The 57230-nt window shown below is 73.2% G+C and carries 41 protein-coding genes (1 of these 41 only partly in view); 18 read left to right on the top strand and 23 right to left on the bottom strand.

The genetic code is table 11. The features are described from left to right. Positions 1–1281, top strand: a 1281-nt coding sequence (locus EF879_RS23870; protein ID WP_233604702.1) for an alanine--tRNA ligase-related protein, incomplete at its 5' end; no start/stop codon positions are given. 1041 nt (positions 1282–2322) lie between these two features. Here the strand turns inward: EF879_RS23870 and EF879_RS23860 are convergent. The 3 genes from EF879_RS23860 to EF879_RS23850 form a co-directional block, all read right to left on the bottom strand. Further along, positions 2323–4221, bottom strand: coding sequence for a hypothetical protein (locus EF879_RS23860; protein WP_148086543.1), 1899 nt, complete (start codon positions 4219–4221; stop codon positions 2323–2325). 752 nt (positions 4222–4973) lie between these two features. Continuing rightward, complete coding sequence (gene htpG / locus EF879_RS23855; protein WP_123562319.1) at positions 4974–6887, bottom strand: molecular chaperone HtpG; 1914 nt, start codon at positions 6885–6887, stop codon at positions 4974–4976. 119 nt (positions 6888–7006) lie between these two features. Continuing rightward, positions 7007–7453: an SRPBCC family protein gene (locus EF879_RS23850; protein ID WP_123562317.1), complete on the bottom strand. Its 447-nt coding sequence runs from the start codon at positions 7451–7453 to the stop codon at positions 7007–7009. A 49-nt stretch (positions 7454–7502) separates the two neighbouring features. Between EF879_RS23850 and EF879_RS23845 the strand changes: the two genes are divergently transcribed. The 4 genes from EF879_RS23845 to fmdA all read left to right on the top strand — a co-directional run bounded on the left by EF879_RS23845 (position 7503) and on the right by fmdA (position 10229). Then, the gene (locus EF879_RS23845) at positions 7503–8111 is read left to right on the top strand and encodes a TetR/AcrR family transcriptional regulator (RefSeq protein WP_123562315.1); all 609 of its coding nucleotides are present in this window, start codon (positions 7503–7505) and stop codon (positions 8109–8111) included. A 138-nt stretch (positions 8112–8249) separates the two neighbouring features. Beyond that, a complete protein-coding gene (locus EF879_RS23840; protein WP_123562313.1) occupies positions 8250–8534 on the top strand; it encodes a DUF427 domain-containing protein in 285 nt (94 codons plus the stop codon). A 141-nt stretch (positions 8535–8675) separates the two neighbouring features. Then, on the top strand, positions 8676–8960 hold the full coding sequence (locus EF879_RS23835) for a zinc ribbon domain-containing protein (RefSeq protein ID WP_123562311.1): 285 nt from the start codon (positions 8676–8678) through the stop codon (positions 8958–8960). 15 nt (positions 8961–8975) lie between these two features. Beyond that, positions 8976–10229 (top strand): formamidase, encoded by a 1254-nt coding sequence (fmdA, locus tag EF879_RS23830; protein WP_123562309.1) that lies wholly within the window; start codon positions 8976–8978, stop codon positions 10227–10229. Between the two features lie 49 nt (positions 10230–10278). Here the strand turns inward: fmdA and EF879_RS23825 are convergent, their stop codons facing one another. Then, positions 10279–11253: a helix-turn-helix transcriptional regulator gene (locus EF879_RS23825; protein WP_123562307.1), complete on the bottom strand. Its 975-nt coding sequence runs from the start codon at positions 11251–11253 to the stop codon at positions 10279–10281. A 39-nt stretch (positions 11254–11292) separates the two neighbouring features. Between EF879_RS23825 and EF879_RS23820 the strand changes: the two genes are divergently transcribed. Next, positions 11293–12246: a PHB depolymerase family esterase gene (locus tag EF879_RS23820; protein WP_233604701.1), complete on the top strand. Its 954-nt coding sequence runs from the start codon at positions 11293–11295 to the stop codon at positions 12244–12246. A gap of 682 nt (positions 12247–12928) precedes the next feature. On the opposite strand, the gene EF879_RS23815 is transcribed toward EF879_RS23820, so the two are convergent. The 5 genes from EF879_RS23815 to EF879_RS28675 all read right to left on the bottom strand — a co-directional run bounded on the left by EF879_RS23815 (position 12929) and on the right by EF879_RS28675 (position 20329). After that, the gene (locus tag EF879_RS23815) at positions 12929–13861 is read right to left on the bottom strand and encodes an NAD(+)/NADH kinase (protein WP_123562305.1); all 933 of its coding nucleotides are present in this window, start codon (positions 13859–13861) and stop codon (positions 12929–12931) included. A gap of 9 nt (positions 13862–13870) precedes the next feature. Further along, entirely contained in the window at positions 13871–14923 is a 1053-nt protein-coding gene (locus EF879_RS23810; protein WP_123562303.1) for an SPFH domain-containing protein, read from the bottom strand. A 281-nt stretch (positions 14924–15204) separates the two neighbouring features. Next, positions 15205–15960: an ABC transporter permease gene (locus EF879_RS23805; protein WP_123562357.1), complete on the bottom strand. Its 756-nt coding sequence runs from the start codon at positions 15958–15960 to the stop codon at positions 15205–15207. 35 nt (positions 15961–15995) lie between these two features. Continuing rightward, on the bottom strand, positions 15996–17030 hold the full coding sequence (locus EF879_RS23800) for an ATP-binding cassette domain-containing protein (RefSeq protein ID WP_123562355.1): 1035 nt from the start codon (positions 17028–17030) through the stop codon (positions 15996–15998). Between the two features lie 86 nt (positions 17031–17116). Further along, entirely contained in the window at positions 17117–20329 is a 3213-nt protein-coding gene (locus tag EF879_RS28675; RefSeq protein ID WP_123562301.1) for a BTAD domain-containing putative transcriptional regulator, read from the bottom strand. A gap of 218 nt (positions 20330–20547) precedes the next feature. Here EF879_RS28675 and EF879_RS23790 point away from each other — a divergent pair, with 218 nt between their 5' ends. The 3 genes from EF879_RS23790 (at position 20548) to EF879_RS23780 (ending at position 24490) form a co-directional block, all read left to right on the top strand. Continuing rightward, complete coding sequence (locus EF879_RS23790; RefSeq protein ID WP_123562299.1) at positions 20548–21075, top strand: 2Fe-2S iron-sulfur cluster-binding protein; 528 nt, start codon at positions 20548–20550, stop codon at positions 21073–21075. After that, complete coding sequence (locus EF879_RS23785) at positions 21072–22061, top strand: xanthine dehydrogenase family protein subunit M (RefSeq protein ID WP_123562296.1); 990 nt, start codon at positions 21072–21074, stop codon at positions 22059–22061. The genes EF879_RS23790 and EF879_RS23785 overlap by 4 nt, the downstream gene beginning before the upstream one ends. A 386-nt stretch (positions 22062–22447) precedes the next feature. Further along, positions 22448–24490 (top strand): AfsR/SARP family transcriptional regulator, encoded by a 2043-nt coding sequence (locus EF879_RS23780; protein WP_148086542.1) that lies wholly within the window; start codon positions 22448–22450, stop codon positions 24488–24490. Between the two features lie 93 nt (positions 24491–24583). Here the strand turns inward: EF879_RS23780 and EF879_RS23775 are convergent, their stop codons facing one another. From EF879_RS23775 to EF879_RS23755, 4 genes are all read right to left on the bottom strand, one after another. After that, on the bottom strand, positions 24584–30964 hold the full coding sequence (locus tag EF879_RS23775; protein ID WP_148086541.1) for an RHS repeat-associated core domain-containing protein: 6381 nt from the start codon (positions 30962–30964) through the stop codon (positions 24584–24586). Between the two features lie 195 nt (positions 30965–31159). Next, the gene (locus tag EF879_RS23765; RefSeq protein ID WP_148086540.1) at positions 31160–35014 is read right to left on the bottom strand and encodes a LamG-like jellyroll fold domain-containing protein; all 3855 of its coding nucleotides are present in this window, start codon (positions 35012–35014) and stop codon (positions 31160–31162) included. Between the two features lie 285 nt (positions 35015–35299). Then, positions 35300–35914, bottom strand: a complete 615-nt coding sequence (locus tag EF879_RS23760; protein WP_123562287.1) for an FMN reductase — start codon at positions 35912–35914, stop codon at positions 35300–35302. Beyond that, positions 35911–37059, bottom strand: coding sequence for an LLM class flavin-dependent oxidoreductase (locus tag EF879_RS23755; RefSeq protein ID WP_233604699.1), 1149 nt, complete (start codon positions 37057–37059; stop codon positions 35911–35913). The genes EF879_RS23760 and EF879_RS23755 overlap by 4 nt, the downstream gene beginning before the upstream one ends. Positions 37060–37354: 295 nt before the next feature. On the opposite strand from EF879_RS23755, the gene EF879_RS23750 reads away from it, so the two are divergent. From EF879_RS23750 to EF879_RS23735, 4 genes are all read left to right on the top strand, one after another. Continuing rightward, positions 37355–38617 (top strand): sensor histidine kinase, encoded by a 1263-nt coding sequence (locus tag EF879_RS23750; RefSeq protein ID WP_233604709.1) that lies wholly within the window; start codon positions 37355–37357, stop codon positions 38615–38617. Continuing rightward, a complete protein-coding gene (locus tag EF879_RS23745) occupies positions 38614–39333 on the top strand; it encodes a response regulator transcription factor (RefSeq protein WP_123562283.1) in 720 nt (239 codons plus the stop codon). The genes EF879_RS23750 and EF879_RS23745 overlap by 4 nt, the downstream gene beginning before the upstream one ends. A gap of 223 nt (positions 39334–39556) precedes the next feature. Beyond that, positions 39557–40441, top strand: a complete 885-nt coding sequence (locus EF879_RS23740) for an ABC transporter ATP-binding protein (protein WP_123562281.1) — start codon at positions 39557–39559, stop codon at positions 40439–40441. Positions 40442–40533: 92 nt separating this feature from the next. After that, positions 40534–41598 carry an ABC transporter permease gene (locus EF879_RS23735; protein ID WP_233604708.1) on the top strand — a complete coding sequence of 355 codons (1065 nt, stop codon included), beginning with the start codon at positions 40534–40536 and terminating at the stop codon, positions 41596–41598. A gap of 152 nt (positions 41599–41750) precedes the next feature. On the opposite strand, the gene EF879_RS23730 is transcribed toward EF879_RS23735, so the two are convergent. The 3 genes from EF879_RS23730 to EF879_RS23720 are packed head-to-tail and all read right to left on the bottom strand — an operon-like array spanning position 41751 to position 44180. Next, positions 41751–42380 (bottom strand): bifunctional 4-hydroxy-2-oxoglutarate aldolase/2-dehydro-3-deoxy-phosphogluconate aldolase, encoded by a 630-nt coding sequence (locus EF879_RS23730; protein WP_233604698.1) that lies wholly within the window; start codon positions 42378–42380, stop codon positions 41751–41753. Further along, positions 42377–43159 (bottom strand): IclR family transcriptional regulator, encoded by a 783-nt coding sequence (locus EF879_RS23725; protein ID WP_123562274.1) that lies wholly within the window; start codon positions 43157–43159, stop codon positions 42377–42379. Before EF879_RS23725 ends, EF879_RS23730 begins: the two co-directional genes overlap by 4 nt. A gap of 16 nt (positions 43160–43175) precedes the next feature. Beyond that, on the bottom strand, positions 43176–44180 hold the full coding sequence (locus EF879_RS23720; protein ID WP_233604697.1) for a sugar kinase: 1005 nt from the start codon (positions 44178–44180) through the stop codon (positions 43176–43178). 554 nt (positions 44181–44734) lie between these two features. On the opposite strand from EF879_RS23720, the gene EF879_RS23710 reads away from it, so the two are divergent. After that, the gene (locus EF879_RS23710; RefSeq protein ID WP_123562351.1) at positions 44735–45955 is read left to right on the top strand and encodes a multidrug effflux MFS transporter; all 1221 of its coding nucleotides are present in this window, start codon (positions 44735–44737) and stop codon (positions 45953–45955) included. Between the two features lie 84 nt (positions 45956–46039). On the opposite strand, the gene EF879_RS23705 is transcribed toward EF879_RS23710, so the two are convergent. Continuing rightward, a complete protein-coding gene (locus tag EF879_RS23705; protein WP_123562349.1) occupies positions 46040–46927 on the bottom strand; it encodes a pentapeptide repeat-containing protein in 888 nt (295 codons plus the stop codon). Positions 46928–47296: 369 nt separating this feature from the next. Here EF879_RS23705 and EF879_RS23700 point away from each other — a divergent pair, with 369 nt between their 5' ends. Further along, a complete protein-coding gene (locus EF879_RS23700; protein ID WP_123562270.1) occupies positions 47297–49006 on the top strand; it encodes a DEAD/DEAH box helicase in 1710 nt (569 codons plus the stop codon). A gap of 181 nt (positions 49007–49187) precedes the next feature. Here the strand turns inward: EF879_RS23700 and EF879_RS23695 are convergent, their stop codons facing one another. From EF879_RS23695 to EF879_RS23680, 4 genes are all read right to left on the bottom strand, one after another. Next, entirely contained in the window at positions 49188–50102 is a 915-nt protein-coding gene (locus tag EF879_RS23695; protein ID WP_123562269.1) for a universal stress protein, read from the bottom strand. A gap of 510 nt (positions 50103–50612) precedes the next feature. After that, positions 50613–51359 carry a 4-carboxy-4-hydroxy-2-oxoadipate aldolase/oxaloacetate decarboxylase gene (locus tag EF879_RS23690; RefSeq protein ID WP_123562267.1) on the bottom strand — a complete coding sequence of 249 codons (747 nt, stop codon included), beginning with the start codon at positions 51357–51359 and terminating at the stop codon, positions 50613–50615. Beyond that, positions 51353–52087, bottom strand: a complete 735-nt coding sequence (locus EF879_RS23685) for a PIG-L deacetylase family protein (protein WP_123562265.1) — start codon at positions 52085–52087, stop codon at positions 51353–51355. The genes EF879_RS23690 and EF879_RS23685 overlap by 7 nt, the downstream gene beginning before the upstream one ends. Before the next feature lie 222 nt (positions 52088–52309). Continuing rightward, positions 52310–53527, bottom strand: a complete 1218-nt coding sequence (locus tag EF879_RS23680) for an LLM class flavin-dependent oxidoreductase (protein WP_123562263.1) — start codon at positions 53525–53527, stop codon at positions 52310–52312. Between the two features lie 152 nt (positions 53528–53679). Between EF879_RS23680 and EF879_RS23675 the strand changes: the two genes are divergently transcribed. The 3 genes from EF879_RS23675 to EF879_RS23665 all read left to right on the top strand — a co-directional run bounded on the left by EF879_RS23675 (position 53680) and on the right by EF879_RS23665 (position 55931). Beyond that, a complete protein-coding gene (locus EF879_RS23675) occupies positions 53680–54684 on the top strand; it encodes an aliphatic sulfonate ABC transporter substrate-binding protein (protein WP_123562261.1) in 1005 nt (334 codons plus the stop codon). A gap of 297 nt (positions 54685–54981) precedes the next feature. Next, positions 54982–55170 (top strand): hypothetical protein, encoded by a 189-nt coding sequence (locus tag EF879_RS28350; protein WP_233604696.1) that lies wholly within the window; start codon positions 54982–54984, stop codon positions 55168–55170. Then, positions 55143–55931 (top strand): ABC transporter ATP-binding protein, encoded by a 789-nt coding sequence (locus EF879_RS23665; RefSeq protein WP_123562259.1) that lies wholly within the window; start codon positions 55143–55145, stop codon positions 55929–55931. The genes EF879_RS28350 and EF879_RS23665 overlap by 28 nt, the downstream gene beginning before the upstream one ends. A 72-nt stretch (positions 55932–56003) precedes the next feature. Here the strand turns inward: EF879_RS23665 and EF879_RS23660 are convergent, their stop codons facing one another. Both EF879_RS23660 and EF879_RS23655 read right to left on the bottom strand, forming a co-directional pair. Continuing rightward, positions 56004–56486 (bottom strand): NADPH-dependent FMN reductase, encoded by a 483-nt coding sequence (locus EF879_RS23660; RefSeq protein WP_123562347.1) that lies wholly within the window; start codon positions 56484–56486, stop codon positions 56004–56006. A gap of 171 nt (positions 56487–56657) precedes the next feature. After that, positions 56658–57230 carry the 3' end of an LLM class flavin-dependent oxidoreductase gene (locus tag EF879_RS23655; protein WP_123562257.1) on the bottom strand. 783 nt of this gene lie beyond the right edge of the window, so the window shows 573 of its 1356 coding nt (coding positions 784–1356); its start codon lies off the right edge, out of view; it ends in the stop codon at positions 56658–56660.

The raw sequence follows: 57230 nt of genomic DNA, 5'->3' as shown, positions 1-57230 counted from the left end.
CGGATACTCGACAGCGCCGGGCCGACGGACTGGCGCGCCTACACCGACCTGACGACCGAATCCACCGTGGTGGCGCTCCTCGCCGACGGCGAGCCGGTGGCGGCGGCGTCCGAGGGCCAGATCGTGGCGGTGGTGCTCGACGTCACCCCGTTCTACGCCGAGTCCGGCGGGCAGGCCGCCGACGCCGGCCGCCTCACCGGTCCGGACGGGACGGCGGAGGTGATCGACGTGCAACGCCCGATCAAGGGCCTCGTCGTGCACCAGGTACGCGTCACCGGTGGTCAGCTCACCGTCGGGGCCCGCCTCACCGCCCAGGTCGACGCGCGGTGGCGGCTCGGCGCCCGGCAGGCCCACTCCGGCACCCACGTCCTGCACGCCGCCCTGCGGCAGGTCCTCGGCCCGACCGCGTTGCAGTCCGGCTCCTACAACCGGCCCGGCTACCTGCGGTTGGACTTCGCCTGGACCGGCAGCCTCTCCCCGGCGACACGCAGCGAGATCGAGGACGTCGCGAACCAGGCGCTCCGTGACGACCTGCCGGTCACCGCGCGGATCATGCCGCTGGCCCGGGCCCGGGAGATCGGCGCTCTGGCCCTTTTCGGGGAGACCTACGACGAGCAGGTCCGGGTGGTGGAGATCGGCGGGGCCTGGTCCCGGGAGCTGTGCGGCGGCACCCACGTGTCCCGCTCCAGCCAGATCGGTGTGCTCGCGCTGACCGGCGAGTCGTCCGTGGGCGCCGGTCACCGCCGCGTCGAGGCTGTCGTCGGCCTCGACGGGATGCGTTACCTCGCCCGGGAACGGGACCTCGTCACCCAGCTCGCCGCGCAGCTGCAGTCCTCGCGTGAGGACCTGCCCGCGCGCATCACCGCGCTGCTCGACCGCGCCAGGGCTGCGGAACGCCGCGCCGACCAGCTCGCCCGCGAGCTCGCCGCGCAGCGCGCCCGACGCCTCGCCGCCGACGCGGTGCGGGTCAACGGCACCCGCCACGTGGGCGTGGTGGCGGCCGGCGACGACAACCCCCGGCAGCTCGCCGAGCTGATCCGCGCCGCGCTGCCCGAGAACGAACCCGGCGTAGTGGCGGTCGCCGCGCCCGCCGATCGCGTCACCCGCCTGGTCGTCGCCACCACGGCGGCGACGCCGGCCACGCTCGGCGCCGTACACCTGGTGAAGACCGCCCTCGACGGACGCGGGGGCGGCACGGCGCGCCTGGCGCAGGGCGGTGCCCCGGGCCGTACCCCCGAGGAGGTTCTCGCGATCGTCGGCGGGGCCGTTCGCGCGGGCTGATCAGCCGGTCGTCCGCCATCGAGCCTGCCGCCGCCCGGGGGTACGCGGGTGGCTCGGTGCGGGGAACAGCACCGGCGCGGCCCAGACCAGCCCGGTCCGGCCCAGTCCGCCGCCGTCCTCGTGTAGCCGTCTCGCGACGTGACCGCACCTCGTGTGCGTCGTGGTCGTGTCGGCGTTCCGTGCGGGCACCGCCACGTCGTCAGGGACAGGCCGCCCCCAAGCAGGTTGTGGCGACGGTACCCGAGTCACCCGCCGTTCCTGTCCGAGCGGCCCGCACGGCGTCGCCACCACCGGAGATCCTGCCGAACCTGCGGCCGCTCACCAGGGCCTTCCGGACTGTGGACCGGCCGATCGTGTACGTCGTGCGCCTGTACGAGCCGGGTGGTGGCAACGCCGACCGGGTTCGGCGGACGTTGCTCGCCGGCGGGGCACGGATCGTGGCACCGGTACGCCGGGCAGGCAACTGGAGCGGGGTCTGGCACCGGAGACCTCCCGCTGCTGAACCACGTCCGGCTCCTCGCCGGTCAGGCGTGGGGCCCGGACCAGCGGAAGATGCATCTTCAAGCCACGGTGGGCCGCCCTCTACCGGACACCGCTGGCGGCGCTGCCGGACGACCGGGGAGTCGACACCCTCGCGCTGGTTGCAACCTGCCGCGCTGCCCGCGGGAAACGGAAGACGGCGGATGGTCGGGCGGCGAGGAAAGTAGGCACAGAGCCGTTGGTCAACGCGTTCCCGTGACAGACACGTCTTCGAGAAAGCTTCACGTGATGGCACCTGTCATGCCGCGCGAGGTGCCGAGACAGCTCGTGCGCTTCCTCGGCCGCACCTGATCGTGGTGATCGGCACCCGACCTCACCGAACCGGCTCGCCGAGACCACCCGTCGGTCAGGGTGAGACCGTCGACGCGCACAGTCCGGGTCCGTAGGCCGAGCGTGGACGGATCTGTCCCGGCGCTCACGGCCGGACGCGACCGGGCGCACCCGACCCACCGGCCCGGTCACGGGGACGGGGCGGCGAGGCGGGTGCGTCCGGCAGGGTGGTCAGTTGGCCGACCCGGGGTTCCGGCCGCTCTGCTGTCCGTGCTGCCGCTGGCAGTCCGCGGAGAGGGTCGTGCCCGATCCGGTCGGCCCGCAGTTGGTGGGCCGGTTCTTGGCGATGACGGTCTCGGGGTCCAGTTCCAGGCGGACATCCTTGGCGAAGAGGCCGCCGGGTTCCCTCGTGGAGCTGTTCTCGACGATCCGGCCTCGGACGAGGTTCAGCTGACCGGCTTCGGCGAGCACGCCGCCGCCCTTCGACTCGGGCCCGACCGCCCGGTTCCGGCTGACCTGGGTCCAGCGCACCGACGTGTTCGAGCGGACCGTGTAGAGGCCGCCGCCGTCGCCCCGGGTGGTGTTGCCCGTGACGGTGCTCCCGTTGAGCGCGAGCACTCCCTGGACGGTGGAGATCCCGCCGCCGTTCTCGGTCGCGGTGTTCTGCCGGACCTCGAGGTTGCGCAGGTCGAGGGTCGCGTCGTTGTTGGCGAGGCCGCCACCGACCCTGGCGGTGTTGCCGAGGGCCTTCGTGTCCCAGACCTTCGTTCGGGCCGAGAAGCTGGCCAGGCCGCCGCCGGCCCCGGCGTGGTTGTCGACGAACGTCGTCCCGCTGACGTCCGCGGCACCGCGGAAGTTGGCGAGGCCGCCGCCGATGCCGCCGGCGCTGTTCCGGACGAACGTGGTCCTCGCCACGGTGAGGACGCCGCCGTTGAGCAGACCCCCGCCCTGCCCCTCGGCGCCGGCCGCGGTGTTGTCCCGGAACGTGCTGTCGACGATGGTCATGTGGCCGTCGTTGAACACCGCGCCCCCGCCACCGTCCTTCTCCTTCAGGGCGGTGTTCCGGGTGAAGGTGGTCCGGTTCAGCACCGCGCTGCCGGCGTGCTCGACCCAGAGCGCGCCGCCCTGCTCCGCCCGTCCGTTGTCCAGCGTGACGTCGATCAGTTCCAGCTCACCGCCGTTCCGCACGGTGAAGAACCGGAAGTCACCGGCGTTCGGGGCGCGGGTGATCGTCGCGCCCCGTCCCTCGATGGTGATCGGGTGGAAGACCACCGGCAGCAGGTTCCTGTCGTCCGGCCGATTGACCTCCTGGCCTTCCCCCTGGCCGGTGGGCTCGCCGTCCGGGCCGCTGTCCGGGCCGCTGCCGGGACCGGTGCTCTCGTCCGGCTGCCCGGCGCCCCGTGCGTTCTCCTGGCCCTGCGCCGCACCCGGTGTCCTCCCCTGGCCCGACTGTCCCGTACCCGGGCGGGAGCTCGGTCCCGGCGTCGGCGCGGGGTGCTGGCCCGACTCACCGGCGGCCGGTCCGCCCTTGCCGCCGTCCTTGCCCGGCTCCCCCGTGCCGCCGTCCTTGGCGGCCCCGGGCACCGGTTGGGCCGGGCCCTTGCCGTCGCTCGATGCGTCCCTGCCGGCCTCCCTGCCAGACTCGCTCCTGTCCGACTCGCCCTTGCCGCCCTTCGTGCCGGTGCCCTCCTTGCCGCTGCCCGGCGCGGGCCGCGCCGCGTCCTGGCCGCCGCGCGGCCCCTTCGCTCCGCCGGTCTCGCCCGGCGACCGGCCGCCCGGCACGTGCCCGGCATCGGTTTCCCCGCCATGGTGCTCTCCGGGCGGGCCGAGCCGGTAGACGCACCTCGGTGCGAGCCGAAGGACCCCGCCACCCTCGGCGTCGGCCTTGACCAACGCGGCGATCAGCCTGGCCGGGTCGCAGGGCACCGAGGTCACCTCCCGGTGACCGCCGTACCCGTCGCCATCCGCTCCGTCCTCCGCCGCGGCGGAGACACCGGACAGGCCGGCTGCCCCGGCCACCAGGGCTCCCGCCACGAGACCGCCGGTCAGGAACCAGCGGGACGGACGCCTCCGTGAGCGCACCTTCCGCCAGTCCGGACTCCCGTGGCTGATCCCTCGAAACGTGGACATCAAGCCTCCCTGCATTTCTCGAGGACACGGCCGCACCAACCCGGGCGCGGAGGGCTACAGGTCGTCGCAGCACCGAAAATCACGGTACGGCGCTTAACGCAGCAAGGCTGGCTTATCCGAATTAAGCACGCGATTTGGCTGAGGCGACTGTGTCGGGAAAGACACGCGACAGCAGCACCGGATGGGCGGGAATCATATTGGTCGACAGGGACCAGACACCGTAGACAGGACGGGAATGCCCAGTCGTGTCAGGCCTTCGCCGAAGCGACCGGAGGGGGAGAAGGCTCCACAGAGCGCGGGGAACAGCCCCGGAAGGCCGGTTGGCCCGAGACCGCCAATTCGGTCGAGATAACGCATACCACCGAGGACACCATCGCAGAAAACGGTACGCCGGCGGCATTCCTCCTGCACGGCCCAGACCGGCCACTCCGGTCCGCCGTACTCCGCTTCGCACCATTCCGAACGCCCCGCCCAATGGTGCTCGGGACGCCGTGACCCCACGAATGCGGTACGGCTCTCCCCGACCGTGTCGGAACGCCGCGACCGGGCGGGTACCGGGCGAACGTGCCCCCGCGGCGTGGCTTCCCCGCGTCCGGCGGGTGGCGTTCGCGCCCCCCGCCGGCCGGGTGCGGCCGGCAGGGGGCGGTCGACGTGGTGCGCGGCCGCCTCCGATACCCCGCCGGACGAGGGCCCCGGGCGCGGCCGGGTCCTCGGCGGGCAGCCGGGGCGAAGGCGGCGTGCCGCGCCGCCCGTCAGAGGGTACGGGCCAGGCGGTCGGCGAGGATCCGGGTGAACCGGGCCGGATCGGCGAGTTCGCCGCCCTCGGCGAGCAGCGCCATGCCGTAGAGCAGCTCGGCGGTCTCGGCCAGAACCTCGTCGTCCTTCCGGTCGGCGTGGGCCGCCCGCAGGCCGCTGACCAGCGGATGGGTGGGGTTGAGTTCCAGGATGCGCTTGACCTGCGGGACCTCCTGGCCCATCGCTCGGTACATCTTCTCCAGGGTGGGGGTGATGTCGTGGGCGTCGCCGACGATGCAGGCCGGCGAGGTGGTGAGCCGCGACGAGAGCCGGACGTCCTTGACCTGGTCGGAGAGCTTCGTCTTGAGCCAGGAGAGCAGCTCGGCGAAGTCCTTCTCCCGCTGTTCCCGTTCCGCGCCGGAGCTCTTCTTCTCCTCCTCGGTGTCAAGGTCGACCTGGCCCTTGGCGATCGACTGGAATCGCTTGCCGTCGAAGTCCGGCACGGCGTCGACCCACATCTCGTCGACCGGGTCGGTGAGCAGCAGGACCTCGTAGCCCTTGGCCCGGAACGCCTCCATGTGCGGCGAGTTCTCGATCGTCGACCGCGTCTCGCCGGTCATGTAGTAGATCTCGGTCTGACCCTCCTTCATCCGCTGCACGTACTCGGCGAGCGTGGTGAGCTTCTCCGGGTCGTGGGTCGAGGCGAACGACGAGATCTCCAGGATGGTCTTCTGGTTGTCGAAGTCGTTGAGCAGGCCCTCCTTGACCGCCCGGCCGAACTCCCGCCAGAACGTCTGGTACCGCTCGGCGTCGTTGGTCTGCAGGTCCTTGATGGTGGAGAGGACCTTTTTCACCAGGCGGCGACGCATCAGCTGAATGTGCCGATCCTGCTGGAGGATCTCCCGGGAGATGTTCAGCGAGAGGTCCTGGGCATCGACGACACCCTTGACGAAGCGCAGGTACTCGGGCATGAGTTCCTGGCAGTCGTCCATGATGAAGACCCGCTTGACGTAGAGCTGCACCCCGCGCTTGGCGTTGCGCATGAAGAGGTCGTACGGCGCCCGGGACGGGATGAAGAGCAGGCTCTCGTACTCGAACGTCCCCTCGGCCCGCATGTGGATGACCTCCAGCGGGTCGGTCCAGTCGTGGCTGAGGTGCCGGTAGAACTCCTTGTACTCGTCCTCCTTGACCTCCTCCTTCGGCCGCGCCCAGAGCGCCTTCATCGAGTTGAGCGTCTGGATCTCGGTGGTGGTCTTGCCCTCGGCGTCGGTCTTTTCGACCTCCATCCGGATCGGCCAGGAGATGAAGTCGGAGTACCGCTTGACGATCTCGCGGATCTTCCACTCGGCCGTGTAGTCGAAGAGCTGGTCCTCCTCGTCCTTCGGCCGCAGGTGCAGGGTGACCGAGGTGCCCTGGGGCGCCTCGTCGATCGTCTCGACGACGTACGTCGCCCCGCCATCGGACTCCCATCGGGTGGCGGTGCTCTCCCCCGCCCGCCGGGTCACCAGGGTCACCTTGTCGGCCACCATGAAACTGGAGTAGAAACCGACGCCGAACTGGCCGATCAGTTCCTGCGACCCCGCCGCGTCCTTCGATTCCCGGAGTTTCTCGAGGAGTTCCGCGGTGCCGGATTTCGCGATGGTGCCGATAAGGACGATGACCTCGTCCCGGGACATGCCGATTCCGTTGTCCCGGACGGTGAGGGTACGCCGCTCCTTGTCGACCTCGATCTGAATGTGCAGATCGGAGGTGTCGACGTCGAGGTCCTTGTTGGCGTACGCCTCCAGCCGCAGCTTGTCCAGGGCGTCGGAGGCGTTGGAGATGAGCTCCCGCAGGAAGATGTCCTTGTTCGAATAGATGGAGTGCACCATCAACTGCAGGAGTTGCCGCGCCTCGGCCTGGAACTCGAAGGTCTCAACCCCGGTGCTCATGTGGATCTTCTCCCGAAGACAATTCTTCCCCGATGGCTCGTCGCCGATGGCGGGGCGGCCGTCGTGCCGGCGGCCGACGTTGCCCGGGCGTCATACTAATTGGGCTGACCAGCGGTCGGTCACGTGCCGGACCGGGACGCCGCGGCGCGGGCTGCCAGCCCCTGCGCGCACTGGCGGAGAAAGCGGTCGAGGACCCGTCGATAGAACCATCCGGTGCCGGGCACCCGCGCGACGAAGGAGGAGTGCCAGCGGATCAGCGTCCCCTCCCCGTCCGGGGTGAGGTCGATGTCCGCCCGATAGTCGCGCAGCGGCAGCCCGGAGACGAGTTCGTAGCTGAACCGGCGCCCCGGCACCCGCTCGACCACCCGCTCCCGACTGGTCACCCGCCCGGTTCGGAAGACCCGGATCGCGCCGATCCCCTCGGGCTCGTCCTCCCCGGGCCGCTCCAGTTCGAACGATCCGAGCGGTGACCAGCTCGGCCACCCCGCGCCGTCCACCAGCAACGCGTAGACGCTGGCCGGATCGGCTGTGGTCCGCACCTGGACATCGATGTACTGCCGCGCCATGCCATACCCTTCCGTCAATGTACCAACTGGTACATGTACCGTATGGTACATGGGATCGGAATCGCGGAGCCTGCTGCTCTCCCGTGCCGTCGCGCACATCGCGGCGCACGGCGTCAGTGGGCTGAGTCTGCGCGGCCTGGCGACGGCCATCGGCACCAGCCATCGGATGCTGATCTATCACTTCGGATCGATGGACGGGCTGCTCGTCGAGGTCGTCCGGCACGTCGAGGAACGCCAGCGCGCGGCGCTGGCCACCCTGACCCGCGACTCGGTCAGCTCCCCCGCCGAGGCGATCCGAAAGATGTGGGAACGGCTCGCCGATCCCGCCCTGTGGCCGGTGGAACGGCTCTTCTTCGAGCTGTACGGCCAGGCGTTGCAGGGCCGTCCGGGCACCGTCCGGGTGCTGGAGGGGGTCGTGGACAGCTGGGTCGACCTCACGGTCGAACTGGCCGCCGACTGGGGCGTACCGGCGGAGGTGGCGCGGACCCACGCCCGGCTCGGCGTCGCGGTGGTCCGTGGCCTGCTGCTCGACCTGCTCGCCACCGGGGACCGGGCCGGGGCCGACGCCGCCGTCGCGGCCTTCGCCGCAGCCTACGAGCAGGGCCTGCCCGGGGCTCCGCGGGCGACGCCCGCAGACCCCGGAGCGCTCCCCGGCTGACCCCGGTCCCGCGGTCCGGCCCGCGGACGGGACCGCGCCCCGGCACCGGCACCGGCACCGGCACCGGCACCGGCACCGGCACCGGCACCGGCACCGGCACCGGCACCGGCACCGGCACCGGCACCATAGGCTGGCAGCATGCCGAGAGCCATCTGGAACGGCCTGGTCATCGCCGACAGCCCGGACACGGTCGTGGTGGAGGGCAACCACTACTTCCCACGTGCCGCCCTGCGCGAGGACGTGCTCCGGGACTCCGACACGCACACCGTCTGCCCGTGGAAGGGCACGGCCTCCTACTACAGCCTCGAGCACGACGGCCGGCACAGCGCCGACGCCGTCTGGTACTACCCGGACCCGCTCCCCGCCGCCGAGCAGATCCGGGGCAGGGTCGCCTTCTGGAAGGACGTCCGGGTCGAGGAGTGAGGACCCGGCCGCACCGGACGGCGGCTCCGGGCGGGACGGACGCCGTCGTCTCAGCGGTCACACGGGGCGCCGACGGCACCATCGGTCCCGAGTTACGGCGTTGACCTGCGCGGCCAATCATCTCCGCCCGATCCTTGAGCCGTGCCGACGTACGACTACCGGTGCCCGCGGGACGGCACCTTCGCGCTGCGCTTTCCGATCGGCGAGGCCGCGCCCGGCGTCCGCTGTGTGACCTGCGGAGCCGAGGCGGTGCGGGTCTTCGCCCCGCCGATGCTGAACGCGCTGCCGCGTCCGCTGGTCGCGGCGCTCGACCGGACCGGGCGCAGCGCGGAGGCACCGGAGGTGGTGTCCCGGATCCCGGACGGTGGGCGGGGGCGACGCCGGACACCGCACCCCGGGCACGCCCGACTGCCCCGGCCTGACTGACAGCAGGAGGCTGCCATGCCCGAGGTCCTGTTCCCGCTCGACTCGACGAAGCGGTTCACCGAGCAGGAGATCATCGGCCACAACCGGTGGCACCCGGAGATTCCGCCGGTGGCCGAGGTCCGCCCCGGCCAGTCGTTCCGGGTGCACTGCCGGGAGTGGTTCGACGGTCACATCCACAACGACGACTCCGCGGACGACGTCCGGCACGCGCCGCTGGAGATCGTGCACGCGCTCAGCGGCCCGTTCGCGGTCCGCGGTGCGGAGCCCGGCGACCTGCTCGTCGTCGACATCCTGGACGTCGGCCCGATTCCGCAGGAGGACTCCGGACCGCTCGCCGGCCAGGGCTGGGGGTACACCGGCATCTTCTCCCGGACCAACGGCGGGGGCTTCCTCACCGACTTCTTCCCCGACGCGTACAAGGCGATCTGGGACTTCACCGGCCAGCGGGCGACGTCCCGGCACATTCCCGGGGTCAGCTTCACCGGGATGATCCACCCCGGACTGATGGGCACCGCCCCGTCGGCGAAGCTGCTGGCCCGGTGGAACGAGCGCGAGGCGGCGTTACGGGCCACCGACCCGGACCGGGTGCCGCCGCTGTCACTGCCGCCCCTGGCGGACGGCGCGATCCTCGGGTCGCTGCGCGGCGCGGACTTCGACCGGGTCGCGGCGGAGGCGGCCCGGACCGCCCCACCCCGCGAGAACGGCGGCAACCAGGACATCAAGAACCTGACCAAGGGGACCCGGGTCTTCTATCCCGTCTACGTGCCGGGTGCCAACCTCTCCGTCGGCGACCTGCACTTCTCGCAGGGCGACGGCGAGATCACCTTTTGCGGGGCGATCGAGATGGGCGGCTACATCGACCTGCGGGTGGACCTGATCAAGGACGGGATGGAGGCGTACGGGGTGTCGGAGAACGCGATCTTCCTTCCCGGCAACGTCGCCCCGCAGTACAGCGAGTGGCTCGCCTTCTCCGGCATCTCGGTCACCACCGACGGCGAGCAGCGCTACCTGGACTCGCAGCTCGCCTTCCAGCGGGCCTGCCTCCACGCGATCGACTACCTGACCCGCTTCGGATACAGCCCGGAGCAGGCGTACCTGATTCTCGGGGCGGCGCCGATCGAGGGGCGGTTCTCGGGGGTGGTGGACATCCCGAACTCCTGCGCCACCGTCTACCTCCCGACCGCGATCTTCGACTTCGACGTCCGTCCCTCGGCCGGTGGGCCGGCCCGGATCGACCCCGGCCGGGGCGTCCCGAAGACGGCCCGCTGACGCGGTGCCCGCCGCCGGTGGGACCCCGGGGGACTCCGCCACGACCGCATCAGCCGACGTCCTGAGCACGGGCCAGCAGATACAGGCCGAGCGGGGTGAGCCGGTGCACGACGGCGCGGCCCGCCCGGACGGTGTCGACCAGCCCGGCGGCACGCAACGCGGCGGTGTGCTCCGAGGCAGATGACACGCTGATCCCCACGTCGTCACCCAGGCTGGTCGTGGTGTGCCGGCCCGGCTCGCCGATCCGGCGCAACACCGCCGCCCGGGTACCGCCGAGGAGCCGGGTGAGCGGATCCACCCCGGAGGGTCGCGGGTGCACCGACGCCGGCAGCGCCGCCGGGTACACCAGCAGCACCGGCCGTCCCGGCTCGACCAATACCCGGGGTCGAGGGCCGGCCAGCGGGTCGGGCATCAGCAGCAGGCCGTGGCCGGTGCCGGGCAGGTCCGCGCTCCACCAGCTCCGGATCTCGAGTACGGGTCGACGCCACCGAATCGACGGGTGCAACCCGGCGAGCAGACCGTCCACCCCGGACAGCGCGTACGTCTGGGCGGCCCGGGCGACCCGGTGCCGGTGAGCCGCGGTCAGGTTCGTCCAGTCCGGGGCGAGCGCCGCGTCGAAGAACCGCCGCAGCGCCGCCGTCAGCACGTCGAGTACGTCCCGGTCGCCCGCGGCGAGCCGCCGTCGCCACGGGCTCGTCGGCATCCGCGCGTACACCTGGGCGAGTTCGGCGCGAATCCGCCGCCGGGGTGTCGCCCGGATCGCCTCGATTCCGACCTCCACCGAGTCGAGCCCGTCGTACGGGGTGAGGAAGTCGGGTAGGCGACCGCGGGCCGGCAGGAGATGCCACAGCGGCCGGAGCGCCGACGCCACCGACGCGCCACGGTCGGCGAGGGCGGGCAGCAGCGCGGCGACCGACGGGTCACGCAGCGCCTGGCAGGCCAGGACCGCGGCACCGACCGGGTGGGGACGCTCGACGAACCGCACCCGGGCCAGGTCCGCCGGAGCGAGCCGAACCGAGATCATGATTCTCAGACTGCCGCCATTCGGCGTACGCCGAAAGGGTTGACCCGGCAACGCTCCCGGTTCGAGGGTATGGGCGCCTCGAACCGGGAGGGGGTCAGGGTGCGTCGGATGATCGCCTGGGGCATCTCGCTGGGACTGCTCGGTGGGGTCGCCGCGTGCGGCGATGGCTCGCCCCCGTCCTCACCCGCCCCGTCGGCCAGCACGGTCAGCCAGGTGCCAGGGCCGGGACAGCACGAGTTGACCCTGGTCCACGACGGGACCACCCGCCACTACCGGCTGCACGCCCCGGCAGGCTACGACCCGAACCGGCCCAGCCCGTTGGTGATCGCGCTGCATCCGTATCCCGGCGACGGGCTGAGCCTGAGCCGGATGGTCGGCCTGGACGAGCTCGCCGCGCGGGAGAACTTCCTGGTCGCGTACCCGGACGGGATCAACCGCGGTTTCAACGCCCTCGTCTGCTGCGGTACGGCCGACGACGTCGGCTTCCTGACCGCGCTCACCGAGCATCTGATCCAAACCTGGCGGGTCGATCCGGACCGGGTCTACCTGACCGGCATCTCCAACGGCGGTGACCTGAGCTTCCGGGCGGCCGTCGAGGCGTCCGGCCGGTTCGCCGCGATCGGTGTGGTCAGCGGCGGGTTCATCGGGGACCGGGCGGCGGCAGACGACTACGCGCCCACCCGGCCGGTCTCGGTGATCACGTTCATCGGCGGCCAGGACCGGTACGCCGACGACTTCCGTACCGGGATCGGGACGTGGCAACGGCGGCTGCGCTGCACGCCGGTGACTCCGGCGCCACCACCACCGGCCACGGGGGTCGCGCACACTCGCGCCCGCTGCGCCGACGGCAGCGACGTCGAGGTCTACCTGATCGAGCAGATGGGGCACGCCTGGCCCGGGGCGACCGCCGGCGGCATGGCGGCGCCGGACGCCGGCGTGGTGGCTACCGACCTGATCTGGAGCTTCTTCGCCGCTCACCCGCGCCGTACCTGATCCCCCGCCTCGCCAACCGCCCCGTCGACGCCACCGTATCCGCGCAGGCCGACTGCTTCAGCGCCGCCGAAGCCTGGACGGCGACTACGAAGCCCGGCCTGACAGCTCCACCGTGATGATCACGATCGCCAGGTTCGACAACCTCACCAAACGCCTCATCCACGAGATCACCCACACCCGGCAAACACACGGACTCGCATTACCACGCAAGACCAATCAGTCACCCTCTTTGGGCGACGACCGACCCGCAGGGATCGGCAGATGACATATCAACCGACGCAGTTCTTCCGGGGCTTCTGCCAGGAAAGGCTCGACAGCCCGCCGCACCAATCGCGATGCCACAATTATTTCGACATCGGTGCCCTTGCCGAGGGCGTCAGACAAGATCTACAGGGGCGCAACGATAGACGATTCGACACACGCCGGCAGTGCATCGAGATATTCCGTGTCTTCAGTAAAGACCAAGTCCACAAGTTCTTGCGCGCGCGGACGAAGCATCGAAACATCGAGCTTGCGCAATTCTGCCTCGGCTTCTACCCAGTCTGGCAGCCACGAGGGCAGACCAGCTACACCCACAATCCCCCCATCCCCGATGACATTCGACAGCAAGCAGCTCTTGCGCTCATGGGGTGCACAAGAACGTCGAATCTCGGCACCGCGACGCCCTCCTGGGCATCATCGATCATCGGTCAGGCCGCGACGCCCGCGCCGTCTCGTGCTGGCCGACCGGCTCCACCAGGTGCAGGCGTCGGTCGGCCAGGCCGATGGTGAGCCGCTGTCCCCAGGCCAGGGTCAGGTGGTCCTGCTCGAGCCCGTCGGCGAAGACGACCAGCCGTTCCCGCTCGGCGACGAGCTCCAGGGTCTCACCCGGACCGAGCCGGCCGGCGGTCAGCGCGGCCCCGGTCGACGGGGACGGCCACGCCTCCCGGACGAACCAGCACAGCGCCGGCTCGTCGGGGGCCGGCAGCGCCGGCGCGGCGGCGCGTTCCCGGGCGATCGAGGCGCACCAGCCGGTGGCGCCGGTGCCGGTCCCCACCACCAGCCCGGAGGAGGACTGGCGCTCCCGCCGCCCGTCACCGGTGGAGAGCAGGTAGCGGGCCGACTGGTGGCTCGGGTGCCCGGCGTAGATCTCGTTGAGCCCCAGCAACTCCTGGCCGTCGTCCAGCACCGCTCGGACCATGGTCCGACACCGGATCGGCGCTCGACCGGCCGCCACCAGGGGGAGCAGCCGGGCGACCGCGGTCGGGGCGAACCGCACGAGGACACCGGCGTTGCGGCCCGGCTCCGGGTCGACGCCGATGACCGGCTGCCCGTCGAGGTACTTCGCCACGTTGGCCACCAGGCCGTCCTGCCCTACCGCGAGCACGATGTCCTCGGGGGCGAACGGAAACCGGGCCAGGTCGTCGCGATCGACGTACCCGCGCCGCCAGTCGGCGGGCACGGCCGCCTCCACCACGGTCAGCGCGGCCCGCACCGCGTCGTGGCGGGCCTCGATGTCGGCCAGGTCCCGCCCCCGCTGGCCGAGGTAGTAGCCGGCGGCCGCCCGGGTGCCGTGCTGGGCCAGCAGCTCGTCCCGCTCGCTGCGCCGGCTGACCACGACCACCCGGGGGGGCAAGGGTCGCGCTCATCGGGCGAGTCGGCCGAGCAGGCCGGTCAGGACATCCGGGGTGACGGTGAGCTGGCCGACGTCGGGAAGGTGTCCGGCCATCTCCCGCAGGGCCAGCGCCTGGAGCACCCCGGGTGGCAGATCCCGGTACGCGGCCAGCCGCGCCGCCTCCGCCTCGGCCTCGGCCAGCCCGACCGCACGTACCCCGTCGGCCTTGGCCTCGGCGAGGGTCCGTTCCTTCTCCGCCTCCGCGGCGCCCAGCACCCGGACGCGCTCCGCCGCCGCATTGGCCACCCGTTCCCGCTCGGCCTTGCCCTGCGTCGCCGCCAGCTCCGCCGCGGCCTCCAGCTCCACCTTGCGCCGCGCGTTGGCCCCGTGCTGCTCGACGAGTTGCTGTTCCCGCCGAGCCAGTTCGATCTTGTTCTGGAGTTCGTTCTCCGCGATCGCCCGCTCCTGCTCGACGGCCTGCGCCCGACGGGCGTAGGTGGCCCGGTCGGCCTCGACCTGCACCGCCTCCCGGGTCGGGGTCTGCAACGCCCGTTCCATCTCCGGTTCCGGCCGAACCGCGACCACCCGCGCGCTCACCACCGCCACGCCGATGTCGGTCAGCCGGGCCTCGTCGCGCAGTCCGGCCGAGACCGCCTCGCGCACCGCCGCGATGTCGGTCAGCGCCTCGGCCAGAGGGACCCGGGCCAGCAGGTCGAGCGCCGGCTGCTGGGCCAGCTCGGCGAGGAGCGTGGCGATCTGGTCGAGCGGCCGACCCCGGGCAGCCCCAGTCCGAGGGTCGATCGAGAAGTCCAGCCGGCTCGCCGCCAGCGCCGGGTCAGCGATCCGGTACGTCACCGTGGCCTGCACGGTGACGTCGGCGAAGTCGCTGGTCCGGGCGTGGAAGAGCAGCGGCAGCTCCCGGTCGTCGACCGGCACCGCGCTCAGCACCGCCACCAGTGGCCGATACCAGAACGACTGCCCGGTGCCCTCGTGCCTGACCCGGCCCCGGACATGGTGGCGCACCCAGGTGGTCGGCGTCCCCCGCAGGTGCCGCAGGAACAGCCGCCGCGTCACGTCGGTCATGGCGTCACACCCTCCCCTGTTTTCGTCATATCGACGATAAAAGGGGGGCAGTTTTCGTCAAGCTGGCGATAAATGCTGGCCGCCGTCCACTCACCACTGAACGAGACGCCCGCTGCTCACCACCCCAGGCGGCGTCCGACCGTCGGCGCCGGCGGACCGACGGCCGGATGTCACACCACTCACCCGCTCGGCCGCGGTGTCCGCTCACCCGGTTCAGTCGTTTCCGCTGCTCACCGACCCAGCCGCCGGCAACGGTCACCGGCTCCGCCCGCCGACAACGGTCACCGGCCCAGCCGCTGGTAACGGCGGATGGCCAACGGCGCGAAGACGGCGATCAGTACGAGCGGCCAACCGACCGCCAACAACAGCGGATGCTGTGCGGGCCACGAGTCCCCGCCGGCCCCCGGGTTGCCGAGCAGCTCCCGGGCGACGGCCACCGTGGCCGACAACGGGTTCCAGGCGGCGATCGCGCCGAGCCACCCTGGCATCAGCTCCGGGGCCACGAAGATGTTCGCCAGCGCGGTGAGGGGGAAGGCGAGCGGAAAGACGATCACGCCCACCGTGTCCGGGTTCGGCACCACCAGTCCGAGGAAGATCCCGACCCAGGTCAGGGCGAGCCGCAGCAGCAGGATCAACCCCAGCGCCGCCGCCGCGTCGACCAGGCCGTTGCGCCACCGCCAACCGACCAGCAGGCCGCAGACGACCAGGGTGGCGAGTTCCAGCAGCGCGCGGATCAGATCGGCGCCGGCCCGGCCGGTCAGCAGCGCGGACCGGGCCATCGGGATGGACCGGAACCGGTCCACCACACCCCGGTTGACGTCCATGGCGATCCCGCTCGCGGTCGCGCCGAGGCCGTACAGCATCGTCATCACGAAGACACCCGGCAGCAGGAACTCGCGGTAGCTACCCGCGCCGGGCACGGTCATCCCGTAGCCGAAGACGTAGCCGAAGACCAGCACGAACATGATCGGCAGCGAGAAGTAGATGAAGATCTCCTCCGGCGACCGGACCACATGCGCCATGTTGCGCCCGGTCATCGTCCAGCCGTCGACGACCGCCCAGCGCAGCCTGCTCACCGGGCCACCCCCGCCTCCCGGCGCGGCCCGCCGACCTCGGTCACCGGAACCGGCTCCCCGGCCCGGTCGGACCTGGCCACCGGTCGCGCCGAATGGCCGGTCAGGTGGAGGAACGCCTCGTCCAGGGTCGGTCGGCGCAGGGCGATGTCCTCGACCACCACCGCGGCGGCCTCCAGCGCCCGCATCACGTCGCCCAGCGCGGCGACCCGGTCGGCGACCGGTGCGCCGAGCTGCCGGATCTCGGCGTCGACCGTCACCGGCCCGGCCGCCAGCCGCTCCAGGATCTCGGCGGCGGTGGCCAGGTCGGCCACATCGCGGACCACCAGCTCGATCCGGTCCGCGCCGATCCGCGCCTTCAGCTCGCTCGACGTCCCCTCGGCCACCATCCGACCCGCGTCGATCACGCAGATCCGGTCGGCGAGTTGGTCCGCCTCCTCCAGGTACTGGGTGGTCAGCAGCACCGTCGTCCCGTTCGCGGCCAACTCCCGCACCACCGTCCACAACTGGTTCCGGCTACGCGGGTCGAGGCCGGTGGTCGGCTCGTCGAGGACGAGCAGACGCGGTGTCATGATCATGCTCGCGGCCAGGTCGAGGCGTCGCCGCATCCCGCCGGAGTACGTCCCCGCCGAGCGGTCCGCCACCTCGGCAAGCCCGAAGCGCTCCAACAGTTCGTCGGCCCGCCGCTGGGCGGCGCGGCGCGGCAGGTGGTGCAGCCGGCCGAAGAGGATCAGGTTCTGCCGTCCACTGAGGATCTCGTCGACCGCGGCGTACTGGCCGGTCAGCCCGATCACGTCGCGGACCCGGGCCGCCTGGCGAACCACGTCGTACCCGGCCACCCGGGCCCGGCCGGCGTCGAAGCGCAGCAGTGTGGTCAGGATCCGCACCGCGGTGGTCTTGCCGGCGCCGTTCGGCCCGAGCATCCCGTACACCGTGCCGGCCGGCACGGTCAGGTCGAGCCCGTCGAGGGCCCAGGTCGTCCCGTACCGCTTGCGCAGCCCCTCGGCGACGACCGCTGGTGTCTCGTTGGTCATGCCCCGACGGTCCCGGACGGCGCTGACCGGCCGCGCACCGCGCGCGCACCGCCCGGTCACGACGCCCGACCGGCCGGCGCCGGCCGTCAGGACCGGTTGATCAGCGCGATGGCCTCCGTCCGGGACAGCGCGGCGCCCTGGGCGAAGAGCCGCTCGTACGCCGCGTCGCCGAGCCGCTCGCGCACCGCGCCCGCCACCGGTGTGCCCGCGACGATGGCCGCCGAACCCGCCGCGCCCCGCACCGCCGTCACCGCCCCGAGCAGCAGACCCGCCCGCTCGGGATCGCCGTCGCGCAGCACCGGCCCGAGCCAGCCCTCGAGCGCGGTCCTCAGCGTGGCCTCCTCCCAGAGGCCCAGCGGGGCGACCAGCACCTGGCGGTACCGGGCCCGGGCCTCGCGCAGATCCCCGGCGGCCTCGGCGAGCTGCCCGAGCGTGACCAGGGCGGCCAGCCGCACCTCCTCGGCACCGAACCAGCCGGTCGGACACTCGGCGAGGCTCTGCTCGGCCAGCCGCCGGGCCAGGTCCCGGTCCCCCCGGATCCGGGCGATCTCCGCCCGCCCGCGGTAGGCCGCGGCGCGCAGCTCCGGCGCCCCGGCCCGCACGGCGAGGTCCGTCACCCGCCGGTAGTCGGCGTCCGCGCCGGCCGGGTCACCGACGCTGACCCGCCCGTCGGCCCGGGTCCGCAGCAACTCCGCCATGTCCAGGGTGGAGTCGAGTTCGTCCACCAGCCGCAGCGCCTCGGCCAGCAGCGGAGCCGGGTCGCGGTCGCCCCGACGGTACGCCAGCTCGATCATGCTGGTGAGCGTGAGCACCGTACCCCAGCGCTCGCCGAGGGCGCGGAATCGCCCCAGGGCCTGGTCGAACTGGTTCCACGCCTCGTCGTGACGGTGCGCGAACATCGCCATCATCCCGGCGCCGAGCGCCCCGAGCGCCAGGCTCCACGGTTCGGAGCCGACGATCGCAACCCACTGTGCGGGTGCGTCCCGCAGCGAGACCGGCAGGTCCACGGGTGGGCCGGTGGCGACACCGGACAGATAGAGCAGAAACGGGTGCCGGGGCGGGTGGCCGAGGCTCCACAGGATGCCGCCGACGTGGGCGACGTCGTGCGTCGCGGTACCGTGGCCGCCGAGTGAGGCCTGCAGGACGCAGAGCACGTACTCCTCGTCCAGTCCGGGCGGCGGTCCGGAGCCGAGCCGGGCGACGAGCTGGCCGGCGAGTGCCGCCCCCTCGCCCCGCAGGCCGCGCAGCCACCAGTAGAACGACAGGGCGGCGACCAGCCGCAACGCCGTCTCGACATCGCCGCCGGCGAGCGCGCGGCGCAGCGCGACGTGGAGGTTGTCGCGCTCGGCGTCCAGCCGCCGCAACCACGTCAGCTGGTCGGCCCCCCGCAGCCCGCGGTCCGCGGTCCGGGCCAGATCCAGGAAGTAGGCCGCGTGTGCCCTCCGCAGCGGTTCCGCCTCCCCGGCCTCCACCAGCCGCTCGGCGCAGAAGGCGCGGATGGTCTCCAGCATCCGGTACCGGCCGCCGACCGCCTCGACCAGGGACTTGTCCACCAGGCCGGTCAGCACGTCGAGCACGTCCGCGTCGTCGGACAGGCCGCAGACCCGCTCGATCGCGTCCAGGGTGCCGCCACCGGCGAAGACGGTCATCCGGCGCGCCAGCCGACGCTCGGTGTCGTCGAGCAGATCCCAGCTCCACCGCACCACGGCCCGGAGGGTCTGGTGCCGGGGCTCGGCGACCCGGCTGCCCCGGCTCAACAGCCGGAACCGGTCGTCGAGCCGGGCCGCGATCTCGGCGACCGGCAGCACCCGCAGCCGGGCCGCGGCGAGCTCGATGGCCAGGGGCAGGCCGTCGAGGGTACGGCAGATCCGCAGCACCGCGTCGACGTTGTCGTCGTCGACGTCGAAGCCCGGTACGACGTCCGCGGCGCGGTCGACGAAGAGCCGGACGGCCGCGTAGTCGCGGGCCCGCGCCGGGGTGACGTCCGTCGCCGGCAGCCGGAGACCGGAGACCGGGCACATCGCCTCACCGGTGATCCCGAGCGGTTCCCGACTGGTGGCGAGGATCCGCACCCCGGGACACGCACCGAGCAGCCGGGCGACGAGCCGGGCCGCCTCGGCGACCACGTGCTCGCAGTTGTCCAGCACCAGCAGCAGCCGCCGGTCGGCGAGCGCCGCGACCAGCCGGTCGGTGACGTCGGGCGGGCCGCCTGGTGCGCGCAGACCGGCGTCGCGGAGGTTGAGGGCGGCCAGCACCGCCTGCGCCACCTCCGCCCCGTCGGTCAGCGCCGCCAGTTCGACCAGCCGGACCTCCCCGGCGTGCTGGCCGGCCGCCTCGATCGCCAGCCGCGTCTTGCCGACGCCGCCCGGGCCGTGCAGCGTGACGAGCCGGGCCTCGTCGAGCAGCTTGCCGACCCGCCTCAGCTCGTCCTCCCGTCCGACGAAGCTGCTGAGCTGGGCGGGCAGTCCGGTGCCGGACGGCCTGCCACCGGGCGTGGGCGGCCGGGCAGCCGACGCCGGCGGATGAGCAGCCGACACCGGCGGACCGGCGTCCGGCGCCGGCCCATCCCGGAGGAGCGCCAGGTGCAGCGCGGCCAACTCCGGGGAGGGGTCGGTGCCAAGCTCCTCGGCGAGGAGACGCCGGCCCTCGGCGAAGACGGCGAGCGCCTCGGCCCGCCGGCCGGCCGCGTGCAGGGCCCGCATCAGCTGGCCGCGCAGCCGTTCCCGCAGCGGGTACGCGGCCACCAGGTCACGCAGCTCGCCGATGGCCGACCCCGATGCGCCGAGTCCCAGTTCCGCCTCGACCCGATCCTCGACCGCGCCGAGGCGCAGCTCGACCAGGCGCGCCACCTGCGCCGCCGCGAACGGCGCGTCGCGGACATCCGCCAACGGCTCGCCCCGCCACAGCTCGAGCGCCGCGCGCAGCAGTTCCGCGGCGGACCGCGGGTCGCCCGAGGCCAGCGCCCGCTGCCCCGCGCCGACCAGGCGGGTGAACCGGTGGACGTCGACCTCCTCCGGATCGACCGCGAGCCGATAGCCCGCCGGGTGGAACTCCAGCGACGGCCCCGCCCCGTCGGCCAGGAGCTGGCGCAGCCGGGAGACCTGGGACTGCAAGGCGTTTCCAGCCCGACCCGGTGGCCGGTCGCCGTAGAGTCCGTGGATCAGCCGGTCGGCGCCGACCACCCGGTCGGCGTCCAGCAGGAGCAGCACCAGCAGGGCGCGGAGCCGGGCACCGCCCACGGCCAGCCGGCGGCCGTCGGCGGCGTACACCTCGGTGGCGCCCAGGATGCGAAACCGCATGGCCCCGATTCTCCCGTAACCGGGACAGCCGACCGCCGGAATGCACCCGCGGCCAACCGGGGCCGTGGGCTCGTCGGCCGGACCGCGGTGACCGCCGATCCGCCACGGGCCGGGGTGAGAGCGTCCGCGAGGGCTTTGCCGTTTCCCGTCCGATCAGCCCGGTGATATGACTACTTTTGTAGGCATTCGCTCTGTTTGGCGGGGAAGGAGGCCGGAGCATGGACGTCGAGGTCACCCTCCGGGTCGACGGCGCGGAGCACCGGCTCACCGTCGACACCCGGACGACCCTGCTCGACGCCCTCCGGGAACGGCTGGGCAACACCAGCCCGAAGAAGGGCTGCGACCACGGTCAGTGCGGAGCCTGCACGATCCTGCTCGACGGCCGACGGGTCAACAGCTGCCTGGCGTTCGCCGTGGCCCACGACGGCGCCGAGATCGTCACCGCCGCCGGGCTCGCCGCCGACGGCGAGCTCCACCCGATGCAGCAGTGCTTCATCCGGTACGACGCCTTCCAGTGCGGCTACTGCACCCCGGGGCAGATCGTCTCCGCGGTTGCCATGCTCCGCGAGGCCGAGGCGGGCTGGCCGAGCGCGGTGACGATGGACAGTCCGGACGGGGATCCGGCGGACGGGCGTCCCATCCGCCTCGACGCGGACGAGATCCGGGAGCGGATGAGCGGCAACCTCTGCCGCTGCGCGGCGTACGCGAACATCGTGCCGGCGATCGAGGAACTCGCCCGGCGATGAGACCCTTCCGCTACACCCGCGCCGACGACGTCTCCGGCGCCGTCGCCCTCCTCGCCGAAACGCCGAACGCGGCCTTCCTCGGCGGCGGGACCAACCTGGTGGACCTGATGAAGCTCGACGTGGCCACGCCGGAGCTGCTCGTCGACGTACGCCGGCTCACCTCGACCCGGGTCGAGGAGCTGCCCGACGGTGGGCTCCGGATCGGCGCCGCCACCCCGAACAGCGACCTGGCCGCCGATCCGCTGGTCCGGCGCCGGTACCCGCTGCTCTCCCAGGCGCTGCTCTCCGGTGCCTCCGGCCAGCTGCGCAACCTGGCCACCGCCGGAGGGAACCTGCTGCAACGCACCCGCTGTGTCTACTTCCAGGACGTCACCACACCCTGCAACAAGCGCCAGCCCGGCACCGGCTGCTCGGCTATCGAGGGACACCACCGGGAACTGGCCATCCTCGGCATCTCCCCCGCCTGTGTCGCCACCCATCCCTCCGACTTCGCGGTCGCACTCGCCGCCCTGGACGCGGTGGTGCGGACCGTCGGCCCGGCCGGCGAGCGGAGCATCCCCCTGGTCGACCTGCACCGGCTGCCCGGGGACGAGCCGCAGCGGGACACGGTACTGGGGCACGGCGAGCTGATCACCGCCATCGACGTACCGCCGCTGCCCTTCGCCGGCCACTCGCGGTACCGGAAGGTGCGCGACCGGGCGTCGTACGCCTTCGCGCTGGTCTCGGTGGCAGCGGCGCTCGACGTGGCGGACGGCACGGTCCGGGACGTCCGCATCGCGCTCGGCGGGGTGGCCCACAAGCCGTGGCGGGCGCGCCTGGCCGAGGAGATGCTCCGGGGCCGCCCCGCGACCGAGGAGCGGTTCCGGCAGGCCGCCACGGCCGAACTCGCCGCCGCCACCCCACTGCCGGACAACGCGTTCAAGGTCCCGCTGGCCCGCAACACCCTGACCCGTACGCTGCTGGACCTGACAACCACGACGGGGTGATCGGTGTCACATCGACTGGCTCGACCCCGTCGACCCAGGTCACCCAGCCCCGGGCAGACAGAGTGTCCGGTCAATGTCCACCCGTCTTCCTGGTCTGCCAGCCGTACTGCTGAGATCGTCTATTCAGGACGACCACAAGGCGGTGGACCATCGACACGTCGACGGCGTCGCGGGCGGTACGGGACGTCGCGCTCACGGTAGCCGGGCCCGCAGACCCCCTGCCGAACGGCCACACCTCCACTCCGGCCGCGGCCGCTCCAGAACGCGGCGCGGCGCCCCGGTCCGACGCCGCGCCACCGCGGCCCGCCTCGGATACCCAGGGCGGCGAGCCCGGCATCTCGTTCGGCATCCTCGGGCCGCTCGAGGTGCACGGTCACGCCGGACCGGTGACGCCACGCGGGGCGCGCCAGCGGATCGTCCTCGCGGCCCTGCTGCTCCGGGCCAACACGGTGGTCACGGTCGACGACCTCATCGACTGTGCGTGGCCCGACCGGGCGCCGGCCACCGCCCGGGAACAGATACTGACGATCGTCTCCGGCGTACGACGCCTGCTCGGTGACTCCGAGCGCCCGCCGCACACGCGCCTGGTGGTCACCCGTAGCCCCGGTTACCTGCTGCGGGTCGGGCCGGGCCAGCTCGACGCACACCGGTTCGAGGGCCTGGTGATGGAGGCGGAGCGGGCGCTGGCCTGCGGGCGGGCGGCCGACGCCGCCACGTCACTGCGCGCCGCGCTGGCCCTCTGGCGGGGACGTGCGCTCGCGGACGTGGCCGGGCCGTTCGCCGCGAACGAGGCGCACCGGCTGACCGAACTACGGTTGAGCACGGTGGAGAAACTGGTCGAGGTGGAGTTCGGCCTCGGCCGGCACCTGGACATCCTGCCGGAGCTGGCCGGCATGGTCGCCGAGCACCCGCTGCGGGAACGGCTGCGCGGGCAGCTCATGATCGCGCTGCACGCCGTCGGGCGGACCGCGGAGGCACTGGCCATCTACCGGGCCGGCCGGCAGGTGATGGTCCGGGAACTCGGCCTGGAACCCGGCCCGGAGTTGCGCGCGATCGAACACGCGATTCTGGCGGAGGCCGGACCGGGCGGCCCGGCGGCGGGCGGCGCGGCCCCGCCCGGCGCTCGGGACACCACGAGCCGCACGTCGCCCAGCCCGGCCGCGGTCCACGCGGACCGGGCGGCCGGGGGGAGGAGCCCGCACCGCCCCGACGGTCCGCGCGGGCAGGGCTCGGTCGGCACCGGGTCCGGTGGCGCGGCGCCCGCCGCCTCCTCCGGCAGACCGATCTCCACCACCGGGCCCGGTGCCGGCACACCGGCCGGCACCGCCGATGGACCGCCCGGCCCCGGCTGGCAGGTGCCCCGGCAGCTTCCGGCCGACCTCACCGATTTCGTCGGCCGGCGGAACGAGATCGCCGGCATCCGACAGCACGTGGTATCCCACGCCACCGACCCGACCGGCACCGCACCGGCGGTGGTGGCGATCACCGGACAACCGGGAGTCGGCAAGAGCAGCCTGGCGGTACGGGTCGGACACCTGCTGCGGGGCGCATTTCCGGACGGGCAGTTGCACGTTCGCCTGGCCGGCACGGCGGGACCACCGGTCCGGCCCGCCGACGCCCTCGCCTCGATGATCGTGGCCCTCGGGGTTCCGGCCGGCGCGCTACCGCGGTCGGTGACGGACCGAGCGGCGCTCTACCGCACGCTGCTCGCCGATCGGCGGGTACTGGTGGTGCTCGACGACGCCGCCGACGCGGCGCAGGTCCGCCCGTTGCTGCCCGGTAGCCGGGGCTGCGCGGTGCTGATCACCGCCCGCCGGGACCTGGCCGACCTCGCCGGCGCGCACCACGTACGCCTCGGGGTGCTCCCCGGCCCGGACGCCACCGCGCTGCTGGCCGCCACCGCGGGTACGGACCGGATCGCCCTCGAACACGCGGCGGCGCGCCGGATCGTCGACCTCTGCGCCGGGCTGCCGCTGACGGTACGGATCGCTGGCGCCGTGCTGGCCGCCCGGCCCCATCGGTCGGTGGCGGAGCTGGCCGACCGGCTCGCCGACCCGCGGCGCCGCCTCGACGAACTGCGGATCGGCGACCTGGACGTACGAGCCGACCTGACCGCGACCCTGGACGCCCTGCCGCCGGAGCTGGCCGCGGCGGCCCGTCGGCTGGCCGCGCTGGACCCGCCCAGGTTCGGCATCCGGGAGGCCGCCGCCGCACTGAACGCGGCGCCCCCGGACGCCGAGACGCTGCTCGAGGACCTCATGCAGCGGCACCTGGTCGGCTACGCCGGCCGGGACAGCCGGGGCGAGTCGCGGTTCCGCCTCGCCGAACTGGTCCGGTGGTACCTGTGCGCGCCGAGGCACCCGACGGACCCGGTCGAGGCTCGGCCGGACGCGACACCGCAGCTCCCGACCCACCGGACACCAACCTGATCGTCGGCCGAACACGGCCCCGGGCGGCGACCGGTGTGGTCGCCGCCCGGGGCCGCGCCGGCTGGTGCCCCGGCGCCGGGGAGACTACTGCTCTCAGCCGCCGAGCGGCTGCGGTGCGTTCAGCCCCGGCTCCCAGCTCAACGTCGCCGGGCCCTGCAGCGCCCAGCCGAAGCCGGCGCTGTAGCCGCCGAAGTAGTAGAAGCCGTTGTTGTCGCTGCGCTGCCCGAAGCCGCCGTGCCCGCCCAGCAGCCCACGCGCCACGGTGACCGCGGCGAGCTGGCTACGCTGCTCGTCCACGGTGGCCGTGGAGTAGCCGATCGAGATGCCGCCGTAGCCCCGCGCGGCGCCGCCGATTTTCTGGAGCCACGGCAGCTTCCGCAACGGGCTGGGGTCACTGCCGCTGCTTATCCCGCCGGTGAGGGTCACGCTCCAGGTCCCGCCCTGCTGCCCGACGTTGATGCAGAACATCAGGCACAGCGACGCGCTGACGTACATGTGGTTGTAGAGATGGGACTGGGCGGCCGCGACCAGCGCACCGGACACCTTGAGCGCGGTACTGGCCGCCGAGACGGCCGTCGAGACGGCGGCACCGGTCTTCCGTGCCGCCCGGTGCGCCACGGAGGCGGTCTTCTTCGTCGCCGAGGAGACCTTCTTCGCGGTCCACCTGGCCGCCGAGACGACCTTGCGCTTCGCGGCCCTCACCACCGACCTCACCCGGTCGCGCACCGCCGTCGCTCTCCGTTTGTACTCCTTGATCACGGCGCGGGCCTTCTTCACCGCCCGCTTGAGGGCTGACTTGACCTTCTTGGCGACCTTCTTCGCCGCCGCCTTGACCCGCTTGACCGTCTTCTTGACGCTGCGGACGACCTTCTTGACCTTCTTCTTGACCTTCCGGACGACCTTCTTGACCTTCTTCTTGATCTTCTTGCCCAGCTTCTTGACCCACTTCGGCCAGCGTCCGTCGGCGTCGTTCGCGCTGATCGGGTTGTTGTTGGCGTACGAGTAGCCGTTCATCTGTTGCGGATCGCTGGCGTTGAGGACCGGGTCCACCGAGATGAACCGGCCGGTTCTCGGGTCGTACTCCCGGGCACCGAGGTGGATCAGGCCGGTCGACGGGTCGACCGTGCCGCCGACATAGCCGCGTTCGTTGGGCCAGGCCGTGACCCCGGGGCCGCGCGACTCGCCGAACGGCAGGTGGTAGCGGCGCTGCACGTCGGTCAGGTCGGCGGCGTTCACGGTGAGGTACGCGGTGCCGTGCTGGTCGGTGATCTGGAAGGAGAGTCCCTGGGCGGTACGCACCGCGGTGACGTCGCCGAGGTCGTACTGGCGGGTGACCGAGACCGTGGCGCCGGCGGTGTTCGGCACGGTCAGCTCGGTCTTGCCGAGGTAGAGGGTGGTGCCCTCCGGCGCCCGCCGGATCAGCCGGTTGCCGTCGGCGTCGTAGAGGTACTCGGTGGTCTTCCCGCCCTCGGTGACCGTGGCCAGGTGTCCCTCCGCATCCCAGCTCAGGGTCTGGGTGGACCCGTCGACCGTACGCCGGATGGTGTTGCCGGCCGCGTCGTAGGCGAAGCTGTCGGTCTGCCCGTCACCGGTGACCGAGTCCAGCGCGTGCGGCCGGGCCGACCCGGCGGTCGGGTACCGGTAGGTGCGCGTGGTCCGGGTGCCGCTGTTCGGCTGCACCACCGTCTCGGTGCGCCGGTTGCCCACCGTGTCGTAGCTCCACTGCCGCCAGTACGGCGCCGCACCACCGATCACCCCCGGGGTGGGCTCCCCCGCGCACCCGTCGGTGGCCGTCCACGCCTCGGTCAGCCGTTGCAGGTGGTCGTAGGTGAAGCACTGCACGTCGGCGGGGCGGCCGGCCGGCGTGTCCGCGATCCGGGTGATGTTGCCGGACGGGTCGTAGGTGTAGGCGATATCCGCCAGGCTGGGCTCGGTGGTGCTGCGGTCGGTCCGGCTGCGGATCAACCGGCGGGTGCCCTCCTCGTAGAAGTAGCTCTGCACCAGTTGCCGGCCGCTGCCCGTGGAGAGGGTGAGCTGGGACAGCTCGTCGTACTCGGTGTAGCTGGCGGCGGTGAGCATGGTGCCCAGGCCGCTCTGCGCGCTGGTCAGCCGCCCGTACCGGTCGTAGCCGTAGCGCACGGTCTCCTTGGGCAGCCCACCGGCCGCCGGGTAGGAGACCAGCAGCGGCAGCCCGGTCGGGGTGTAGCCGGTGTCCACCTGGTAGGTGCCGGCCAGCGCGCCCTCCACGGCCGGGATGGTGAACGTGCTGCCCAGCGAGCGGTACCGCCGGTCGTAGCCGTTGACCGCCGCGGTGTAGGCGTGGCCGTCGACGTACCGGGTGGCGGTGGCGAGCTGGCCCCGGACCACGGTGCCGTTGGCCAGCGTGTCGTAGGTCCACTCGGCCCGTTTCGGACCGGACAGCGAGCCCTCGTACAGCCCGGTGCGGCGGCCGAGCGCGTCGTACTCGTAGGCCAGGGTCACGCCCCGGGCGTCGGTGCTGGTGAGCAGCTGATCGGCGGCGTCGTAGGTGAAGGTGGTGACGCCCCGGTCCGGGTCCTCCTCCCTGATCTTGCGGCCCCGCACGTCGTAGGTGTAGCGCCAGGTGTTACCGGCCGGGTCGACCAGCTCGGTCAGCAGCCCGCCGGCACCGTACCGGTAGCGCGTGGCGTCGTACTCGCCGGTGGGCGACCGCCCGGCGTACTGCCGCAGCTCGACCATCTTCTCGTCGGCGTCGTAGATGGTGGTGGTCACGGTCTCGCCGGCCGGCGGGATGACGTGGACCCGGTCCCCGCCGTACGCGGTGGTGGTGCGCCACCTCTCGACGCCGTAGGAGAGGAAGATCTCCGCGATCGCCCGGTCGGCACCGTCGTACACGGTCACCGTCTGGCCGGGCACCGCGTTGTCGTTGACCACGAACAGCGTGCTGCCGGCGGTGCCGGAGGTCCAGTACTCGTCGTTCTCGCGCACCTGCAGTCCGCGCGAGTCGTAGAAGGTGTCGGTGATCAACCGACCGCCGTCGGGCGCCGGCGTCTGGGTCTGCCGGGGTCGCAACCGCCCGTCGAAGAACTCGTAGACGACGTCGTAGCTGCCGTCGTCGCGGATCTCCTCGGAGGTCACCACGTTCGGGGCGTCGGTGCGGATCAGGTAGGAGAACCGCTGGTTGGGGCTCTGCCCGTCCGCCCGGGACCGGTCCGGCTGCCACACCGCGGTCACCCGGCCCAGCGGGTCGTAGGTCATCTCGGTGCGTCGTCCGTTCGCGTCGGTCAGCATGACCGGCTCGCCCCAGGCCGGTTCCAGGGTGGTGGTGTCGACGTGGCCCAGCGGGTTGGTCATCGTGACCGCGGTGACCGGACCGCCGCTGGCCGGCGTGTACGCCATCGTGGTGCGCCGACCCAGCGCGTCGTACGACTCCAGCTCCCGGCCGTACTCGTCGTACACGGACCGCTCGACGAGCACGTAGGTGGGGGTGTTTCCGGTGTACGAGGCGACCTCCTGGGTCATGGTCACGTCGCCCCTGGTCGGTGCCGCACCCAGGGTGGTCGACCCGTCATAGAAGGTCAGCTCGTCGGAGACGACGTCCGCCGGATAGGAGGGGGTGGCCGAGCAGGGCACCTGCACGGTTTCCTCCCGCGCCTCGAACTCGATCAGCCAGAGTTCGGTGTTGCGGGCGTACGTGATCCGGGTGCACTGGTCGTCGTCGGGGTCCGCCAGGTCGCCGCGGTCGTCGATCTGGGTGGGCAGTCCGTAGCGGTCGTAGGTGGTCCGGGTCTCGGTACGCCGCAAGCCGCCGCCTTCGAGGACGGTGCGCTCCCGCTCCGCGGCCACCTCGACCACGTGCGCGGTGGTGCTGCCCCGGGTCGCGGTGGCGGGCGAGATCCACGGGTCGTAGATCGTGCCGGACAGTTCACTGCCGTCGACCTCGGTGTAGGTGATCTCCTCCCGGGCGAACCCGGCCAACGCCGCGTGATCAGGCAGCGGGATGCCCTCGGAGTCCGTCACCGACACCGACCGGGTGCCGGTGGGCAGCTTGTCGCCGTCCATGCCGCGGAAGTAGAGGACCTCGCTCAGCGAGCGCACCCCGCCCTCCGCGCCACCGATGGTGCGCACCCGGGCATAGCCGCGCCACTGGCTCCACGTCCGGTACTTCTCCGGCACCAGCGCGTTGTCGTCGTAGTGCCACGCGGCGCCGCCGAGATACTCGTAGTCGGTCTGCTCGATCCCGGCCACCCCGGCGACGTCGTCCTCCAGCACCTGGGTCACGACGTACTTGTGGAACCAGTCCAACACGGGCTTCGGCTCGCCCTCCGGCACCCAGTAGGCCGGGAAGCACCGCCGGGTGTTCGACTCCGGCGCCGGCAGGGTCGACCGGGTGCAGTCCTTCCCCGAGTAGTTCACCCGCACGTGCCCGCCCGACTCGTCGTACACGTCGGTGACCCGCCACTTGTACATCGGTGGGATACCCTCGGCGGCGTCCACCCGGTTCTCGAACTGCAACCCCTGGAACGTCACCGGCGGCATCGACGCGGTACCGCCGACGTGCCCGCGCCGCGTGACCGAGGCCAGCCAGAGCGACGGCGACGTCCCGTCCCCCGGGTCCCGGAACTGCCAGCCGAACGTCCAGGAGTCCACGTCCCGGTAGCCGCTGCCCGAGCGCAGCTTGGTGGTCACCGTGGCCAGCCGCTTGCGGGTCCAGAACGTCGGCGCGAACAGGCCCGTGCACGCCTTGCCGGCGTCGCAGTTCTGGTCGTACGGCACGTCCGGCCAGTTCTTGGCGGTGTCCTTGGTGATGGTGCCGGTGCCGCAGGTCGCGCCCTCGGCGCACCGCTCCTCCACGGTGAACTCCACCCGCATCGGCGCGGGGGCGGTGTACAGGCTGTCCGCCCGCTGGCCGTAGTCGATCCGCGTCAGGTAGCCGGCCCGGTGGTACGGGGTCCCCGCGCTCGCCGTGCGGTTGCGCCCGTAGCGGTTCGTCTCCGTCTGGTAGAAGTACGACGTGGCGTTCTCGTTCGGGTCCACCACGTAGTCCAGGTTCCACCGCCACGCCTGGGTGCAGTACGACGTGGCGAACGTCGAGCCGTGGCAGGGTTCTCCGGGGTCGTCGCCGAACACCGGAACCGTCCAGGTCGAGTTGGTCACCTCGCGGCCGGTGGACCAGCCCGGCAGCCGGTGCAGTCCGAAGAAGTACTGCGTGCCGTCGGGATCGGTGATCTTCCAGTACTCGCCGTCGTTGTCGCCGTTGGCCGCTCCGGTCAGTAGCTGCACCCGGGAGCCGTCGTCGTCCCGGGGTCGCCACGTCCCGGTCGCGGTGTCCCGGATCAGCTCCACAGACCGGCCGTTCAGCGCCAGGAAAGCGTTGTCGCTGTCCCAGCACAGGTCGTACGGCTTGGGCGAGAACGACACGTCGTCCGAGCACGACTTGTAGCGCCGCTCGATGTAGTCGGTGCCCAGGTCCCAGCCCTCGCCCACCCACGAGGTCTGGTTGTTCGTCGACACCGTCCGGCCGTCGATGGTGCCGGACGAGTACTCCAGCTCCAGCTCCGGCTCCGGGCCGCCCAGCCCGGGTGGCACGTCCAGCGGGTACGACCAGGCGAAATCACCGGACGAGCCACCGGCGCTCCACGACGACGACGCGGACAGCGGCGTCGCGGTGAAGTCTCCCGAACTGCCCGACGGCGCGGCGGTGACCGCCAGCACCTGGGTCGCACCGGACATCGGCACGTCGGCGCGCACCCGGCCCGCCCGCACGTCGTTGCGGCTCGGCAGCGCCTGCCCGGTCTGACACTCCGCGCGCTCCGGGGTGGACGCCGCACACGCCGGCAGCGCCACCAGACGCAGCCGGGCCGCCCAGTCGCCGCCGTAGGCGGACCGGAACCCCGAATAGTCCACCTCCACCGGGACCCGACCACCCGACGCACCGCCTGCCGAGGCCCGGCCGACGGTCGGGGTCACCGTCACCAGCAGCCCGCGCACCCCGGCGCGCTCCGCCGCCGCCTGGTCCAGCACCTCGATCCGGAGCCGGTCCGGCGCGCCGGTCCCGGTCGCCGCGCCCACCCGCACCGGCAGGTCGCCGGCCTGGGTCCACTGGACGACCGAACCATCGGTGCGGGCGTTGCGCCCCGGGCCCGCCGGTCCGGACGAGCCGGCCGGCACCGCGACCTCGGCGCTACCGGCCGCCGGCCAGGTGACCCGCGGCGCGCTCCGCAGGACCGAGTCGGCCGCCGGATCCGCCGGTCGGGCCCGGGGCACCAGGTCCCGCCCCGGCACCGGCCGGTCCTTCTGGCCAGTGGGCCGCCACCCGGGCGCCACGCCGGGCGCCGCGTTCGCGGGCACGCCGAGCCCGCCGACCGCCACCGCGCCGGCCACGACCGCCGCGACCACCCGGGCCGCCCGGCGCCGTGCCGGGCCCGACAGGTCCCAGCTGAACCGCCAGCGACGGCGGCGCCGCGCCGGCCTTCCGGTTGATGTGATCTGCATGCTGCTCCTCCTGGCACCGGGCGGGCGGACCTCCACCGGCGGTGGCGGGCCCCGGGGGGTCGGGGCCCGCCGACGACCGGCTGGGGGTCGGGCGCGGGTGGTGGGCGACCGGCGGTGGGGGTGCCCACCGGTCGGATCCGGGGTGGACGATCGGTTCGGGTGGCGGGCGGCGGTGCTGATCGACCGGCGCCGCCGCTAGCTGAAAATCACGTCGGCGAAGTAGTTGGCTCCGGCGGTGACTCCGGTGGGGAACGCCGGTGTGGCGGAGTAGGCGTAGACGCCGTTCGGTGCGGCCAGCGCGATCAGCGGTCCGGCGACGAACGGCGAACCGGTGAAGTACTTGCGCATCACGGTGAACCGGCCGGAGCTGGTGTGGTACGAGACCACGTAGGTGCGGCCGGGCTCCACCGGCACCGGCTCGTCGAGCCGTACCTCCTGCCAGCCGGACGCGGTCTCGGTGGTGGGGGTGACCCGGGCCAGCACCGCGCCCGTGCCGTCCCACAGGGTCAGGGTGTGCCGACCGGTGTCCCCGGCGCCCTTGAGGAACCGCAACCCGACGATGCTGCCCGCCCGTGAGGTGGTGAACCGCAGGCCCAGGTCGACCGGTTCCGTCTCCGGGACCACCTCGTGCCGCGGGATGACGTCGCCCGGCCAGAAGCTCGACTCGGTCGGCACCGGCACCGCGACGTCGGCGTACAGCCCGTAGATCTCCTGGTCGGTGAGCACGCCGGAGATCGCCTGCACCTCGTCGACCGCGCCACTGAACTCCTCGGGCGCGGTGCTGCCGGGCAGCCGGCCGGCGCCGAGGCGCAGCGGCCCGGTGGCGTTGACCACGCCGGTGTACGCGGCCTCGCCGGCGATCTGCCCGTCGACGTAGAGCCGGATCCGCTGGTCCTTCGCGTCGTACACCGCCGCCAGGTGGGTCCACACCCCGGTGGTGGGCGGGGCGAACAGGTCGACCGCGGTGACCACGGTGGCGGAGAGTGAGTCGGCCGTGGGTACCCGCACCGACCAGCGGTATCCGCCGGTGTCCGGGTCCAGCGAGTACCCGAGGTTGAAGCCGCTGACCTGGGTGCCGTCCTGGCTGACCGCCACCTCGTTGCGGCCCACCGGACCGGGGCGGAGCCAGGCCGCGACGGTGTAGCTGGAGTCGGTACGCACCACCGGGCCGGCGGTGACCGCGGTCCCGCCGGAGAACTGCAGCGCGTTGCCGCGCACGCCGGCGGTCCGGGCCACGCCGCCGGAGAGGGTCACCGGGTGTCGGCCGAGCGCGTCCGCACCGGTCGTGCCGGAGGTCTCGTCCAGCTCCCACCGTCCCTCCGGCCGGGACACCTGCTGGATCTCACCGGGCAGCAGGGGTCGGTCGTACACCGCGACCTCGTCGATCTGCCCCGGCCAGTACTCGCCGAAGACGCCGCCCACCTTGGACCGCCCGATCTGCAACGGACCGGTCGCGGCCCACGGTTGGGCGGTGAAGGCGGTCTCCCCCTGGAGCAGGCCGTTGACATAGAGCCGGATCTGCCCGGCCGCGGCGTCGTAGACCCCGATCAGGTGGGTCCAGACGCCCAGCACCGGCGCGCTGGTCGAGATGGCTCGTACGTACGTCGGTGAGTCGCCGTCCACGGTGGTCCGGTTGAAGATCCACCGGTTGTAGGAGGCGGAGTAGTAGAGGGTTATCGCGCTCGCCCGGTTGCCGACCTGGGCCAGCACCACGGAGTTGCGGGACCCGTCGATGAGCCGTACCCAGGCGCTCACCGACAGAGACCGGGTGGTGTCCAGCACCGGGCCGGCGGTCGCCGCGTACCCGTCGACGCCGTCGAGGTGCAGCGCGCCGCTGTACCGCCCGTCGCCCCAGCTCGCACCGCCGCTCAGCGGGGCGTGCCGGCCCGCCGGCGAGGAGTCCACCGCCACCGTGCCGTCCCCGGTCTCGTCCAGGCTCCACTCACCCACCGGTCCGGCGGGCGGGGCGGCGTAGAAGACCACGGTGGCGACCTCGGACCGGTTGCCCGCGGTGTTCACCGCCCGGACGTGGATCCAGTTGACGTACCGGTCCGGGACCAGGGCCACCGTCGCGGCGCCGCCGGTCTGCGCCGGCTGCGCGGTGCCGCTGAGCGAGGTCGCGTCGCCGTTGAGCACGTACTCGTACCGGGCCACGGTGTCCCCGCCGTTCGCGCCGAACGTCACGGAGACCGGGTCGCCCATCACCGCCGTACCGGAGCCGTTGTCCGGGAACGCCGCGGAGCTGACCGTGGGGATGGGTGGCCGACTGGTGTCGATCTGGAACTCGCACCAGTCACTCCAGGCGCTCATGTCCAGGCCGTCCTCGGCGCGTACCCGCCACCGGCCGATCGCGCCGTTCGCGAAATGCCCCTCCGGGATGGTGGCGGCCACCGTGGTCGGGGTGCCGCCGGCCACCGAGGGCGAGACGTACGTGCCGAGCGGCGCGGTCCCGTCCAGCGTCCACCATTCGAACCGGGCGGTCACCGCGTTGTCCGGGTCCTTGACCGTGGCCCGCAGCGTCGGGGTGGTCCGGCCGATGAGCAGTCGACCGTCACCGGTGGTGCAGACCGCCGAACCCTCGGTGGTCAGGTTGGTCGGCGTGCCCGGCGCGGAGTTGTACACGATGGTGAGGCTCGGGTTGTTTCGGAACTTCTTCCAGGACAGCGTGTCCTTGTTCTTCTCCGCGCTCTGCGACGCCCGCAGTCCCTGGGTGATCGAGTTCGCGCCGTTGGCGGCCGCCTTGGTGACGTGTGCCGTCACGTCGAACTCCACCCCGCCGGCCGGACAGCTCGACGAGTAGCCCTTCGCCACGCTGACGTACGCCAACCGGCTGATCCAGGCCGGCTGCGCCTTCCAGGTGGTGGACGACGAGATGTCGCCGGTCTCCCAGGCCTCCACCTGCCGGGCCGTGCAGGACCGGGACCACGTCTCGTACGTCTGCAGCGTGGCCTTGACGATCCGCTTGCCCTTGACACCGCTGGTGTCGAACCGGAAGAACGACCGGGTCTGCTTGCCGTCCGTGGCGTCGTACCCGACCCGGGCCACCTTCTCCGAGCTGCCCAGGTTGGCGCCGTTGTAGAAGGACGTGGTCGGGTAGTTGCTCCACACCTGGGTCCACGCGGTGCGCGCGCCGGTCCAGGCCGGCGGCTCGGCGAGCAGCGGGTAGGCGGCGTCCGGTGCGGTCAGCGTGGAGCGGTCCAGGGTGAGGGCGAGGCCGTCCGGCTCGATTCGGGCGCCGGAGACGACGACGCGCGACATCCGGTCCGATCCGGCCGGCCGGGCGAGCGCCGCCGCACCACGGTCCGCCGCCGGGTCCCGGTCGGCCGCCGCGGCCGCGCCGGCCGGGGCCACCGCCTGGAACACCGCCGTGCCGTCCGGGGCGAGGGCGGTGAGCCCGCCGGCCGGGGCGGCGCGCAGCACCAGACCGGTGGTACGGGCGACGAGGCGCAGCGTGCCCAGGGCCGGGTTCCGGGCCGCCTGCGCGGTGCGTACCACCAGCGCCGGGGCGAACCCCTCGACGTCGGCCCGCAGCGTCAGGTCCACCCCGGGCAGCACGTCCCGGTAGGTGGCCGTGTCCCCGGTCAGTGTCGGGGCGGGCAGTCGACCGGGCCAGGTCAGCGCCAACTCCCGGTCGCCGGAGCGCAGTCGGACCAGCGGGGCGGTCCCACCACCGGAGAAGGACATCTCCAGGCTCGCCGCCACCGGGGCGACCCGGCCGTCGGCGGTACGCCGCAACGTCGTGTCCACGCCTCGCCAGCCGTTCCGGTCACGCACCCGTACCGGCAGCGCGTGCACCTGGGCGGTGAACGTGCCGTCGGGGTTCGCGTACACCTGCCGGGTCGGCGTCGTCAGCGCACCGACCTCCACCCGCTGCCCGGACCGGACGGCGGCACGCCGCGCCGCCGACTCGTCCAGCCCCGCGGTGGGCGGCGCGGCCCACCCGGCGGGCGCCGCGGGGGCGATCGGCCCGACCAGGCCGGCCAGCAGGGTCGCCACGGCGACCAGCGGAATCCACCGCCGCCGGGGTACGGATGGGGTCGGAACTGGCATGGCGCACCCTCCCTCTGCCTCGATCGAGAAGGCTGCCGAAGTGGACGATCATCGAACTATCGATCTCCTATCGCCGCGCTACCCGGAATATTTCCGGCCGTGGCCCGACAGCCGCGGTCGATATTCCGGCGATCGTCCAGGGGTGGGCGCGCGGCGAACGGCGCGTGGACGAGGAACGACGAGGGATGACGAGGGGCCGAGTCGGCACAGCTCGGCGAGGGATCGCGGCGTCGACCGGGGACGGTGTCGTGCGGTTCGGCGCGCCCGCGCGGGCGCGCCGGACCCTCACTCGCCGTTGAACATCTGCTCGAACGACGCGGTGAGCGCGAACGGGTCGGCCGGTGCGGTCGGTTCGTGCCGGGCGACCTCCTCGGCCAGTTCCCGGCCCGCCCGCTGGATCCGCCCGCGCAGCGTGCCGTCGGCCGTACCGCCCGCCCAGTCCTCGGGCGCGGCGAAGACCGCGGTCGGCACGACGACCGCCCGCAGGTAGCTGAACATCGGCCGCAGCGTGTGGTCGAGGGCCAGCGAGTGCCGGGCGGTGCCGCCGGTGGCGGCGATCAGCACCGGACGGCCGGCCAGCGCGTCCTCGGGCAGCGCGTCGAAGAAGGACTTGAACAGCCCACTGTACGACGCGTTGAAGATCGGCGTCACCGCGATCAGGCCGTCGGCGCCGGCGACCGCGTCGAGCGCGGCCTTCAGCGGCTCCGACGAGTAGCCGGTCGAGAGGTGGTTCACCACGTCGTGGGCGTGGTCACGCACCTCCACGACCCGGAGGTCGACCTCGAACCCGCGCCGGGCCAGTTCCGCGCCGGTCGCCTCGGCGATCCGGTCGGCCAACAGCCGGGTGGACGACGGTACCCGGAGACCGCCGGAGACCACGGCGACACTCCGTCGGGTCATCGGTTGCCCACCCCCGCCGCGGCGCCATCGGTCTCGGCGGCCGGCCGGGCGCCCGACCCGGAGGCGGCGGCCGCCTCCCGTGCGGCCTTCAGGCTGGCGTGCGTCGGCGCGTCGGGGACGTGCGCCGGCCGGAGGGCGTCGAACTCCCGGCGCAGCACCGGAACCACCTCCTCACCGAGGATGTCCAACTGTTCGAGCACGGTCTTCAGGGGCAGGCCGGCGTGGTCGATCAGGAAGAGCTGCCGCTGGTAGTCACCGACGTACTCGCGGAAGGTCAGCGTGCGGTCGATCACCTGCTGCGGACTGCCGACGGTGAGCGGCGTCCGCGCGGTGTACTCCTCCAGCGACGGGCCGTGTCCGTAGACCGGGGCGTTGTCAAAGTACGGCCGGAACTCCCGCACGGCGTCCTGGGAGTTCTTCCGTATGAAGACCTGTCCGCCCAGCCCGACGATCGCCTGGTCGGCGGAGCCGTGACCGTAGTGCTCGAACCGCATCCGATAGAGGCCGACCATCCGCTGGGTGTGTTCCTTCGGCCAGAAGATGTGGTTGGCGAAGAACCCGTCACCGTAGTACGCGGCCTGCTCGGCGATCTCGGGGCTGCGGATCGAACCGTGCCACACGAACGGCGGTACGCCGTCCAGGGGCCGGGGCGTCGAGGTGAACCCCTGCAGTGGCGTGCGGAACCGCCCCTGCCAGTCGACCACGTCCTCCCGCCAGAGGCGGCGCAGCAGGTCGTAGTTGCTGAACGACAGCGGGATGGCGTTCCGGATGTCCTGCCCGAACCACGGGTACACCGGGCCGGTGTTCCCCCGGCCCAACATCAGGTCGACCCGGCCATCCGCCAGGTGCTGCAGCATGGCGTAGTCCTCGGCGATCTTCACCGGGTCGTTCGTCGTGATCAGGGTGGTCGCGGTCGAGAGGATCAGCCGGCTCGTCCGCGCCGCGATGTAGCCCAGCAGCGTGGTCGGCGAGGAGGGGACGAACGGCGGGTTGTGGTGCTCACCGGTGGCGAAGACGTCCAGGCCGACCTCCTCCGCCTTGAGCGCGATCGTGACCATCGCCTTGATCCGTTCGCCCTCGGACGGCACCCGCCCGGTGGTCGGGTCCGCGGTCACGTCACCGACGGTGAAGACCCCGAACTGCATGTCGACTCCTCGCTCGCACGCCTGCCCGGCGCATCCGCCCCGGGCACGCCCCGCACAACATACTTGCCGAGTCAACTATTCCGGAAACCACCCGTCCGCCCGATCCCCCGGTGCCGCCGGGGCACCTCCGGGGTTCCCCGACGGAATGCGCTATGCATGTCTGATGGGCACCGGGACCTCGACGCGCGATGCTGAGCCGCTGACCCGGCCATCCGGGGACGAACCAGCCGACGAGTGGCGCCGGCCGGCTCCGGACCCGGCGCAGCGCCGCCGGGATCGCTACCTCGGGCTCTCCATGGCCGCGATGGGCGTGCTCAGCGTCGTCCTCGCCAACAGCATGGGGCTGTTTCCGCTCGGCCCTCCGCCGGGCTGGTGGGAGCAGCTGACCTGGGCGGTGGCGCTTTCGCTGCCGCTGGTCTGGCGACGTACCCGGCCGGAGCTGGCCACGGTCGTGATCGCCGTGGTCTTCATCGCGGCCCAGGCCCGACGCAGCCCGGAGACGATGGTCTCCTCGGCCACCCTCTTCATCGCCCTGTACAGCCTCGGCGCCTGGGGTCGGAGTCGCCGCCTCGCGGCGGGGATCCGGATCGGCGTGATCGTCGTGATGTTCGCCTGGCTGGCCATCTCGGCACTGATCTCGATCCTTCCGGTCGCGCCGACGTTCGAGGGAACATCCGGCCCGCTGCCGCCGCTCCTCGCGCTCTCCCTGCACAGCATCCTGTTCAACCTGGCGTTCTTCCTCCTCGCGTACCTGCTCGGCAACAGCACCTGGACCTCCGCGCGCCGGCAGCACCTGCTGCAGGTGCAGGCCGAGGAGCTGCGACGGTCCCGGGCGGCCGAGGCGGAGCGCGCGGTGACCCGGGAACGGGTACGGATCGCCCGCGAGCTGCACGACGTGGTCGCGCACCACGTATCGGTGATGGGGGTCCAGGCCAGCGCCGGCCGCCGAGTTCTGGACAAGGACCCGGCGAAGGCCAAGGCCGCCCTCGCGGCGGTGGAGCAGAGCGCCCGGACCGCCGTCGACGAGCTGCGGCGGATGCTCGGGGTGCTCCGCAACGCCGGCGCCACCGACCTCGGCGGGCCGGGCACGGACGACCACACCGGCGGGTACGGGCTGGACCAGCTCGACACGGTGCTGCGGGGCGCCCGGGACGCCGGCCTCACCGTCGTGTACCAGACCTTCGGCACACCGGTGCCGGTGCCGGAGTCGATCTCGCTGGCCAGCTACCGGGTTGTCCAGGAGGCCCTGACGAATACGATCAAGCACGCCCGGGCCAGCACCGTCGATGTTCGGGTGCGGTACCTGCGCCGTGAGCTGGAGGTTGAGGTGAGTGACGACGGCCGCGCGGTACCCACCGGCTGGGGCCGCACCTCGGCGGGCGGCGGGCTCGGCCTGATCGGCATGCGGGAGCGGGTCGCCGCGCACGACGGCACCCTGGAGGCGGGCCCCCGCGCCGGAGGCGGCTTCCGGGTCCGTGCCCGGTTTCCGATCGCCCCGGCGGAGCCGGAGGTCGACGACGCCGCGACCCGAGCAGTCGAGCAGGGAGCGACGGCGTGACCGGAGAGAGTCCCCCCATTCGGGTCCTCCTCGCCGACGACCAGCACCTCGTCCGCGCCGGCTTGCGGATCATCCTCGAGACGGAGGACGACATCGAGGTGGTCGGCGAGGCGACGGACGGCCGACAGGCGGTCGAGCTGACCGCGGCGCACCGACCGGACGTGGTCCTGATGGACGTCGAGATGCCGCACCTGGACGGGCTGGAGGCGACCCGGCGCATCGTCGCCGCCCACGCGACCGGCGGCCCGGGCGTCCTGATCCTCACGACCTTCGACCGTGACGACTACCTCTTCGCCGCCCTCCAGGCCGGGGCCAGCGGCTTCCTGTTGAAGAACGGCACCCCGGAGGACCTGATCGACGCGGTCCGCATCGTCGCCCGGGGAGACGCGCTGCTCGCACCGCAGATCACCCGGCGGGTGATCGCCGCCTTCGCCGGGCCCGCCTCGACCGCACCGGGCCGGCCCGGGACCGGCGGGCCGAACGGCCCGGGCCAGCGCCGCCTGGCCGAACTCACCGAGCGCGAACGGGAGGTCCTGGTGCAGCTCGCCAGAGGGGCCTCGAACGCCGAGATCGCCCGGCGGCTGATGCTCGGCGAGGCGACGGTCAAGACGCACGTCTCCCGGGTGCTGATGAAACTCGGGCTGCGCGACCGCACCCAGGCGGTGATCTTCGCGTACGAGCACGGCGTCGTGACCCCGGGCAGCGCCGCGAACTGAGCCGTCCCGGCGGTCCACCCCCGGCTCCGACCAACCCGTCCGCGGCGCCCCGACCGGCCCCGACCAACCCGTCCCCCGTGCCCCGGTCACCCCGCCGTTCCCGCCGGCCGGGGCTCCGTCGCACGGTTCCATCGCGCGGCGGACGCCAGGACCGGTGGGCCGGACTACCGTCGGCTCCGCCGGGCGCGGGTGCCCCGGCGGCACGACTGGAGGAGGAGACGGGATGCTGCGGGTGTCCTCGGTGAACCGGACGTTCGGCGACCGAAGGGTGCTGGACGACATCTCCTTCGAGGTGGCACCGGGTCGGATGACCGGCTTCGTCGGCGCGAACGGCGCCGGCAAGACCACCTCGATGCGCATCATCCTCGGCCTGCTCACGGCCGACTCCGGCGAGGTGACCTGGCACGGCGGCCCCGTCACCCGGGCCGTCCGGCAGCGCTTCGGCTACATGCCGGAGGAGCGCGGGCTGTACCCGAAGATGAAGGTCCGCGAGCAGCTGATCTACCTCGGTCGGTTGTACGGACTGAGCGCGCCGGCCGCCCGGCGCAGCGTGGACGATCTGCTGGAACGCGTGGGCCTGACCGAGCGGGCTGACGACATGCTGGAGACGCTGTCGCTCGGCAACCAGCAGCGGGCACAGGTCGCCGCCGCGCTCGTCCACGACCCGGAACTGCTCATCCTCGACGAGCCGTTCTCCGGGCTCGACCCGATCGCGCTCGACGCGGTCGCCGCCGTACTCCGGGAGCGTGCCGCCGACGGCGTACCGGTGCTCTTCTCCAGCCACCAACTCGACGTGGTCGAACGGCTCTGCGACGACCTCGTCATCATCGCCAACGGCGCGGTCCGGGCCGCCGGCAGCCGTACGGAGCTGCGGACCCGGTACGCCAACCCCCGCTACGAACTCGTCGTCGACGGCGACGCCGGCTGGGTACGGGACCTGCCCGGCTTCACCGTCGTCGACCTCGACGGGCCACGGGTGGTGGTCGACCTCGCCGACCCCGCCGACGGTCAGCGGCTGTTGCGGGCGGCCCTGGACCGTGGCCCGGTCCGCACCTTCGCCCCCATCGTCCCCTCGCTCGCCGAGATCTTCCAGGAGGTCACCCAGTGACGACGACATTCGCTCCGGCCACCCGCCGATCCGCCGATCCCTCGTCGGACGGGCGGCAGGCCGCCAGGACCTCGTTCTGGGCGGCGACCCGGCTGGTCGCGGAACGGGAGATCACGGTACGGCTCCGCGACAAGACGTTCCTGTTCAGTACCGCCTTCTTCCTACTCATCGCCCTCGGCTCGACGATCCTGCCGGCGGTGCTCTCCGGCAAGGCCTCCACGGTGGCCGTGGTGGCACCCGCGGCTGCGGCACCCCTGCAGCAGGCGGGCCTGGAGGTGGTGTCGGCGCCCGACGTCGGGCGGGCCGAACACCTCGTGCGGGAGGGGGAGGTCGACGCCGCCGTCGTCCCGGCGGACGTACCCGGTGGGATCCGGATCCTCGCCCTCGACAAGGCGCCGGATGACCTGGTCACCGCGCTGAGCACCGCTCCGCCGATCGAGCTGCTGGACCCGGACGCGGTCAGTCCGGTCCTGGCCGTGCTGATCCCGATCTTCTTCGGGGCGGTCTTCTTCTTCGCCTCGTTCAGCTTCGGCGTCCAGATCGCCCAGAGTGTCACCGAGGAGAAGCAGACCCGGATCGTGGAGATCCTGGTCGCCGCCGTACCGGTCCGGGCGCTGCTCGCCGGGAAGGTCATCGGCAACGGCGCGCTGGCGCTGGCCCAGGTGGCCGCGATCGCACTGGTCTCGGTCCTCTCCCTGCGGCTGGTCGACACCGGCCCGCTGCTCGGCCTGCTGGGCCCGGCAATCGGCTGGTTCATCCCGTTCTTCGTGGTCGGCTTCGTGCTGCTGGCCTCGCTCTGGGCGGTCACCGGCGCCCTCGTCACCCGTCAGGAGGACATCTCCGGGGCCTCCGCGCCGGTGCAGGTGCTGGTGATGCTGCCGTTCTTCGCGGTGGTCTTCCTCAACGACAACCCGCTGGCGATGACCGTGCTGTCGTACGTGCCGTTCTCCGCCCCGACCGCGATGCCGCTGCGGCTCTTCGCCGGCGAGGCGGCGGGCTGGGAGCCGATCCTGGCGCTGCTGCTCCTGCTCGGTACGGCGGTGCTGTTCCTGGTGCTCGCCGCCCGGCTCTACGAGGGCGCGCTGCTGCGGACCAACGGCCGCACCTCGCTGCTGACCGCGTGGCGGGACCGCAGGAACCGGCCGGCCGAACTCTGAGGCGACGCTTTCGGGCCCGCCGGTGGAACCGGCCGACGGTCCGCTCCGGTGGCGCATCCGCCCGACCGGCGGGTGCGCCACCGGCGTACGGCCCCGGCCGCGGGGCGCCACGGTCCTCCGGTACGGCCCGCCCGTCGGGTACTCCGGCGCGGTCAGTTCCGGGCGGTCAGCCGGGCGAGCAGGTCGAGCTGGCGGGGGTCCTGCAACGCGGAACCGACGGCGACGACCCGACAGCCGGCGGCGAGGAAGTCGCCGGCGTTGTCGGCGTCCACACCGCCGGTCGCCACGAACCGGACCTGCGGGAACGGGGCGAGTTGGGCCCGGATCCAGTTGGTCCCGAGCTGGGCGGCGGGGAAGGCCTTGAGCCAGGTGTGGCCGGTCCGCAGCGCCTGACCGATCTCCGAGGCGGTGGCGACCCCCGGCAGGTGCGGCAGGCCGAGCGCGGCGCACTCCGCCGCCACCTGGGGGTCGTACCCCGGTGCGACGGTGAAGGCCACCCCTGCCTCGTGCACCCGCCGGACCTGCTCCGGGCTGACGACCGTGCCGGCGCCGACCGGCCGGCCGCGCTCCCGGCCGGCGGCGAGCGCGGCGCGCAGGGACGGCAGTGCGTCCGCGGTCTGTACCGGCACCTCCACCGCCTCGATGCCCACCTCCCAGGCCCGTTCGCAGAGCGCGACCGTCTGCGCGGGTGGGAAGCCACGCAGGATCGCCATCACGGGCCGGCCGGTGAAGAGCTCGTCGAAGAAGGGCGTGGAGTGGCGGTCCATGGTTGCTCCGTTCATGGTCGGTTGGCTCCTCGTGACCCCGTTCGTGGTCCGTCGGCTCCGGGCCAGCCGAGGTCCCGGGAGATCGCGGCACAGGTCTCGGTCAGGTCGGGCAGGCACCCGCGGAGCCGCTCCACGGGGGCGACGGCCCGCAGGGCGGTGATCGACACGGCGGCGACGACCTGCCCCCGGGCGTCCCGGACCGGGGCCGCCACACAGGTGACGAAGTCCTCGAACTCGCCGTCGTCCTCCGCCCAGCCGCGCTCGGCGATCCGGGCCAGCTCCGCCCGGAGCGCCTCGGGGCTGGTGATCGAGCTGGCGGTGTACGCCCGATAGGTGATCCGCTCCAGGAACCGCTCGCGGCTCGCGTCGTCCAGGTACGCGAGGATGGCCTTGCCGACGGCGGAGGTCTGCGGGTTCACCGTCCGCCCGACCCGGGACCCCATCCGCAGCGCCCCCCGGCCGTCCACCTTGGCGACGTAGACGATCTCGTCGTCGAGCAGTTGGGCGAGGTGCACCGTGTGGCCGTGGCGGTCACCGAGCCGGACGAGGTACGGGTGGGCGACCGGCAGCAGGTCGAGCTGGTCCAACGCCTGCTGGGCGAGTGCCACCAGGCGCAGGCCGACGGTGTAGCGCCCACCGACGGTCCGGGCGAAGCCACCGTCCTGGAGGGTCTGCAGCAGCCGCAGGGCGGTGGAGCGGTGCACCCCCAGGTGACCGGCGACCTCGCCGAGTGACCGGGGCCGCTCGGCGACGAACTCGATGATGCGCAGCGCGCGCTGCACGGTCTGGGACATCCGGTGCTCCCAGGGCTCAGGAGTCGGCCGGCGCCGGGGCCGGGCGGCGCCAGACGTCCGGTGGGATTCCGAGCACCGCGCAGATGGTCTCGACCGGGGGGAGGCTGGCGAAGTCCGAGACGGATCCCAGCGCCGCCCCGGCGACGAGGTGTCCGAGCCGGAGCCGCGCGGTGTGGTCGAGGCCGCGCAGGGCTCCGGAGAGCCAGCCGGCGGCGAAGGCGTCCCCGGCGCCGACCGGTTCCACCACCTCCGCCGGGCGGGCCGGTTCGACGGTGGCCCCGTCGTCGTGGAACGCGACGGCGTCCACGGCACCGTTCTTCACCACGAGTGTGCCGGGCGGGCCGATCAGGTCCCGGACCTGCTCCGGCGTACGGACGTCCCAGAGCCGCGCCGCCTCGTCGAGCCCGACGAAGACCACGTCGGCGAGGCGGGCCAGCCGGAGCAGGTCGGCGGCGGCGCCGGCGGCGTCGGCCCAGAGAGCGGGGCGGAAGTTGACGTCGAAGGAGACGAGACGCCGCCCGGCGGGACGGGCCACGATGAGCTCGTCGACCAGACTCCGGCAGCTCGCCGAGAGCGCCGGGGTGATGCCGCTCAGGTGCAGCACGGTCGCCGGGACCCCGGCCAGCCGGGCGGCGTACGCCGGGCCCATGCCGGCGGCCGCGGATCCGCGTCGGTAGTAGTAGACCCGGGTGCCGTCGGGCGTCGGGTCCTTCAGGTAGACCGCGGTCGGGCAGGTGGGGTCGACCTCGACCAGCGAGGTGTCGACGCCCGCCGCGCCGACCTGGTCGACCACGAGGTCACCGAGGGGGTCGGCACCGACCCGGCCGGCCCAGGCCACCCGGTGCCCGAGCGCGGCGAGGAACATCGCGACGTTGGACTCGGCGCCGCCGGCCCGGAGGACGAAGGTCGACTCGGCGTCGAGCCGTCCGCCCGGGGTGGGAGTCACCATCACCATCGTCTCGCCGACGCAGACCGCCTCGAATCCCGCCGACTCCCGACCGGTCGCCTCCGACGCGGTCACCGGAACCGCCTCCGTTGGTGCATATGTTGCAACCACCTACTCGTCATGTGCACACCCGTCTGCGGCCACCACCCTAGATCAGCCCGCGCCGGAACGCGACACGCCGGAGCGGGAACGACGCCGTGACGACGGCCACGGGAGAGCCCACCCGGCCGGGTCGTCCGCGGCGTCCGACGGCGAGGCGGTCCGGCACCGGCCGGTGGCGCGGGACGTCGCGCCCGGCGCTCGCGCCGGACCCGGGCGGTGCCAGCCGGGGTTCGGCGAGGGCCCGTCGACTCCCGGCACCGGCCGGCGCAGCCGCCACGGCCGTCGGCCACGCGTCGGCGGCGACCATCCGATCGAACCGTGGCGAGCCAGCGGTTCGGCACGTCCACTGTGAGTTGAGCTACCAATCGCCGAATGGGGAATGGCCGCGCCCGCCAATCGTTGGTCGCTGATGTGATCTTCGCTGTCCGGGACCGTGCGTCCCGGCGGCACCGAGTTGAAGGGAACCCATGACCGCCACCGGTGAGCACGTCGTGGCGTCCGCGCCACCCCGTACCCCAGGTGACCTGATGAGCCGCTCCCAGCGGCTCCGACTCATCCTCGTCCTCGGCTCGCTGATCGCCATCGGGCCGCTGACCATCGACATGTACCTCCCGGCGTTGCCGTCGATCGCCATCGACCTGGAGACCCCGTCGGCGGCGGTGCAGCTGACCCTCACCGGGACCCTCATCGGGCTCGCCGTCGGCCAGTTGCTGGTCGGTCCGCTCTCCGACGCGGTCGGCCGGCGGACGCCGCTGCTGGCCGGGCTCGCGCTGCACATCGTGGCCTCGGTGCTCTGCGTGGTCGCGCCGACCATCGCGCTCCTCGGCGCGCTGCGGGTGCTGCAGGGGCTCGGGGTCGCCGCCGCCTCGGTCGTCGCCACCGCCGTGGTCCGCGACCTGTTCCGCGGCGCCGCCTTCGCGAGGATCTTCTCCCGGCTCATGCTGGTGATGGGGGCGGCGCCGGTGCTGGCCCCCACCCTCGGCAGCGAACTGCTCCGCTGGACCCAGTGGCGCGGCATCTTCGTCGCGCTCGGCGTCTTCGGGCTGCTGCTGCTCACCATGGCGGCGTTCGGGCTCTCCGAGACCCTGCCCCCACACCGCAGGCGGCGCGGTGGCGTGCGGAACACCGCGCGGACGTACGTCGGACTGCTGCGGGACCGAACGTTCCTGGGGCTCGTCCTGGTCACCGGGCTGACGATGGCGGCGATGTTCGCGTACGTCTCGGGCTCGTCCTTCGTCTTGCAGAAGCAGTACGGGCTCACCGAGCAGGAGTTCGGGCTGGCCTTCGGTGCGGGCGCGGTGGGCCTGATCACGGCGACCCAGTTGAACGTCCGGCTGCTGCGCCGCTACTCGCCGCAGCGGATCCTGATCACCGCCCTGCTGGTCGGCAGCGTCGCCGGATGTGCCCTGGTCGCCTTCGCGGCCACCAGGCTCGGCGGCCTGCCCCTGCTCCTCGTCTCGCTCTGGGTGGTGCTGGCGGCCGCCGGGCTCGCCCTCCCGAACGCCCCGGCGCTGGCGCTCAACGGCCAGGGAGATGCGGCGGGCACGGCGGCGGCGCTGCTCGGCGCGGCGCAGTTCGGGCTGGGCGCGATCGCCGCGCCGCTGGTCGGGGTGCTCGGCAACGGCGGCGTGGCGATGGGAACCGTGGTGACCGGCGGGATGGTGCTGGCCCTGGCCGTGCTCCAGTTCGTGGTCCGGCCCGCCCGGCTCACCGCCGCCGAACCCGCCGTCGCCGCCGGCCTGCACTGACCACGGACACGCCGGGCCCGTTCCGCCGACGCCACACCACGTCGCCGGCGACGACCGGTCCGGTCCGGGCGGGCGCCGCGGCGGTCATCGACGCCTCCTACCCGGTCTCCCGCGCCCGCCGCGGCTCCCGCTGCGGGACCGCGACGGCGCGGGGGGCCGGGCCGGACCCGGCCCGCCCGAGGCCGACGCCGGCCAGTGGACGGGCCGGGACAGCGCCGGGGGCAGCCGGGTGCTGGCGTCGCCCCGGGCCGCGTCGAGCTGAGCCTGGACCAGGAAGATGGCGCCGGTGAGGTCGGCCCCGCGCAGATCAGCGCCGCGCAGGTCCGCGCCGGTCAGGTCGGCCCCGCGCAGGTCCACGCCGCGCAGATCCGCCCCGATCAGGTACGCCCCACGGAGGCTTGCCCCCCGCAGGTCGGCCCCGCGCAGATCAGCGCCGATCAGGTCCGCGCCCCGGTACTCCGCCCCGCCACCCAGCCCGGACCGGACCAGTTCGCTCGTCTGGCGTAGCAGGTCGTTGACGTACCGGCGGTGGCCAGCGACGTCCAGCGCGAGCAGCGCGTCCGGGGTGGCCTGGGTGAGCCGGGCGGTCTGGTTCTGGACGGCACGCAGCTCGTCGGCCCGCGGCCCGGGCGGGTGCAGCGCGATCGCCTCGGTCAGGTACCAGAGCAGCTCGTGCAGGTCCCGCATGACCGGGAAGACCGCGAACATCTGCGGTGCGAGCCGCGGCTCGGCCCGCCAGTTCCGCCCGCCGAAGGTCACCTGCGACACCTGCTGCCCGGCGCCGAAGCAGTCGAAGACGGTACACCCCGGAAACCCCCGGTCCCGCAGTGTCGCGTGGATGCCGCAGCGGAAGTCGTCGCGCAGGTGCGGGCAGGCCCGGCCGGCGGGCTTGTCGATCGCGAAGTCCGCCGAGGCGGCGAAGGCGGGAACCACACAGCAGAGCCCGAAGCAGCGGGCGCAGTCGGCCCGCAGCGCGGCCGCCGCGAGCGGGGCCGGCGCCGCGCCGCCCTCGACGCGTGCGGTCTCCCCAGACACGGCATCCCCCGGTTGGTCGGCGCGGTGCACCCGGCCGGACAACCCGAGCCGAGCGGGGTTCAGGGTACCGGCCGGTCAGCAGCGGTGCCGACCGCCGGGCCGGTCAGCCCGCCGGGCCGTCTCTGTGGTTCGCGGCCGGGGGTCGTTCTCGTCCGCGGCTCCTCGGCCACCGTGGCGGCCTCGGCCCGGGCCGTGCCGACGCCGGGGAGCTTCGGCGTGACGGTGCCAGGGGTACGACAGCCGCGCCGGCCCGGATCGCGCCGGTCGGCGCAGCACCCCGATCGGCGTGGTGGAAGGCTGACGGGTATGAGGTCCGACAGCGTACGCCCCGCCCCGGCGGAGGGCATCACCCCGAACGCCACCGACGAGGATCCCGGCACCTTCGCCGAGCTCGGGCTACGACCCGAACTCCTGGCGGCCCTGGGCGCCCTCGGCTACGAGGAGCCGACCGCGATCCAGCGGGAGGCGATCCCGCCGCTGCTCGCCGGGCGTGACCTGCTCGGGCAGGCAGCCACCGGAACCGGCAAGACGGCCGCGTTCGCCCTCCCGCTGTTGCAGCGGATGCCCGCCGACCGGCCGGGCGACCCGGTGGCACTGATCCTGGTGCCGACCCGGGAGCTGGCCGCGCAGGTCTCCGAGGCGATCCACCGGTACGGCCGCGACCTCGGCGTCCGGGTCCTGCCGATCTACGGCGGGCAGCCGATCGCCCGGCAACTGCGGGTGCTCGACGCCGGGGTCGACGTGGTGGTGGCGACCCCGGGGCGCGCACTGGACCACATCGCCCGCGGCACGCTGCGACTCGACGCGCTCGACACGGTGGTGCTGGACGAGGCGGACGAGATGCTCGACATGGGCTTCGCCGAGGACATCGAGGCGATCCTTCAACACGTGCCGGAGCAGCGGCAGACCGTGCTCTTCTCCGCCACCATGCCGAGCCGGATCGACGGGCTGGCCCGGCAGCACCTGCGCGATCCGGTTCGGATCGAGATCGCCCGGCAGCCCGCCCCCGCGGGAACGGCCCCGCTGGTCCGCCAGATCGCGTACGTCGTCGCGCGCGCCCACAAGCCGGCCGCGCTGGGCCGGGTCCTCGACGTCGAGTCGCCGACCGCGGCCATCGTCTTCTGCCGTAGCCGGGAGGAGGTCGACCGGCTCACCGAGACGATGAACGGCCGGGGATACCGGGCGGAGGCGCTGCACGGCGGGATGACGCAGGAGCAGCGGGACCGGGTGATGGGGCGGCTGCGGGCCGGTACGGCCGACCTCCTGGTCGCGACCGACGTCGCCGCCCGGGGGCTGGACATCGAGCAGCTCACCCACGTGGTCAACTACGACGTGCCGTCGGCGCCGGAGTCGTACGTGCACCGGATCGGTCGGGTCGGCCGCGCCGGGCGGCAGGGCGTGGCGATCACGCTGGCCGAGCCCCGGGAACACCGGATGTTGAAGACCATCGAGCGGACCACCGGCCAGCGGATCTCGATCGACAAGGTGCCGACCGTGGCCGACCTGCGGACCCGGCGGTTGGAGATCCTCCGGGCCGCGCTGCACGAGAGTCTGCTGGAGGACGACCTCGAACCGTACCGGGTGGTCGTGGAGACCCTGACCGACGATTTCGACGTGATGGAGGTGGCCCTCGCCGCGGTGAAGCTGGCCCACGAGTCGACCCGCGGGACCGTCGACGAGGAGGACATCCCGCAGGTCGCGTTCCGCACCGAGCGGGAGGGACGGGGCCGCCGGGACGATCGGCGCGGCGCCCGCCCGCGGCCCGGCGGGATGACCTGTCTGTTCATCGGGGTGGGGCGGCGCGCCGGCATCCGGCCGCAGGACCTGGTCGGGGCGATCACCGGTGAGACCCGGGTCACCGGCCGGGAGATCGGCGCGATCGAGATCGCTGACCGGTTCTCCCTGGTCGAGGTTCCGAAAACCGCCGCTGCCGAGGTCATCACGAAGCTGCGACAGACCACCATCAAGGGTCGCCGGGCGACGGTACGGCGGGACCGCGAGGGCAGCCGCGACTAGCCGACGGGGACGGGCCCACCATCGGAAAGCAGCACCGTGACCGGCCCCGGCCTCTGCCCAGGAGTACGTCGAGGCCGGCCGGATCAACCGGTGGGCCTGGATCGGCACCTGGCGCCACCAGTGCGGGGCCGGGCTCGGCGCGTACCACCGCCGCCCCGGCCGCCGCGATCGACGCACCCGCTCACCGGCTCCCGGCCGGGGCTGTGCCCGGTCGGACCACGGCCACCGGCACCGGGGCGTGGTACAGGGCCGCCTGACTCACCGAGCCGAGCAGCAGGTCGGCGAAGCCGCCGCGTCCCCGGGCGCCGACCACCAGCAGGTCGGCGCCGGACGCCTGCCGTACCAGCACCTCGGCCGGCCGCCCGGCGACGACAGCGCTTCGGACCGGCACGTCGGGATACCGTTCCCGCCAGCCGGCGAGCGCCTCGGTGAGAAGTCGCGCCTCGGCCTCGGCCAGGTCGGCGTCGCCGGCGCCCGGTCGGGTCACCCCCGGACCGCCCGGCCGACCGGGCCGCCCGGCGTGTACCGCCGCCACCCCGAGCCCGCGCCGGGAGGCGTACGCGAAGGCGAAGCCGACGGCGAGCCGCGAAGACTCCGAACCATCCACCCCGACCAGCACCTCGCCGGGCACGGGTCCGGGGGACCGCCGGTGGTCGCCGCCCCGGACCACCACGACCGGGCAGGCGGCGTGCGCGGTCACCTGGGCGCCGACCGAGCCGAGCAGCAACCCGGAGAAGCCGCCGAGGCCACGGCTGCCGACCACCACGAGGTCGGCACCGTGGGACGCCTCGATCAGCGCCGCCGCGGGGACACGCGCCGGAAGGTCGGTCGACACCGTCACCCCGGGCGCGGCCCGGCGGGCCCGATCGGCGGCGCTCTCGAGGATCCGCTGGGCCTCGTTGCGCAGCCCCGCCTCCGGCGGCGCCATCGGCGCCGGCCCGAGCGGAACCCCCAGCAACGGCCAGATGAACGCGTGGACGACCCGCAGCGGAGCGCCCCGGAGCCTCGCCTCCTCGGCCGCCCAGTCGACGGCGCGGAGACTCCCCTCCGACCCGTCGACTCCGACGATCACCGCGGCGGCTGGCGTGCTGGTCATGGACGGCCCCTTCCGGTGCTGAGCGCGCTGCGGTACGCCGGATCTGGCGGCCACGGCCGGCGCGTCGGGTCAGGGCGTGTGACGCCCGGGGCACGGCGGCGGAGCCCTCGGTCCCGGACCGACGGCGGCGTGGCGGTGCGTCCCGCACCCCGACCGATCCGGGGTGCGGCCCGGGCCGGTTCGGGCACGCACCCGGGACATCCCCCGCGCCGGGCCGGTCGGTCGGGGCCGGGCTACGACGTCGCTATCACTTCCGGGTGTCAAACGGTCGAACGGCGCCGGAGGTCACGAGCCGGAGCCGACCGGCCGGGGCCGGGGACGGCGTGGTCGGCCACCGCCCCGGCCCCCGCCTCGGGACGAGTTCCGTTCCGGGTCGTGGGCGGCGCCGATCCGTGCCCTGCCCGCCGACCACGCGTCGTGATCCAGGTCGGGTCCAGAAATGGCGGTGGGTCGGTCCCGGTGTGCCCGCTCGGCGACGGGAGGGAGGCCCGGGAGGGCGGTGCCGCGGCCTCAGCCCGCCGGTTCGGCCGGCCCCGCCGGGTCAGCCGACTCGGTCGGCTCCGCCGGGTCCGCCGCGTCGACGTACACGACGCCGAGCCGGTCCAGCAGCGGGCGGAGCTGGTACATGTCCAGGCCGAGCACTCCGGCGGCCAGACGCTGACGCTTCTCCTCCTCCGCGGCCCGCCGGGCGATCCCGGCGGCGGCCACCTCGGCGGCCCGCTCCCGCGGCACCACCACGACGCCGTCGTCGTCGGCCACGATGGCGTCGCCGGCCCGGATGTAGGCGCCACCGATGACAATGGGGACGTTCACCGAGCCGGGGCTCGCCTTGACCGTGCCCTGGGCGGAGACCACCCGGGACCAGACCGGGAAACGCAGCGCGGTCAGCTCCGCCACGTCCCGACAGCCGGCATCGATGACGACACCGAGTACGCCCCGGGCCCGCAGTGAGGTGGCGAGCAGTTCACCGAAGGCGCCGTCGGTGCAGGGCGAGCTGAAGGCGACGACCAGGATGTCGCCGGGTCGGGTCTGCTCCACCGCCGCGTGGATCATCAGGTTGTCTCCGGGCGGTGCGGAGACGGTGACCGCCCGGCCGGCGATCCGGGCACCGGGGTAGATCGGCCGCAGCCGGTGGCCGAGCAGCCCGGTCCGCCCCTGTGCCTCGTGTACGCAGGCGACACCGAGCTCGGCGAGGCGGGCGACGGCGTCGGCCGGGGGTGCGGCGTTGGTACGGACGATGCGGTGCCGGCTCAGCACAGCTCGTCACCCACGACCGGGAAGACCCGCTGGTACGCCTCGGCGTGGGTGATGGACCGGGCCCCGCCGTTGCGGACCGCCTGCACCCCGCGCCGAACCCCGAGGTCGGTGTAGTACGCGACGAGGTGGCTCTGCGCCCCCATGATCCGCATCGCCTCGACCTTGCGGTCGAAGACCTCGGTGATGTCGAGCAACAGGTTCGGTACGAAGCCGCACTGCTCCGGCTGGTGCGGCTCGAACTGGAGCACCTGGGGCGCGCCGATCGGCCGGCTGGACGGATCGTGCCCGGCGGCCTGGGCGACCATCCGGGACCGGAGCACGATCTCGTGGGTGAGCGCGTGGTCGAGGTTGTAGGGGTCCCGGGCCGCGTGCGTGAGGATCACCGCCGGGTTGGTCCGCCGGATGGTGGCGATGACCCGGTCGTAGAGCTCGTCGGTGGCGCGGAGCGGGTAGTCCCCGGCGTCCAGGAACTCGATCTCGGCGCCGAGCACCGCCGCCGCCCGGCTCGCCTCGTCCCGGCGTGCCTCCTTGACCCGGTCGAGGGTCATGCCCGGCTGTTTCCAGAGTCCCTGCGACTCACCCTTCTCGCCGAAGGTGAGGCAGAGGACGTGGACCGGTTGGCCGCGGGAGGCGCTCAGCGCGATGGCACCTCCGGCCCGCCAGACGAAGTCGGCGGCGTGCGCACTCACCACGAGCACGGGACCGCGCCCGGTCGCTGACGTGGTCATCGTCGTTCCCTCCCCGACGGCTCGGCAGACGCGCCGGACTGGTCATCGGGGGGTCGGCCGGCGCGTGTCGACAGGCAGGACGATCATAGACGGCGACACAATCATTGCCAATATTGTCAACAATTTCCGGCCGGTGTGGACGGCGTCAGACCTGGTCACGACCGGTTTCCGGCCGCGATGCCGCCTCGGGGCCAGGTCAGTCGACGCCGCCCCGGCGCCGGGTCAGCCGACCCGGCCGGCGGGAACCGTCGGCACGGACGTCCCGGCGGCCGGCGGGGTCTCCGTCCCGGCGACGGGTCCCGCGAACGGGATCTCCCCGCTCGCCGCCAGCGGCGCGCTGTCGTCCGGGTGCCGCCACAGTCCCCGGCGCCGCAGGATGGGCAGGACGCCCTCGCCGAACCAGTACGCCTCCTCGAGGTGCGGGTATCCGGAGAGGACGAACTCGGTGATGCCGAGGTCGTGATACTCGACGATCCGGTCCGCCACCTCGGCGTGGCTGCCGACCAGCGCGGTGCCCGCTCCGCCGCGGACCAGCCCGATTCCGGCCCAGAGGTTCGGCGAGACCTCCAGCCGATCCCGGGAGCCGCCGTGCAGCGCCAGCATCCGGCGCTGCCCCTCGGACTCGCTGAGCGCCAGTCCCGCCTGGACGGTCCGGATGTCGGAGTCGGTGATCCCGTCGAGCAGCCGCCGCGCCTGGGCCCAGGCCGCCTCCGCGGTGTCCCGGGTGATGACGTGCAGTCGGATGCCGAACCGGAGACTCCGTCCCGCCGTGGCGGCGAGCTCGCCGATCCAGGAGAGCTTCCCGGCCACCTGCTCCGGTGGCTCGCCCCAGGTCAGGTACACGTCGCTGTGACGCGCCGCCACCGGGCCGGCGGCGGCCGACGAGCCACCGAAGTAGACCGTGGGGACGGGCTCGGGAACGCGACTCAACCGAGCCTGCTCCACCCGCAGGTGCGCGCCGTGGAACGTGACGGTCTCACCGCGCCACAGGGCCCGGACGATCTGGAGGAACTCGTCGGTACGGGCGTACCGGGCGTCCTTGTCCAGGAAGTCGCCGTAGCCGCGCTGCTCGTGGGACTCGCCGCCGGTGACCACGTTCAGCAGGAGCCGTCCCCGGGACAGCCGCTGGAAGGTCGAGGCCATCTGTGCGGCCAGGGTCGGTGAGACGAGCCCCGGCCGGAACGCGACGAGGAACTTCAGCCGCTCGGTGACCTCGGTGAGCATCGCGGTGGTCAGCCAGGCGTCCTCGCACCACGCCCCGGTCGGGGTGAGCGCGCCGACGAAGCCGAGCTGCTCGGCGCTCCGGGCGATCTGCCCGAGGTACGCGATGGTGGCCGGCCGGGCACCACCGGCGACGCCCGGCGGCACGCCGTGTCCCCCGCCGACGACGTCCCGGCTGTCGCCGGAGGTGGGAAGGAACCAGTGGAAGGTGAGGGTCATGGCGTCTCCAGTTCCCGGGCTGTCCGCGCCGGCCCCGCGGCGCGGTGATCGACTTCGGCGACCCCACCATCCTATCCATAAAACCTATAGGTTTAGTAGTCTATTGCTCCCGGCCCGCCCGGGCCGGTCCCCGTTCGCGACAGGAGCAACCCATGCCCCACCCCGTCCGGCGTCTCCCCGGACGCCTCCGCCCGGCGACCCGCCGGCCTCGGCCGCCCCGGGTGCTGGTCGGCCTGGTCGCCCTCGTCCTGACCGCCACGGCGGCGGTCGCCGGCTGCGGGTCCGGATCCGACGCGGCGGACGACACCGGCCCGTTGCGCGTCGGCTACCAGCGGTTCGGCGGACTCAGCCTGGTCAAGGCCCGGGACGCCGCCCCCGACGTCGAATGGTCACTCTTCGAGAGCGGCCCGGCGCTGACCGAGGCACTGAAGGCCGGCGCGATCGACATCGGCCAGGTCGGCGAGGCACCGCCGATCTTCGCCGCCGCCGGGAAGGTCAGGTTTCGGATCATCGGCACCTCGGAGCCGGTGCCGCAGGGCGAGGCGGTGCTGATCAAGGAGGACCGCGGCTTCCGAAGCTTCGCCGACCTCAGAGGACGGACGATCGCCCTCAACAAGGGGTACAACGTGCACTGGTTGCTGGTCCGTCTCCTAAAGGCGCACGGGATGGCCCTGGCGGACGTCACCGTCAAGTACCTCAAGCCCGCCGAGGCGCGCGCCGCGTTCGACAACGACCAGGTCGACGCCTGGGTCATCTGGGACCCCTACTTCGCGCTCGCCGAACGTCCCGGCGTGGCGATCCTGGCCGACGCGACCGGGCTGGCCAGCAACCGGGAGTACATCCTGGTCTCCCCCGAGGCGCTGGAACGCCGGCCCGAGCAGATCCGGACGTTCCTGGAGACGTTTCGAGCCACCACCGACTGGGGCATCGCCCACCCGGAGGAACGGACCAGGATTCTCGCGCCCGAGCTGAAGATCGACGAGGCGACCACGGCTCGGGCACTGGCCCGGAGCGCCAAGCCCCTCGCCCCGGTCACCCCGGCGATCGACGCCGAACTCCAGGCCATCGCCGACGGATTCGCCGCGCTGGAGCTGATACCCGAGCGCGTCGACATCACCGGTCTGCTCGACGACCGCTACGCCGGAGTTCTCGGATGACGGCGGGCGTCGTCGGGACCGCCGACCCGACCCCCGCAGCGCCTCCGTCCGCGGCCCCGCGGAGCCGGAGTACCCGCGCCCGACACCGCTGGCGCCGGGCGGTCACCCCACTCACGCTCCTGCTGGGCTGGCAGGCCGCGTCGCGGGCCGGGCTGCTTCCGCCGGAGAAGCTCTCCGCGCCCAGCGAGGTGGCCCGTACGGCCTGGCGGCTGGCGGCAGACGGAACCCTCGGCCACCACCTGCGCGCTCTTCCTCGGTTTCCGGCTGGCCCTCGGTGCCGCCTGGCTGAGTCTCGTGGTGAGCGAGCAGGTCAACGCCCAGACCGGGATCGGTTTCCTCATGATGGAGGCCCGCGAGTTCAGTCAGACCGACGTCGTCGTCCTCGGCCTGCTCGTCTACGCGCTCCTCGGCCTCCTGTCCGACCTTGCGATCCGGACCGCGGAGAGGAGGGCCGTGGCATGGCGGCGCGGCCTGCGGGCGGTCTGACCGGGACGTCGCCCGGCCACCCGGCGGACGCCGACCCCCGACCGGTGGTCACCGCCTCCGGCGTACGGCGGGCCTTCGCGGGAACCGTGGTACTGGACGGCGTCGACCTCGTGATCGCACCGGGCGAGGTGGTCGCGCTGCTCGGCGCCAGCGGCTCCGGGAAGAGCACGCTGCTGCGCATCCTTGCCGGACTCGATCCCGACGCCACCGGCGAGATCTCCCAGGCCGGCAGTCAGGCGGTGGTCTTCCAGGAACACCGGCTCCTGCCGTGGAAACGGGTCGCCGACAACGTCGCCCTCGGCGTGTCGGGCCCGGACGTCCGGCGGCGGGTGGCCGCCGCGCTCGCCGAGGTCGGGCTCGCCGACCGGAGCCGAGCCTGGCCGGTCGAACTCTCGGGCGGCCAGGCCCAGCGGGTCGCCTTCGCCCGCGCGCTGGTCCGCGAACCGGCGCTGCTGCTGCTGGACGAGCCGTTCGGCGCGCTCGACGCGCTCACCCGGCTGCGGATGCAGGCCCTCTTCGGCCGGCTACACGCCGAACACGGCTTCGCGGCGCTGCTGGTCACCCACGACGTGGACGAGGCGTTGCTGCTGGCCGACCGGGTTCTCGTCCTCGAGGGCGGGCGGATCGCCGAGGAGACACGCGTGCCGCTGGACCGGCCGCGGGCGCCGGACGCGACCGGGTTCGGTCCCCTCCGGCGTCATCTGCTCGCCCGGCTCGGCGTACCCGTGGAGCCGGGCGGCACGACGGCGCCGGGAAGCTGACCCCGCCGGTGGTGGCGACCCGTCCACAAACGCCCGTGCCGGCCGTCGCGGACGGGTCGCCACCGGACGGGGTCAGGCCGACCCGACCAGGGCCGCCAGGTGGCCGGCGGGCAGGCCCGCGTCGGTGAGATCGGACTCGGCCAGCGCCAGGCCGGGCCGTACCGCGGCGCCGAGTTCGGCGAGCAGGCCGCGCAGGTGCCGTTCCGACTGGGCGGCCTGGGCCGCCGTCGCCGCGACCGTGACCGGTACGGCGGCCACCCCGGCCAGGCCCTGGTGCGGCAACCGATCCAGGAAGACCTTCAGTATGCCGGTGTAGCTGCCCTTGTACGTTGGTGTGCCGACCACCAGCACCCGGGCCGCCCGCGCCGCGGCCACCCCGCCGGCCACCTCCGGATCGTCGGGAACGAGCAACCGGGACCCGTACTCCGCCAGGTCGATCACGACCGGCGGCGCCGCGTTCTCCCGACGCGCGACCTCGACCCCGAGCGCGACGGCGAGCGCCCGGGTCCGCGAACCGGGCCGCGGATTGCCGGAGACGACGACGATCTCACCCATCTTTTCCTCCTCTCGGCCCTGCCCGACGCCGCGCCGTGTCGGGCAGGGCGGGCGGTTGGTGGCCGGCGACGGCCCGGTCCACGCGGTGCCGGGTGGCACGACCTCGTCGACGCGGTCCCGCACGGTCCGGGAGCGCGTCGCCTCGGCGGCGCCCAGCCGACAGGTCACTCCTCAGGGGACGGGCGTGAGTTCGGCGGCCCGCCGGTGGAGCCGGTCCGGCGGTCGGGGCAGGCCGTAGTGGTCCCGCAGCGTCGTGCCGGTGTACTCGGTCCGGAACAGGCCCCGACGACGCAGGATCGGCACCACGTGGTCGACGAACGCGGCGAGCCCGGAGGGAAGCACCGGGGGCATCACGTTGAACCCGTCGGCGGCGCCGTTGTTCCACCACTCCTCGATGGCGTCGGCGACCTGCTCCGGCGTACCGGCGAAGGTGCGGTGGCCACGCCCACCGCCGAGCCGGCCGATCAGCTGGCGTACGGTCAGCCGTTCCCGCCGGGCCAGGTTGACGATCAACGTACGGCGGCTCTTCGCCCCCTCGATCTGGTCCTCGTCCGGCAGGTCGTCCGGCAGTTCGCGGTCCAGGTCGAGGACGTCCGGCGACACGCCGAGGGTGGTCGCGAGCTGGCGCAGGGCGTACTCCGGTCGGATCAGCCGCTCGAGTTCGTCCTCCAGCGCACGGGCCTCGGCCTCGGTTCCGCCGAGCACCGGCACGATCCCCGGCAGGATCTTGATGCCGTCCGGGTC

The organism is Micromonospora sp. HM5-17 (genome assembly GCF_003762835.1).
In the GTDB taxonomy this organism is placed as follows: Bacteria; Actinomycetota; Actinomycetes; order Mycobacteriales; family Micromonosporaceae; genus Plantactinospora.
The sequence above is the reverse complement of the archived record's forward strand: the minus strand, read 5'-3'. Positions and strand labels throughout refer to the sequence as shown.

What these genes read in the sequence shown, in the direction of transcription:
- EF879_RS23750 (WP_233604709.1), top strand. Translation starts at nt 37,355, where the DNA reads ATGGCCGCGATGGGCGTGCTCAGCGTCGTCCTCGCCAACAGCATGGGG.
- EF879_RS23805 (WP_123562357.1), bottom strand. Translation starts at nt 15,960, where the DNA reads ATGACCGGGCGCAACATGGCGCATGTGGTCCGGTCGCCGGAGGAGATC.
- EF879_RS23680 (WP_123562263.1), bottom strand. Translation starts at nt 53,527, where the DNA reads ATGACCCTCACCTTCCACTGGTTCCTTCCCACCTCCGGCGACAGCCGG.
- EF879_RS23800 (WP_123562355.1), bottom strand. Translation starts at nt 17,030, where the DNA reads ATGACCAACGAGACACCAGCGGTCGTCGCCGAGGGGCTGCGCAAGCGG.
- EF879_RS23665 (WP_123562259.1), top strand. Translation starts at nt 55,143, where the DNA reads ATGGCGGCGCGGCCTGCGGGCGGTCTGACCGGGACGTCGCCCGGCCAC.
- EF879_RS23765 (WP_148086540.1), bottom strand. Translation starts at nt 35,014, where the DNA reads ATGCCAGTTCCGACCCCATCCGTACCCCGGCGGCGGTGGATTCCGCTG.
- EF879_RS23760 (WP_123562287.1), bottom strand. Translation starts at nt 35,914, where the DNA reads ATGACCCGACGGAGTGTCGCCGTGGTCTCCGGCGGTCTCCGGGTACCG.
- EF879_RS23850 (WP_123562317.1), bottom strand. Translation starts at nt 7,453, where the DNA reads ATGGCGCGGCAGTACATCGATGTCCAGGTGCGGACCACAGCCGATCCG.
- EF879_RS23790 (WP_123562299.1), top strand. Translation starts at nt 20,548, where the DNA reads ATGGACGTCGAGGTCACCCTCCGGGTCGACGGCGCGGAGCACCGGCTC.
- EF879_RS23825 (WP_123562307.1), bottom strand. Translation starts at nt 11,253, where the DNA reads ATGATCTCGGTTCGGCTCGCTCCGGCGGACCTGGCCCGGGTGCGGTTC.
- EF879_RS23755 (WP_233604699.1), bottom strand. Translation starts at nt 37,059, where the DNA reads ATGCAGTTCGGGGTCTTCACCGTCGGTGACGTGACCGCGGACCCGACC.
- EF879_RS23685 (WP_123562265.1), bottom strand. Translation starts at nt 52,087, where the DNA reads ATGACCACGTCAGCGACCGGGCGCGGTCCCGTGCTCGTGGTGAGTGCG.
- EF879_RS23785 (WP_123562296.1), top strand. Translation starts at nt 21,072, where the DNA reads ATGAGACCCTTCCGCTACACCCGCGCCGACGACGTCTCCGGCGCCGTC.
- htpG (WP_123562319.1), bottom strand. Translation starts at nt 6,887, where the DNA reads ATGAGCACCGGGGTTGAGACCTTCGAGTTCCAGGCCGAGGCGCGGCAA.
- EF879_RS23700 (WP_123562270.1), top strand. Translation starts at nt 47,297, where the DNA reads ATGAGGTCCGACAGCGTACGCCCCGCCCCGGCGGAGGGCATCACCCCG.
- EF879_RS23730 (WP_233604698.1), bottom strand. Translation starts at nt 42,380, where the DNA reads ATGAACGGAGCAACCATGGACCGCCACTCCACGCCCTTCTTCGACGAG.
- EF879_RS23840 (WP_123562313.1), top strand. Translation starts at nt 8,250, where the DNA reads ATGCCGAGAGCCATCTGGAACGGCCTGGTCATCGCCGACAGCCCGGAC.
- EF879_RS23725 (WP_123562274.1), bottom strand. Translation starts at nt 43,159, where the DNA reads ATGTCCCAGACCGTGCAGCGCGCGCTGCGCATCATCGAGTTCGTCGCC.
- EF879_RS23810 (WP_123562303.1), bottom strand. Translation starts at nt 14,923, where the DNA reads ATGACCGACGTGACGCGGCGGCTGTTCCTGCGGCACCTGCGGGGGACG.
- EF879_RS23860 (WP_148086543.1), bottom strand. Translation starts at nt 4,221, where the DNA reads ATGTCCACGTTTCGAGGGATCAGCCACGGGAGTCCGGACTGGCGGAAG.
- EF879_RS23845 (WP_123562315.1), top strand. Translation starts at nt 7,503, where the DNA reads ATGGGATCGGAATCGCGGAGCCTGCTGCTCTCCCGTGCCGTCGCGCAC.
- EF879_RS28675 (WP_123562301.1), bottom strand. Translation starts at nt 20,329, where the DNA reads ATGCGGTTTCGCATCCTGGGCGCCACCGAGGTGTACGCCGCCGACGGC.
- EF879_RS23740 (WP_123562281.1), top strand. Translation starts at nt 39,557, where the DNA reads ATGCTGCGGGTGTCCTCGGTGAACCGGACGTTCGGCGACCGAAGGGTG.
- EF879_RS23660 (WP_123562347.1), bottom strand. Translation starts at nt 56,486, where the DNA reads ATGGGTGAGATCGTCGTCGTCTCCGGCAATCCGCGGCCCGGTTCGCGG.
- EF879_RS23775 (WP_148086541.1), bottom strand. Translation starts at nt 30,964, where the DNA reads ATGCAGATCACATCAACCGGAAGGCCGGCGCGGCGCCGCCGTCGCTGG.
- EF879_RS23710 (WP_123562351.1), top strand. Translation starts at nt 44,735, where the DNA reads ATGAGCCGCTCCCAGCGGCTCCGACTCATCCTCGTCCTCGGCTCGCTG.
- EF879_RS23675 (WP_123562261.1), top strand. Translation starts at nt 53,680, where the DNA reads ATGCCCCACCCCGTCCGGCGTCTCCCCGGACGCCTCCGCCCGGCGACC.
- EF879_RS23695 (WP_123562269.1), bottom strand. Translation starts at nt 50,102, where the DNA reads ATGACCAGCACGCCAGCCGCCGCGGTGATCGTCGGAGTCGACGGGTCG.
- fmdA (WP_123562309.1), top strand. Translation starts at nt 8,976, where the DNA reads ATGCCCGAGGTCCTGTTCCCGCTCGACTCGACGAAGCGGTTCACCGAG.